General features: G+C 62.2%; 50 protein-coding genes and 1 riboswitch (1 of these 51 only partly in view). Of the genes, 19 read left to right on the plus strand and 31 right to left on the minus strand.

The window, feature by feature from the left end; all coding sequences use genetic code 11:
* Positions 1-275: 275 nt before the first annotated feature.
* The 7 genes from J2X43_RS03990 to J2X43_RS04020 all read left to right on the plus strand — a co-directional run bounded on the left by J2X43_RS03990 (position 276) and on the right by J2X43_RS04020 (position 7311).
* The gene (locus J2X43_RS03990) at positions 276-998 is read left to right on the plus strand and encodes a FadR/GntR family transcriptional regulator (RefSeq protein ID WP_112388505.1); all 723 of its coding nucleotides are present in this window, start codon (positions 276-278) and stop codon (positions 996-998) included.
* Positions 995-2161, plus strand: a complete 1167-nt coding sequence (locus J2X43_RS03995; RefSeq protein WP_112388504.1) for a PLP-dependent transferase — start codon at positions 995-997, stop codon at positions 2159-2161. Before J2X43_RS03990 ends, J2X43_RS03995 begins: the two co-directional genes overlap by 4 nt.
* A 44-nt stretch (positions 2162-2205) precedes the next feature.
* The gene (locus tag J2X43_RS04000; protein WP_112388503.1) at positions 2206-3465 is read left to right on the plus strand and encodes a sugar ABC transporter substrate-binding protein; all 1260 of its coding nucleotides are present in this window, start codon (positions 2206-2208) and stop codon (positions 3463-3465) included.
* A gap of 207 nt (positions 3466-3672) precedes the next feature.
* Positions 3673-4605: a carbohydrate ABC transporter permease gene (locus J2X43_RS04005; protein ID WP_112388502.1), complete on the plus strand. Its 933-nt coding sequence runs from the start codon at positions 3673-3675 to the stop codon at positions 4603-4605.
* Positions 4606-4609: 4 nt separating this feature from the next.
* Positions 4610-5440: a carbohydrate ABC transporter permease gene (locus J2X43_RS04010; RefSeq protein ID WP_112388501.1), complete on the plus strand. Its 831-nt coding sequence runs from the start codon at positions 4610-4612 to the stop codon at positions 5438-5440.
* A 4-nt stretch (positions 5441-5444) separates the two neighbouring features.
* Positions 5445-6503 carry an ABC transporter ATP-binding protein gene (locus J2X43_RS04015; protein ID WP_112388500.1) on the plus strand — a complete coding sequence of 353 codons (1059 nt, stop codon included), beginning with the start codon at positions 5445-5447 and terminating at the stop codon, positions 6501-6503.
* A gap of 76 nt (positions 6504-6579) precedes the next feature.
* On the plus strand, positions 6580-7311 hold the full coding sequence (locus J2X43_RS04020) for a metallophosphoesterase (protein ID WP_112388499.1): 732 nt from the start codon (positions 6580-6582) through the stop codon (positions 7309-7311).
* Here J2X43_RS04020 and J2X43_RS04025 read toward each other — a convergent pair.
* Both J2X43_RS04025 and J2X43_RS04030 read right to left on the minus strand, forming a co-directional pair.
* On the minus strand, positions 7308-8930 hold the full coding sequence (locus J2X43_RS04025) for an ABC-F family ATP-binding cassette domain-containing protein (protein WP_112388498.1): 1623 nt from the start codon (positions 8928-8930) through the stop codon (positions 7308-7310). The two genes, J2X43_RS04020 and J2X43_RS04025, sit on opposite strands and share 4 nt — an antisense overlap.
* A gap of 83 nt (positions 8931-9013) precedes the next feature.
* Positions 9014-10618: an inorganic phosphate transporter gene (locus tag J2X43_RS04030; protein ID WP_112388497.1), complete on the minus strand. Its 1605-nt coding sequence runs from the start codon at positions 10616-10618 to the stop codon at positions 9014-9016.
* A gap of 163 nt (positions 10619-10781) precedes the next feature.
* Here J2X43_RS04030 and ppk2 point away from each other — a divergent pair, with 163 nt between their 5' ends.
* Positions 10782-11696 (plus strand): polyphosphate kinase 2, encoded by a 915-nt coding sequence (ppk2, locus tag J2X43_RS04035; protein WP_112388496.1) that lies wholly within the window; start codon positions 10782-10784, stop codon positions 11694-11696.
* A gap of 126 nt (positions 11697-11822) precedes the next feature.
* Here ppk2 and J2X43_RS04040 read toward each other — a convergent pair whose 3' ends face one another.
* The 12 genes from J2X43_RS04040 to J2X43_RS04095 all read right to left on the minus strand — a co-directional run bounded on the left by J2X43_RS04040 (position 11823) and on the right by J2X43_RS04095 (position 24607).
* Positions 11823-12866, minus strand: coding sequence for a sulfate/molybdate ABC transporter ATP-binding protein (locus J2X43_RS04040; protein WP_112388495.1), 1044 nt, complete (start codon positions 12864-12866; stop codon positions 11823-11825).
* Between the two features lie 10 nt (positions 12867-12876).
* On the minus strand, positions 12877-13749 hold the full coding sequence (gene cysW, locus J2X43_RS04045; RefSeq protein WP_112388494.1) for a sulfate ABC transporter permease subunit CysW: 873 nt from the start codon (positions 13747-13749) through the stop codon (positions 12877-12879).
* Positions 13739-14596, minus strand: a complete 858-nt coding sequence (cysT, locus tag J2X43_RS04050; RefSeq protein ID WP_112388493.1) for a sulfate ABC transporter permease subunit CysT — start codon at positions 14594-14596, stop codon at positions 13739-13741. The genes cysW and cysT overlap by 11 nt, the downstream gene beginning before the upstream one ends.
* A gap of 8 nt (positions 14597-14604) precedes the next feature.
* Positions 14605-15630, minus strand: a complete 1026-nt coding sequence (locus J2X43_RS04055; RefSeq protein WP_112388492.1) for a sulfate ABC transporter substrate-binding protein — start codon at positions 15628-15630, stop codon at positions 14605-14607.
* Between the two features lie 199 nt (positions 15631-15829).
* Positions 15830-16285, minus strand: coding sequence for a PTS sugar transporter subunit IIA (locus J2X43_RS04060; protein WP_112388491.1), 456 nt, complete (start codon positions 16283-16285; stop codon positions 15830-15832).
* Between the two features lie 38 nt (positions 16286-16323).
* The gene (locus J2X43_RS04065; RefSeq protein WP_112388490.1) at positions 16324-17016 is read right to left on the minus strand and encodes a response regulator transcription factor; all 693 of its coding nucleotides are present in this window, start codon (positions 17014-17016) and stop codon (positions 16324-16326) included.
* The gene (locus J2X43_RS04070; protein WP_112388489.1) at positions 17013-19721 is read right to left on the minus strand and encodes a sensor histidine kinase KdpD; all 2709 of its coding nucleotides are present in this window, start codon (positions 19719-19721) and stop codon (positions 17013-17015) included. The genes J2X43_RS04065 and J2X43_RS04070 overlap by 4 nt, the downstream gene beginning before the upstream one ends.
* A 178-nt stretch (positions 19722-19899) precedes the next feature.
* Complete coding sequence (gene kdpC, locus J2X43_RS04075; protein WP_112388488.1) at positions 19900-20469, minus strand: potassium-transporting ATPase subunit KdpC; 570 nt, start codon at positions 20467-20469, stop codon at positions 19900-19902.
* A 12-nt stretch (positions 20470-20481) separates the two neighbouring features.
* A complete protein-coding gene (kdpB, locus tag J2X43_RS04080; protein ID WP_112388487.1) occupies positions 20482-22569 on the minus strand; it encodes a potassium-transporting ATPase subunit KdpB in 2088 nt (695 codons plus the stop codon).
* A gap of 45 nt (positions 22570-22614) precedes the next feature.
* Positions 22615-22770, minus strand: coding sequence for a hypothetical protein (locus tag J2X43_RS04085; RefSeq protein ID WP_310291017.1), 156 nt, complete (start codon positions 22768-22770; stop codon positions 22615-22617).
* 10 nt (positions 22771-22780) lie between these two features.
* On the minus strand, positions 22781-24484 hold the full coding sequence (gene kdpA / locus J2X43_RS04090) for a potassium-transporting ATPase subunit KdpA (RefSeq protein WP_112388486.1): 1704 nt from the start codon (positions 24482-24484) through the stop codon (positions 22781-22783).
* Positions 24485-24517: 33 nt separating this feature from the next.
* Entirely contained in the window at positions 24518-24607 is a 90-nt protein-coding gene (locus J2X43_RS04095; protein ID WP_016556800.1) for a K(+)-transporting ATPase subunit F, read from the minus strand.
* A gap of 421 nt (positions 24608-25028) precedes the next feature.
* Between J2X43_RS04095 and J2X43_RS04100 the strand changes: the two genes are divergently transcribed.
* The gene (locus J2X43_RS04100) at positions 25029-26069 is read left to right on the plus strand and encodes an NAD(P)-dependent alcohol dehydrogenase (RefSeq protein ID WP_112388485.1); all 1041 of its coding nucleotides are present in this window, start codon (positions 25029-25031) and stop codon (positions 26067-26069) included.
* Positions 26070-26454: 385 nt separating this feature from the next.
* Here J2X43_RS04100 and J2X43_RS04105 read toward each other — a convergent pair whose 3' ends face one another.
* The 9 genes from J2X43_RS04105 to oiaX form a co-directional block, all read right to left on the minus strand.
* Positions 26455-28311, minus strand: a complete 1857-nt coding sequence (locus J2X43_RS04105; protein ID WP_112388484.1) for a hypothetical protein — start codon at positions 28309-28311, stop codon at positions 26455-26457.
* Positions 28308-29342, minus strand: coding sequence for a Gfo/Idh/MocA family protein (locus tag J2X43_RS04110; RefSeq protein ID WP_112388483.1), 1035 nt, complete (start codon positions 29340-29342; stop codon positions 28308-28310). The genes J2X43_RS04105 and J2X43_RS04110 overlap by 4 nt, the downstream gene beginning before the upstream one ends.
* 1 nt (position 29343) lies before the next feature.
* Positions 29344-30408: an ABC transporter permease gene (locus J2X43_RS04115; RefSeq protein ID WP_112444108.1), complete on the minus strand. Its 1065-nt coding sequence runs from the start codon at positions 30406-30408 to the stop codon at positions 29344-29346.
* Complete coding sequence (locus J2X43_RS04120) at positions 30405-31955, minus strand: sugar ABC transporter ATP-binding protein (protein WP_112388481.1); 1551 nt, start codon at positions 31953-31955, stop codon at positions 30405-30407. The genes J2X43_RS04115 and J2X43_RS04120 overlap by 4 nt, the downstream gene beginning before the upstream one ends.
* Positions 31952-32596, minus strand: a complete 645-nt coding sequence (locus J2X43_RS04125) for a DUF2291 family protein (protein ID WP_112388480.1) — start codon at positions 32594-32596, stop codon at positions 31952-31954. The genes J2X43_RS04120 and J2X43_RS04125 overlap by 4 nt, the downstream gene beginning before the upstream one ends.
* 78 nt (positions 32597-32674) lie before the next feature.
* Positions 32675-33616, minus strand: a complete 942-nt coding sequence (locus J2X43_RS04130) for a D-ribose ABC transporter substrate-binding protein (RefSeq protein ID WP_112388479.1) — start codon at positions 33614-33616, stop codon at positions 32675-32677.
* A gap of 140 nt (positions 33617-33756) precedes the next feature.
* Positions 33757-34584, minus strand: coding sequence for a phosphogluconate dehydrogenase C-terminal domain-containing protein (locus J2X43_RS04135; protein ID WP_112388478.1), 828 nt, complete (start codon positions 34582-34584; stop codon positions 33757-33759).
* Positions 34585-34674: 90 nt separating this feature from the next.
* A complete protein-coding gene (locus J2X43_RS04140) occupies positions 34675-36006 on the minus strand; it encodes a four-carbon acid sugar kinase family protein (protein ID WP_112389005.1) in 1332 nt (443 codons plus the stop codon).
* 5 nt (positions 36007-36011) lie between these two features.
* Positions 36012-37268: a 3-oxo-isoapionate-4-phosphate decarboxylase OiaX gene (gene oiaX, locus J2X43_RS04145; protein WP_310291295.1), complete on the minus strand. Its 1257-nt coding sequence runs from the start codon at positions 37266-37268 to the stop codon at positions 36012-36014.
* Positions 37269-37454: 186 nt separating this feature from the next.
* On the opposite strand from oiaX, the gene J2X43_RS04150 reads away from it, so the two are divergent.
* Genes J2X43_RS04150 through dhaL form a run of 3 tightly spaced genes read left to right on the plus strand, consistent with a single transcriptional unit; the run spans position 37455 to position 39857 of the window.
* Positions 37455-38159, plus strand: a complete 705-nt coding sequence (locus J2X43_RS04150; protein WP_112388476.1) for a transcriptional regulator NanR — start codon at positions 37455-37457, stop codon at positions 38157-38159.
* A 52-nt stretch (positions 38160-38211) separates the two neighbouring features.
* On the plus strand, positions 38212-39222 hold the full coding sequence (gene dhaK / locus J2X43_RS04155; RefSeq protein WP_112388475.1) for a dihydroxyacetone kinase subunit DhaK: 1011 nt from the start codon (positions 38212-38214) through the stop codon (positions 39220-39222).
* Positions 39222-39857, plus strand: coding sequence for a dihydroxyacetone kinase subunit DhaL (gene dhaL, locus J2X43_RS04160; protein WP_112388474.1), 636 nt, complete (start codon positions 39222-39224; stop codon positions 39855-39857). Before dhaK ends, dhaL begins: the two co-directional genes overlap by 1 nt.
* A gap of 450 nt (positions 39858-40307) precedes the next feature.
* Here dhaL and J2X43_RS04165 read toward each other — a convergent pair whose 3' ends face one another.
* The 7 genes from J2X43_RS04165 to J2X43_RS04195 all read right to left on the minus strand — a co-directional run bounded on the left by J2X43_RS04165 (position 40308) and on the right by J2X43_RS04195 (position 47488).
* Complete coding sequence (locus J2X43_RS04165) at positions 40308-40763, minus strand: RpiB/LacA/LacB family sugar-phosphate isomerase (protein ID WP_112388472.1); 456 nt, start codon at positions 40761-40763, stop codon at positions 40308-40310.
* An 11-nt stretch (positions 40764-40774) separates the two neighbouring features.
* A complete protein-coding gene (locus J2X43_RS04170; RefSeq protein ID WP_112388471.1) occupies positions 40775-41545 on the minus strand; it encodes a triose-phosphate isomerase in 771 nt (256 codons plus the stop codon).
* Entirely contained in the window at positions 41542-42318 is a 777-nt protein-coding gene (locus J2X43_RS04175; protein WP_112388470.1) for a DeoR/GlpR family DNA-binding transcription regulator, read from the minus strand. The genes J2X43_RS04170 and J2X43_RS04175 overlap by 4 nt, the downstream gene beginning before the upstream one ends.
* 100 nt (positions 42319-42418) lie before the next feature.
* Positions 42419-43354 (minus strand): sugar-binding transcriptional regulator, encoded by a 936-nt coding sequence (locus tag J2X43_RS04180; protein WP_112388469.1) that lies wholly within the window; start codon positions 43352-43354, stop codon positions 42419-42421.
* A 72-nt stretch (positions 43355-43426) separates the two neighbouring features.
* Positions 43427-44359: a sugar phosphate isomerase/epimerase gene (locus J2X43_RS04185; protein ID WP_112388468.1), complete on the minus strand. Its 933-nt coding sequence runs from the start codon at positions 44357-44359 to the stop codon at positions 43427-43429.
* An 11-nt stretch (positions 44360-44370) separates the two neighbouring features.
* Complete coding sequence (locus J2X43_RS04190; RefSeq protein ID WP_112388467.1) at positions 44371-45879, minus strand: glycerol-3-phosphate dehydrogenase; 1509 nt, start codon at positions 45877-45879, stop codon at positions 44371-44373.
* Positions 45880-45916: 37 nt separating this feature from the next.
* Entirely contained in the window at positions 45917-47488 is a 1572-nt protein-coding gene (locus tag J2X43_RS04195) for an FGGY-family carbohydrate kinase (RefSeq protein ID WP_112388466.1), read from the minus strand.
* A gap of 791 nt (positions 47489-48279) precedes the next feature.
* On the opposite strand from J2X43_RS04195, the gene J2X43_RS04200 reads away from it, so the two are divergent.
* The 7 genes from J2X43_RS04200 to J2X43_RS04230 all read left to right on the plus strand — a co-directional run bounded on the left by J2X43_RS04200 (position 48280) and on the right by J2X43_RS04230 (position 56990).
* Positions 48280-48936 carry a DUF2291 domain-containing protein gene (locus tag J2X43_RS04200; protein WP_112388464.1) on the plus strand — a complete coding sequence of 219 codons (657 nt, stop codon included), beginning with the start codon at positions 48280-48282 and terminating at the stop codon, positions 48934-48936.
* The gene (locus J2X43_RS04205; protein WP_112388463.1) at positions 48933-50477 is read left to right on the plus strand and encodes a sugar ABC transporter ATP-binding protein; all 1545 of its coding nucleotides are present in this window, start codon (positions 48933-48935) and stop codon (positions 50475-50477) included. The genes J2X43_RS04200 and J2X43_RS04205 overlap by 4 nt, the downstream gene beginning before the upstream one ends.
* A gap of 23 nt (positions 50478-50500) precedes the next feature.
* A complete protein-coding gene (locus tag J2X43_RS04210; RefSeq protein ID WP_112388462.1) occupies positions 50501-51553 on the plus strand; it encodes an ABC transporter permease in 1053 nt (350 codons plus the stop codon).
* A 111-nt stretch (positions 51554-51664) separates the two neighbouring features.
* Positions 51665-52612: a D-ribose ABC transporter substrate-binding protein gene (locus tag J2X43_RS04215; RefSeq protein WP_112388461.1), complete on the plus strand. Its 948-nt coding sequence runs from the start codon at positions 51665-51667 to the stop codon at positions 52610-52612.
* Positions 52613-52792: 180 nt separating this feature from the next.
* Positions 52793-53635, plus strand: coding sequence for a DeoR/GlpR family DNA-binding transcription regulator (locus J2X43_RS04220; RefSeq protein ID WP_112388460.1), 843 nt, complete (start codon positions 52793-52795; stop codon positions 53633-53635).
* A gap of 34 nt (positions 53636-53669) precedes the next feature.
* Positions 53670-55199: an FGGY-family carbohydrate kinase gene (locus J2X43_RS04225; protein WP_112388459.1), complete on the plus strand. Its 1530-nt coding sequence runs from the start codon at positions 53670-53672 to the stop codon at positions 55197-55199.
* A 45-nt stretch (positions 55200-55244) separates the two neighbouring features.
* Positions 55245-56990, plus strand: coding sequence for a glycerol-3-phosphate dehydrogenase/oxidase (locus tag J2X43_RS04230; RefSeq protein WP_112388458.1), 1746 nt, complete (start codon positions 55245-55247; stop codon positions 56988-56990).
* Positions 56991-57036: 46 nt separating this feature from the next.
* Here the strand turns inward: J2X43_RS04230 and J2X43_RS04235 are convergent, their stop codons facing one another.
* The gene (locus J2X43_RS04235; RefSeq protein WP_112388457.1) at positions 57037-57513 is read right to left on the minus strand and encodes a 6,7-dimethyl-8-ribityllumazine synthase; all 477 of its coding nucleotides are present in this window, start codon (positions 57511-57513) and stop codon (positions 57037-57039) included.
* Positions 57514-57625: 112 nt separating this feature from the next.
* A riboswitch (FMN riboswitch) is annotated at positions 57626-57671 on the minus strand (it continues 98 nt past the right edge of the window).

Consider the following 57671-nt stretch of genomic DNA (forward strand, 5'->3'; position numbering starts at 1 on the left):
TCGGTTTTGAGGCGCTCACAAGCGGCGCAGTTGCCCGGCAACCTGCCTCGCTCGCAAGCCGATGCCATCCCCTGTGGAAAAGTTCATCGGAAAAAATCAAATAAAATCATTTGCATAATTTGCTTCTGGCTATGCGGTGGATTTCCGGCTGCGGTCAATTTCTCAACAGACATCATGGCGAACAGCTTCTGCCCTTGACGGCGAAAGTTTCTTGGGAAATGCTAAGATGTCAGACCAATTTAAGGTCGACTGCCTGACAAGAAAAATGGGGAACCATGAAGGCAAATGTGAGCGACAGGCCGGTGATCCGGCCGCTTCCGGCGATCGACCGTGCGCGTCAGGTGACTGAGGCGCTGGCGCATTATGTCGAGGATGCGAAGCTGAAGGCGGGCGACCGCCTGCCGGCCGAGCGCGAGCTTATGTCTGCCCTGGCCGTTGGCCGTTCCACCATCCGCGAAGCCATCCGCCACTTCCAGGCGCTCGGCGTCATCGAAACCCGCAAGGGCAGCGGTACCTACCTGCTGAAACCGGTTTCGAAGGCGACCATTCATGTTCCGCTCTCCTTCGAGGGCGCCAATCTGCGCGATGCGCTGCTGCAGACGCTGGAGGTTCGCCGCGGCATCGAATGCGAGGCGGCGATGGTGGCGGCCCGCAAGCGCACGGCCAGTGACCTCGTGAATATCGAAGAGAAACTGAACGAGATGGAGCGCGTCCATATCGCCAAGGGCACGTCGGGTCCGGAGGATCTGGCATTCCACATGGCGGTCTATGACGCGACGCATAATCCGATGTTCGGCCAGCTTCTGGAGCAGATGCGCGAGACCTTCGTCCGTTTCTGGACCCATCCATTCGACCGGCAGGACTTCGCCCGCCGGTCCTTTCCGTTCCACCGCACGCTTTTCAACGCGATCGCCGCACAGGACCCCCAGGCGGCGCGCGAGGAAACACTGAAGATTCTCGACGTTGTCGAGGAAGACATCAAGGAAATGTCCAAATGAGCAACTCGCTCGATCCGATCGAACTCGCTTCGCTGATCACCGCCCATGACGACGGCAATTTTGCCGAAGCAGTGGTGCCGCCGATTTTTCAGACATCGCTTTTCACCTTCTCCGATTACGACGACATGATCGCCTCCTATCGCGGCGAGAAGGTGCGGCCGATCTATACGCGCGGCTTGAACCCGACAGTGCGCATGTTCGAGGAGATGCTGGCAAAGCTCGAGGGCGCAGAAGATGCGCTCGGTTTTGCAAGCGGCATGGCGGCGATCTCGTCGGCGGTGCTCTCCTTCGTCGAGCCGGGCGACCGCATCGTCGCCGTCAAGCATGTCTATCCCGATGCCTTCCGCCTGTTCGGCACCATCTTGAAGCGGATGAAGGTCGAGGTGACCTATGTCGATGGCCGCGACGAGGAAGAAGTCGCCAAGGCGCTCCCGGGCGCCAAGGTCTTCTACATGGAAAGCCCGACCAGCTGGGTGATGGAAGCCCATGATGTCGGCGCGCTGGCGGCGCTTGCGAAAAAGCACGGCGTCGTCACCATGATCGACAACAGCTGGGCAAGCCCGATCTTCCAGCGGCCGATCACCCTGGGTGTCGATCTCGTCATCCATTCGGCCTCGAAATATCTCGGCGGTCACAGCGACGTGGTCGCCGGTGTCGTCGCGGGCTCCAAGGACATGATCGCCCGCATCAAGGCTGAGGCCTATCCCTATCTCGGCGGCAAGCTGTCGCCCTTCGATGCCTGGCTGTTGATCCGCGGGTTGCGCACGCTGCCGATCCGCATGAAAGCGCACGAGACTGCGGCGATGACCATTGCTCAGCGGCTGCAGGCGCTCGACGTTGTCGAGCAGGTCTGCCATCCGGGCCTCGCGAACCGCCTGCCGGCTGGCCTCAACGGCACGTCGGGCCTGTTCTCCTTCATCTTCCGCGAAGGCGTCGATATCCGCGCCTTCGCCGATCACCTCAAGCTCTTCAAACTGGGCGTGAGCTGGGGTGGACACGAAAGCCTGATCGTACCGGGCGAGGTGGTGCTTCAGCAGAAAGCGCAACCGAACTCCGCGCATACCTTTGGCATTCATGCGCGGTCCGTACGTCTCCATGTCGGCCTCGAAGGGACCGAGGCGCTGTGGAGAGACATCGAAGAGGCGCTCGCCGCCGCTTCGTGACGACAATAGTGAGAGAAACACCTTCAACAAAAGGGGAACTGAGCATGAAAAGACTGATAACCGCAACGCTCTTCGCCACCATGATGGCAGGAACGGCCTTCGCCGACACGACGCTGAAACTCGTCGAGGTCATCACCAGCCCGGAACGTACCGAAACGCTGAAGTCGATCGTCGGCAAGTTCGAAGCCGCCAATCCGGGCACCAAGGTCGAGATCATCTCGCTGCCCTGGAACGAAGCCTTCCAGAAATTCGCGACTATGGTATCGGCAGGCGATACGCCTGACGTCATGGAAATGCCGGATACCTGGCTGTCGCTCTATGGCAATAACGGCATGCTCGAAAGCCTCGAGCCCTATCTCGCCAAGTGGGAGCACACAAAGGACCTGACCCCGCGCGCGCTCGAGCTCGGCCGCGACGTCAAGAAGACCGCATACATGCTGCCCTACGGCTTCTATCTGCGCGCCATGTTCTATAACAAGAAGCTGCTTGCCGAAGCTGGTGTGAAAGAACCGCCGAAGACGATGGAGGAGTTCACCAAGGCTTCCGAAGCCGTCTCCAAGATTTCGGGCAAGTACGGCTACTGCATGCGCGGCGGCCCGGGCGGTCTGAACGGCTGGATGATCTTCGCCGCTTCGATGGCCGGATCCAACAAGTATTTCAACGACGACGGCACCTCGACCATGAACAGCGAAGGCTGGGCAAAGGGTCTGGAATGGATGGTCGATCTCTACAAGAAGGGCTACGCGCCGAAGGATAGCGTCAACTGGGGCTTCAACGAAGTCGTCGCCGGCTTCTACTCCGGCACCTGCGCATTCCTCGATCAGGATCCGGACGCTCTGATCGCCATTGCCGAGCGCATGAAGGCCGAAGACTTCGGCGTCATGCCGCTGCCGAAGGGCCCCGATGGCAAGTCGTTCCCGACCATCGGCTATGCCGGCTGGTCGATGTTCACGACGAGCCAGAACAAGGACCTTTCCTGGAAGCTGATCGAAACTCTCGAAAGCCCTGACGGCAACATCGAGTGGAACAAGAAGATCGGCGCTCTGCCGGCCTATACGGCAGCCGAAAAGGATCCGTTCTACGCCGGTGATCAGTTCAAGGGCTGGTTCCAGGAACTCGCCGACAAGGATACTGTCCCGACGGTGATGCCGACTTACCTCGAAGAATTCGCCTTCTTCAAGGATTCGCTGGCGATCAAGACCTCGCAGCAGGCCCTCCTCGGCGATATCTCGCCGAAGGATCTGGCTGACCAGTGGGCTGATTACCTGACCAAGGCTCAGCAGAAGTTCCTGGCGAAGAAGTAAGTAAAGGCGGGCTCCTTACCCGGAGCCCCTCATCCGCCTGCCGGCACCTTCTCCCCGCTGGGGAGAAGGGAAGTATGCGGTGACCTCTCGTTCCCTTCTCCCTCCTGAGTTTATCGAAGGGGGGGAGAAGGTGGCCCATTCGGGCCGGATGAGGGGGCCGCGCATGCCGCAGGTCAATGGTATAAACACACGGAAAGCCGACCACCGATGACCATGACCGCCGATACGCACAGGCGCCGCGACCGCAGGCCGTGGCTGAAGCGTCTCGCCGATGCCTCCGAGCCATATCTTTACAGCGCGCCTTCGCTGATCCTCATTATCGGGGTCATGATGGTGCCGCTCGTGATCGGCATCTCCTATGCGTTTCGCGATATCCAGCTGCTGAACCCGTTCTCGGGCGGCTTCATCGGCATCGAGCATTTCCGCGAACTCTCCAAGGATGCCGCCTTCTACGGCGCGCTGAAGAATACCCTGTGGTGGACCGGGGCTTCCGTCATCCTGCAATTTGCCTTCGGCCTCATCCTGGCGCTGCTGCTCGACAAACCGTTCTGGGGCAGGGGCATCGTCCAGGCGCTGGTCTTCCTGCCCTGGGCAGTGCCGTCCTTCCTAGCCGGCCTCAACTGGGCGTGGCTCTTCAATCCTGTCATCGGCCCGATCCCGCATTGGCTTTACGCAATGGGTCTTATGAGCGAGCCGGGCAATATCCTCTCCGATCCGCAATATGCGATGTGGGGCCCGATCATCGCCAATGTCTGGTGGGGCATTCCGTTCTTTGCGATCACGCTGCTTGCTGCCCTGCAGGCGATCCCGCGCGATCTTTACGAGGCGGCTTCCATCGACGGAGCCGGCTGGTTCCAGCGCTTCGGCTCGATCACCCTGCCGTTCCTGGCGCCGACCATCGCCATTACCGTGCTTCTCCGCACAGTCTGGATCTCCAATTTCGCCGATCTGATCGTCGTCATGACCGGCGGCGGCCCGGCCGATCGCACGCAGATCGTCGCCAGCTACATCTTCACCCAGGCCTTCAAGCGACTGGATTTCGGCTATGCCTCGGCGATCGCGCTGGTGCTGCTGGCCCTGCTGCTTGCCTATTCTATGCTGATCATCCTGCTGCGGCAGACGCTGCTGAACAAGGATTGAGACCATGAAGCGATCCATCATCCCCACCGTCGCGCATCGTCTGGCGATCCTCTGCTACATCGCCTTCGCGCTGTTCCCGCTCTACTGGCTGCTGAAGGTCTCTGTCACGCCGAACGATCTTCTCTATTCGGAAGGCGTGCGCATGTGGCCATCGCGCACGACCTGGGAGCACTATTCCTTCGTGTTGCAGCACAGTGCCTTCCCGACCTTCTTCAAGAACAGCCTGATCGTCTCGGGTTCGACGGCGATCACCGTGACGATCTGCGCCTCGCTGTCGGGCTATGCCCTATCGCGCTTCAATTTCCGCGCCAAATACTGGATCGTGGCGCTGATGCTTTTGACCCAGATGTTCCCGCTCGTCATGCTGGTCGCACCGATCTTCAAGATCCTGACGCCGCTGCATCTGACCAACAGCCTGACGGGTCTCGTCATCGTCTACACCGCCTTCAACGTGCCCTTCGCCACCTTCCTGATGCAGTCCTTCTTCGACGGCATTCCGAAGGATCTCGAAGAAGCGGCGATGATCGACGGCGCCACCCAGTTCACGGCGTTCCGGCAGATCATCCTGCCGCTGACGCTGCCGGGGATCGCGGCGACGCTCGGCTTCGTCTTCACCGCGGCCTGGAGCGAGCTGCTCTTCGCGCTGATGCTGATCAACGGCAACGACGCGGCGACCTTCCCGGTCGGGCTTCTCACCTTCGTCTCGAAATTCTCCGTGGATTTCGGGCAGATGATGGCGGCGGGCGTTATGGCGCTCATTCCGGCCGGCCTCTTCTTCCTGCTCATCCAACGTTATCTCGTGCAGGGCCTGACGGCCGGCGCGGTCAAGGGTTAGGCACATGGCATCGATCGATATCAAGAACGTCAAGAAAGCTTACGGCCATGTGCAGGTGCTGCACGACGTCGACCTCGAGATCAAGGACGGCGAATTCGTCGTCCTCGTCGGCCCGTCCGGCTGCGGCAAGTCCACGCTGTTGCGCATGATCGCCGGCCTGGAAGAGGTTACCGGCGGCGAGATCCGCATTGCCGGAAACCGCGTCAACGAGCTGCATCCGAAGGACCGCGACATCGCCATGGTGTTCCAGTCCTACGCGCTCTATCCGCACATGAATGTCGCGGGCAACATGAGCTACAGCCTGAAGCTCAGGAAGACGGCCAAGGAAAAGATTGCCAGCGCCGTCGGCTCCGCCGCCTCGAAGCTCGGCCTCGACCCGCTGCTGGAACGCCGCCCGAAGGCTCTCTCTGGCGGCCAGCGCCAGCGCGTCGCCATGGGCCGCGCCATCGTCCGCCAGCCGAAGGCCTTCCTGTTCGACGAGCCGCTGTCGAACCTCGACGCCCGCCTCCGCGAACAGATGCGCGCTGAAATCAAGAAACTGCACGGTGATCTGAAGGCGACCTCGATCTACGTCACCCATGACCAGATCGAAGCAATGACGCTCGCCGACCGCATCGTCGCCATGCATGGCGGCGTCGTCCAGCAGGTCGGCAGCCCGCTCGAACTCTACGATCGCCCGGCCAATCTCTTCGTCGCCGGCTTCATCGGCTCGCCCGGCATGAATTTCCTGGAGGCAAGCTACGAGAATGGTGGCGCAAAGCTGAAGGATGGCACGGTCGTCCCGCTGCTTTCGCCGCTGTCGCTTGCCAATGGCTCGAAGATCACCCTCGGCATCCGCCCGGAACACGTCGTCATGTCCTCAGGCGGCGCCGGCATGAGCGCCGATGTCGAACTCATCGAACCCACAGGCTTCGGTATCATCCTGCACCTGTCGCTGCACGGCCTGCCATTCAAGGTCTTCACGCTCAACCGCGAAGCGCTGACTGCAGGACCGAAGGTCAACGTGACCTTCCCGGCAGAGCATCTGCATATCTTCGATGAGGCAGGCAACCGGGCGAGCTGAGGCCGCTCGCTGCTCTTGCAGTTGCAGCTCCGAGACGCATGTTGCACTCTCCGATTTTGAGTAATCGGAGAGTTCGATGCTTTTGGCGCAGATATCCGACATCCATGCGACTCCGGGTTCTGAAGGCCTCGACCGGCTGGCCAAGGTTGCCGAGTGGCTCCACGGTCTGCGACCAGATCTCCTCGTCATCACGGGGGATCTCGTCGATGATGATTGGCAGGAGGGCTACAAGACGATCGGCGCTATTTTGCGGACCATGAGTTGCCCCGTGCATGTCATCCCCGGAAACAGCGATTGCCGGGACATGATGCATCAAGAATTGGTGGAGTTCTGTGCCGCCAGCCAGCCGATGCATTTTAGCCGTGATCTGGCAGGTCTGACATGCCTGGGGCTCGATGTCACCGTGCCCGGGGCTAGCCACGGAGACGCAGCTCCGCACTGCGATTGGCTGCAGCGCGCGCTGGAGCCAGGGCGTCCGTCCGTCATCTTCATGCATCAACCACCCATCGAGACGGGTATCGTGCCGTTGGACGCGGTGATGTGCCGAAATTCGGATGCGTTTGCAGAGGTTCTCGAAAACGCGGGCTCGGGTGTGCTGGCGGTAGTCTGCGGCCACGTCCATCGGCCGATTTCTGGCAGAATTGGCAGAACACCGGTCTATATCTGTGGTTCTCTTTGCGAGCCCAATCCGCTTGTGCTTGGCAGCCGGTCAGCGCCTCTGCTGACCGACGCCCCTTCTTTCGCGGTTTGCGAGATCGATCGGGGACATTTTCGCCACCATACGATCTCGCTCAGCGTCCGGACTTAGCTCCGCAGCCCCGGCGCTTCCTGGCCGGTGCGCTCGACATATTCGGTATAGCCGCCGCTATACTGGTGGATGCCGTCCGGCGTCAGTTCCAGCACCCGATTGGAGAGTGCTGCCAGGAAATGGCGGTCGTGCGAGACGAAGAGCATGGTGCCTTCGTAATCGGCGAGCGCCTTGATCAGCATTTCCTTGGTGTCGAGGTCGAGGTGGTTGGTCGGCTCGTCGAGAACCAAGAGGTTCGGCGGGTCGAACAGCATCTTGGCCATGACCAGACGCGCTTTTTCGCCGCCGGAGAGAACGCGGCACTTCTTCTCGACATCGTCGCCCGAGAAACCGAAGCAGCCGGCGAGCGCGCGCAGCGGCGCCTGGCCCGCGAGCGGGAAGGAATCTTCAAGCCATTCGAGAACCGTGCGCTCGCCGTCGAGGATATCCATGGCGTGCTGGGCGAAATAGCCGAGTTTGACGCTGGCGCCGAGCGCCACGCTGCCCTGATCCGGTTCGGTTGAGCCGGTGACCAGCTTCAGCAGCGTTGATTTTCCGGCGCCGTTGACGCCCATGATGCACCAGCGCTCCTTGCGGCGGACCATGAAGTCCAGGCCTTCATAGATGCTGCGGCTGCCGTATTTCTTGTGCACGTTCTTGATGTTGATGACATCTTCGCCCGAGCGCGGCGCCGGCAGGAATTCGAAGGCGACGGTCTGGCGGCGGCGCGGCGGCTCGACGCGTTCGATCTTGTCGAGCTTCTTCACGCGGCTCTGCACCTGTGCGGCATGCGAGGCGCGGGCCTTGAAGCGCTCGATGAACTTGATTTCCTTGGCAAGCATCGCCTGCTGGCGTTCGAACTGCGCCAGCTGCTGCTTTTCGTTCTGCGCCCGCTGGTTCTCGTAGAAACCGTAGTCGCCGGAATAGGTGTTCAGCGAACCGGCGTCGATCTCGATGATCTTAGTGACGATGCGGTTGAGGAATTCGCGGTCGTGCGAGGTCATCAGCAGCGCGCCGTCATAATTCTTCAGGAAGTCCTCGAGCCAGATCAGGCTTTCGAGATCGAGATGGTTCGACGGTTCGTCGAGCAGCATCACGTCGGGGCGCATCAAGAGGATGCGGCCGAGCGCCACGCGCATCTTCCAGCCGCCCGAAAGCGCGCCGACATCGCCGTCCATCATTTCCTGCGTGAAGCTCAGGCCATCGAGCACTTCGCGAGCACGGCCTTCAAGCGCGTAGCCGTCAAGCTCCTCGTAGCGAGCCTGCACTTCGCCATAACGCTCGATGATGGCATCCATCTCGTCCATGCGGTCGGGGTCGGACATCGCCGCCTCGAGATCGCGCAGCTCGGCAGCGACTTCGCTGACCGGGCCGGCACCTTCCATAACTTCGGCAACGGCGCTGCGGCCGGACATCTCGCCGACATCCTGGTTGAAATAACCAACGGTCATGCCCTTTTCGACAGAGATCTGCCCTTCGTCGGGGATTTCCTCGCCGGTGATCATCCGGAACAGCGTCGTCTTGCCGGCGCCGTTCGGGCCGACGAGACCGATCTTCTCGCCCTTGTTCAGGGCGGCTGACGCCTCGATGTAGAGAATGCGGTGGCTGTTCTGCTTGCTGATATTTTCGATGCGGATCATGGAGGAGCGGGTACCTGAAAAGTTGTTGCGGCGCGCTTATCATGCGCCGCAGCATTTGTCGCGATTTTCCTTCCGCCAAGGTCTCAGAAGACCTGACGGAGGATGACGAAGAGCACGAAGGCGATGGCGATCGAGGCGGGCAGGGTGAGCACCCAGGCCATCAGCATGTTGCGCACGGTCGACCACTGAAGGCCCGAGCCGTTCGCCGCCATGGTTCCGGCAACGCCCGACGACAGAACGTGTGTCGTCGAGACCGGCAGACCGAAATGATCGGCCGCGCCGATCGTCACCATGGCGACGACTTCGGCAGCGGCACCCTGTCCATAGGTCAGGTGCGTCTTGCCGATCTTCTCGCCGACGGTGACGACGATGCGCTTCCAGCCGACCATGGTGCCGAGCCCGAGTGCGATGGCGACCGCGATCTTCACCCAGAGCGGGATGAACTTCGTCGCATTGTCGACGGCCTTGTGATAGCCGGTCACCGCCTGCAGGTCGGCATCATCCATCGGCAGCAGCTTCTGTTTGTCGATCAGCTTCAGCGCTTCACCGATCAGATAAATGTCGTTGCGCACGTTGCCGACGAGATTGGTCGGAACCGCTTCCAGCGTCGGGAAGGCGGCGACTTCGGCGCTTGTCTGGTGGATATATTGCTGCAGGGCAGGGGTCGTCGCATCCGTCCAGGTCTTGGTCTTCACGGCATTGCTGACCTCGGCCTTGTAGTCGGTGACGATGACGCCGGGCTTCACATATTTGCCGAGCGCCGTTTCCACCTGTGCGGAGGCCTGCTTGTAGGCTTCCAGGTAGTTGACATCAGGCGTGCGGTTCAGCGCGAAGGCCGTCGGCACCAGGCCGATCAGGATCAGCATGATGAGACCCATGCCCTTCTGACCGTCGTTCGACCCGTGGGCGAAGCTGACGCCGGTGCAGGTGAAGATCAGGATGGCGCGGATCCAGAGCGGCGGCGGCCGGTTGCCCTTCGGCTCCTCGTAAAGCTCTTTCTTGCGAACGAGAAACTTCATGACGACGAGCAGGATCGCCGAGAGGCCGAAGCCGATCAGCGGCGAGATCAGCAGCGACAGGCCGATATTGGTCGCCTGCGACCAGTCGACACCGCTGGTGGCGCTGCCTGCCGGGGCCAGGAACTGGTTGGCAAGGCCGACGCCGATGATCGAGCCGACAAGCGTGTGCGAGCTTGAGGACGGCAGGCCGAGATACCAGGTGCCGAGGTTCCAGACGATGGCGGCGATCAGCAGGGCGAAGACCATCGCCAGACCGGAGCCGGAGCCGACCTGCAGGATGAGCTCGACCGGCAGAAGCGCCAGGATACCGAAGGCAACAGCGCCCGACGAAGTCAGCACGCCGAGGAAGTTGAAGAAGCCGGACCAGATGACCGCCAGTTCGGCGGGCATCGAACGGGTGTAGATCACGGTCGCCACGGCATTTGCCGTGTCGTGGAAGCCGTTGACGAACTCGAAACCGAGCGCGATCAGCAGCGCCAGTCCGAGCAGGATCCACGGAACGGCGGCGGCGGCTTCCGTCAGGTCGCGGCCGAGCGCATAGGCCACGTATCCGAGGCCGACGAGAAGAATGAGCAGAAAGACCGGTATGAACCATTTGCCCGCACTCGACGAGTGCAGCGGATGGCTACCGGACTGAGGCATTGGGTGATCGGGGGCGATATCAGCCATGTCCTTGTCCTTTCATGGAAAAGCAGCCAAGGCTACGTCCCGCCCATGAAGCTTGCATGACACAACTTTTCGGTAACGCGGCCCTGCGGCCTCGCGCATCTGCGATTGTCACATTACTGTCGTCAAACCCTGTTGATGTGGCGCCGATCAAAGGGACAGGACCATGACTCAGGAAGAAATCGACCAGCTCCGCCGCATCAAGGACGAGATTGCAGACAGTTTCGACGAGGAACTGGAAATGCAGATGGAGGAAGACCGGCTTGACGACCTCGTTGCCGAGAACCTTCCAGGCGGCATCGAAGACGTGTTGGAGCGGAAAACCTATTTCCGCGAACTCTTCCGCCTCCAGCATGAGCTGGTGAAGCTGCAGGACTGGGTGCAGCACAAGAAGCTCAAGGTCGTCGTGCTGTTCGAAGGCCGCGATTCCGCCGGCAAGGGCGGGGCGATCAAGCGCGTCACGCAGCGCCTCAATCCGCGCGTCTGCCGCGTCGTCGCTCTTCCTGCGCCGACCGAGCGCGAGCGGAACCAGTGGTATTTCCAGCGCTATACGCCGCATCTTCCGTCAGCCGGCGAAATGGTGCTGTTCGACCGCAGCTGGTATAACCGTGCCGGCGTCGAGCGCGTCATGGGCTTCTGCACCAAGGACGAGCTGGAAGAATTCTTCCGCTCGGTACCGGAATTCGAGCGCATGCTTGTTCGCTCAGGGATCATTCTCGTCAAATACTGGTTCTCGATCACCGACGAGGAGCAGGAATTCCGCTTCCGCATGCGTATCCAGGATCCGCTGAAGCAGTGGAAGCTGTCGCCGATGGATCTCGAAAGCCGCGTGCACTGGGAAGAATACACCAAGGCCAAGGAGGAGATGCTCGACCGGACCCATATTCCGGAAGCGCCATGGTGGGTGGTCCAGGCCGTCGACAAGAAGCGGGCGCGCCTCAACATGATCGCCCATCTTCTGCAGCATATCCCCTACGCGGATGTGCCGAAGGACAATATCGTCCTGCCGCCGCGCGTGCGCCACGACGACTATTCGCGCATACCGGTTCCGCCTGAGATGTACGTGCCGGAAATCTATTGAATGTGCCTGAGCGGGCGGTCGCACCGCCCGCAGCCGTCATCCTCGGCGCTGTGCCGAGGATCCAACGATCCCCTACGTCAGCCGTTGCAGATGCTCGGGACAAGCCCGAGCATGACGAAGTGAGGGTCAGCCCTTCCTGAACAGTTTCCAGCGCGTCGGCCGGAAGGCGATGTGCTTGCTGTCGAGGACTTCGGTCTGCGACGGCGGAACTTCCAGCTCGATATGCTGGTGCCCCTTGCCGATATCGATTTCGATATGCCTTGTTCCCGCAACGCGGCGGCTGGAGGCGAGCGTGCCGGGGATTCCGCCGCGGTTCGCGTCCAGCAGTTCGATATCGTGCGGGCGGAAATAAAGCTGCGCCTCGCCATCCGGCTCGCCATCTGCCTTCAGGCCGAGCGTCCGGCCCTCGAACAGGATGTCGCCGCCGACGATCTTGACGTTCAAACAGTTCGACTGGCCGACGAAACCGAAGACGAAGGGCGAATTCGGACGGTCGTAGACCTCATCCGGCGTGCCGACCTGCTCGATCGCACCCTGGCTCATGACGACGACGCGGTCTGCCAGCTCCATCGCTTCGTCCTGATCGTGGGTGACGAAGACGGTGGTGTGGCCAGTGCGGTCGTGGATTTCCCGCAGCCACTTGCGCAGATCCTTGCGCACCTGGGCGTCGAGCGCGCCGAACGGCTCGTCGAGCAAAAGCACGTTCGGTTCGACCGCCATGGCGCGGGCGAGCGCCACGCGCTGACGCTGGCCGCCGGAAAGTTGGGCCGGATAGCGCTTTTCGAGGCCTGAGAGCTGCACGAGATCCAGCAATTCGAGCGCCCTCTTGCGGATTTCGGCCTTCGGCGGACGGCGGGCGCCGTCACGCACCTTGAGGCCGAAGGCGACGTTGTCGAGCACCGTCATGTGGCGGAACAAGGCATAGTGCTGGAACACGAAACCGATATTGCGTTCCTGCACCGTCTTCTTCGAAGCATCCTCGTCGCCGAAGAAAACCTTCCCCTCGGTCGGGCTTTCGAGGCCGGCGATCAGGCGAAGGAGTGTCGTCTTGCCGGAACCGGAAGGGCCGAGCAGCGCGATCAGTTCGCCCGAGCGGATATCGAGCGAAACGTCGTGCAGGGCCGGGAACCGGTCGAATTCCTTGCGTATGTTTTGAACGCGTACTTCCATTCTCAATCCTTCAGTGCCGCCGGCTGGCAGCGATTTCCGCGCTGTATCGCATTTCGAGCAGCGTTTTCAAAACAAGAGTCACAAGGGCAAGCAGTGCAAGCAGTGTCGCGACGGCAAAGGCGCCGGTGAAATTATACTCGTTGTAGAGAATTTCCACCTGCAGCGGCATCGTGTTTGTCTGGCCGCGGATATGGCCGGAGACAACGGAGACGGCGCCGAATTCACCCATGGCGCGGGCGTTGCAGAGCAGCACGCCGTAGAGCAGGCCCCACTTGATGTTCGGCAACGTCACGTACCAGAAGGTCTGCCAGCCGCTGGCGCCGAGCGACAGTGCCGCTTCTTCATCGGCCGTTCCCTGTTCCTGCATCAGCGGGATCAGTTCGCGGGCGACGAAGGGGAAGGTAACGAACATCGTGGCCAGGATCAGGCCCGGCACGGCAAACAGGATCTTGATGCTATGCGCATCGAGCCATTTCCCAAGATAGGTGTTGGCCCCAAACAGAAGCACGAAGACAAGACCCGAGATCACCGGCGACACCGAGAAGGGCAGGTCGATCAGCGTCGTCAGAAACGCCTTGCCCTTGAACTCGAACTTGGCGATCGCCCAGGCAGCGGCAACGCCGAAGACGACGTTCAGCGGCACGCTGATGCCGGCGACGATCAGGGTGAGGCGGATCGCCGAGAAGGTTTCTGCATCCTGCAGCGCCTGGAAGAACGGCGGGACGCCCTTGCGGAAGGCTTCGACAAAGACGGCAGCCAGCGGCAGGAACAGGATCAGCAGCAGGAAGACCAGCGACAGCAGGATCAGCGCCCAGCGCGCCAGCCTGCTTTCCGTCACGACGGAGGCAACCTTCGGAGAGGCGGAGACAGTATCAAGCGCCATGTCCGTACCTCCGTCTGCGCCAGCTCTGAATGAGATTGATGACCAGCAGCATGATGAACGAGATGATGAGCATGACGGCCGCAATGCCGGTGGCGGCGGCGTAATTATACTCTTCGAGCTTGATGACGATCAGCAGCGGCGCGATCTCCGATTTGAACGGCAGGTTGCCGGCAATGAAGATGACCGATCCGTATTCGCCGACGCCGCGGGCGAAGGCGAGCGCAAAGCCCGTCAGTACGGCAGGCGCAAGGCCCGGCAGCAGGACGCGGGTGATCGTCTGGAAGCGGTTGGCGCCGAGCGTCGCCGCGGCCTCTTCCACTTCCTTGTCGATCTCCTCCATCACCGGCTGAACCGTACGCACCACGAAGGGCAGGCCCACGAAGATCAGGGCGACGACGATACCGGCCGGTGTGAAGGCGATCTTGATGCCGAGTGGCGCCAGAAACTGGCCGACCCAGCCGTTCGGCGCGTAGAGCGTCGTCAGCGCAATACCGGCAACGGCTGTAGGCAGTGCGAAGGGGAGATCGACCATGGCGTCGATGATGCGCTTGCCGGGGAAGCGGTAGCGCACCAGCACCCAGGCGAGGATGACACCGAAGACGGCATTGATGCAGGCGGCAATGAAGGCGCCGCCGAAGCTGATGCGCAGGGCATTCACAGTGCGCGGATCGAGCGCAATCGACAGGAACTTCTCCCAGCCGAGTTCGCTCGAACGCCATGCGAGCCCCGACAAGGGGATCAGGATCAGAAGGGTGAGCCAGGTCAAGGTTAAGCCGAGCGCCAATCCGAAACCCGGAATGACACTCGGCCGCTTCAACCGCCACCGTGAGGGGCTATGTGCGTTCATGAACTCTATTATTGGGCCGGCTTGTAGATCTGGTCAAATACCCCGCCGTCGCCGAAGAATTTCGGCTGGGCTTCCTTCCATCCACCGAAATCATCGATGGTGGCAAGCGTCAACTTCGGGAAGCGGGCGATATCTGCCGGATCGGCAGCTTCAGGCTTGATCGGGCGGTAGAAGTGCTTGGCAGCGATCTTCTGGCCTTCGTCCGAATAGAGGTAGTTCAGATAGGCTTCGGCAACCTTGCGGGTGCCCTTCTTGTCGACATTGCCGTCGACGATCGCAACCGGCGGGTCGGCACGGATGGAGAAGGCCGGGGTCACGATCTCGAACTGGTCGGGGCCGAGTTCTTCAAGCGAGAGATAGGCTTCGTTTTCCCAGGCGAGCAGAACGTCGCCGAGACCGCGCTGGACGAAGGTGGTGGTCGCTCCGCGTGCGCCGGTATCGAGAACCGGAACGTGCTGCAGAAGCTTGGTCACATAGTCCTGCGCCTTGGCTTCGTCGCCGCCATTTGCCTGCTTGGCCCATGCCCAGGCTGCCAGGAAGTTCCAGCGGGCGCCGCCCGAGGTCTTCGGGTTTGGGGTGATGACCTGGACGTCATCCTTGACGAGATCGGCCCAGTCCTTGATGCCCTTCGGGTTGCCCTTGCGGACTAGGAAGACGATCGTGGAGGTGTAGGGGGTTGAGTTATTCGGGAACTTAGTTTTCCAGTCGGTCGGGATCTTGCCGGTCGCCTTGGCGATCGCATCGATGTCGCCTTCCAGCGCCAGCGTCACGACGTCAGCTTCGAGACCATCGATGACCGAGCGGGCCTGCGCGCCGGAGCCACCATGGGAGGCCTGGATCGTGACCGCTTCACCGGTATCCTTCTGCCACTTGGCAGCGAAGGCGGCATTGAAGTCCTTATACAATTCGCGCGTCGGGTCGTAGGACACGTTGAGAAGCTGCTGATCGGCAAAAGCCGGAGCAACGGCGCCGATGGCAACGCTACCGGCGAAGACCGCAGCGGCGAGAAGCCTTGTGATCCGAGTTGACTGCATGAAAAACCTCCTTCGTTTCTGCAGTAAACTCTATCAACTTGGTCGTATAATGAAACGAACGTTCTTCCGGTTGGAACGTCGCTTTCTGGAATGTCATTTCATTTGCAAGAGGTTTCTGAAACGGACTTACCGGACAAGCCTTTGAACCACTGCCAATTCAATTGCAGAATAGATCGCAGGAATGGTTGTTCAAGGCCTGTCAGCTCCGGGAGTCGGCGATGAAATCGGAATAGAGCTCGTCGGCGCTGCGCGCCTTCCGCATCGATGCCAGCACCCCCTCGGACTGCAGGCGCCTCGCGATCGCCGCCAGCACGTTCAGATATTCGCCGCGATTGTTCTCGCCGAAGAGAAGCATGAAGGCGATATCGGTGGGCACATCGTCGATCGCCTCGAAATCGAGCGGTTGGGCGAAGCGGACCAGAAGGCCACGGGGGCTGGTCATGCCGGGGATCGATGCATGCGGAACGGCGATGCCGTTGCCGATGCCTGTCGAACCCAGGTTTTCGCGGGTTTCGAGCGCCCGGATGATCGCCTGCTCCTCGACGCCGAAGGCCTTTCCGGCCTTTTCCGCCATATTCTGGAGCGCGCGCCATTTCGTCGAGACCGAAACGCCGATAAAGGTGTGTTCCGGCAAGATGATGTCTGCAAGATTCATGTGATTTCCATTTGTCTTCGAAGAAGGCCTGCGGCCGCTCAGTCGGGCTCGCGAAGACGGTAACCGACCCCGGTCTCCGTGGTTATATAGTGCGGCTGATCGGGAACCTGCTCGACCTTTTGACGCAGCTGTCGGACATAGACCCTGAGATACTGCACATCGGCCGCCGGCCCCCAGACCTGTTTCAGCAGGAACTGGTGGGTGAGCACCTTTCCGGCGTGCTGGGCGAGCACGCGCAGGATGTCGTATTCCTTCGGCGACAGCTTGATCTCCCTGCCGTCAACCTTGACGATCCGCTTGACGATGTCGATCGACAGACCGCCGGTCTGGAAGATCGCCTTCTCGCCCTGCTGCTGCAGGCGATGTCGGAGTGCCACGCGGATGCGGGCGCCGAGTTCGGCAATGCCGAACGGCTTGGTGACATAATCATCGGCGCCGGTCTCCAGCGCCTTGACGATACCGGCCTCGTCGGTGCGGCTGGAGAGGATGACGACAGGCATGGTCAGCCCGTCGTCCCGCCACTCTTGCAGCAGGTCGTGCCCCGGCGTATCCGGGAGGCCGAGATCGAGAACGACGAGATCGGGCAGATCATCGACCACCGATTGCCGGGCGGCCAGCGCATTGGCGGCCTCGTGGACTTCGTAGCCCTGTGCTGTCAGTCCGACGCGCAGCAGCTTGCGGATAGGGGGCTCGTCATCGACGACGAGAATTTTGACGGGCGAACCGCTCATTTGAGTTCATCCAGTTTGAGAGTGTCATTGGGTCTGGGAAGCCGGATGGTGAAGACCGCGCCTGGGCGATCCTTCCGGTTTCCTGCCGTGATGGTGCCGCCCATGGCCTCGATGAAGCCGCGGCAGATGGAAAGCCCGAGCCCGGTGCCGGCGCGAACCTGATCGCCCTTGCGGACACGGTAGAAGGTGTCGAAGATGCGGTCGAGATCACCCTCGGGAATGCCGGGGCCTTCATCGGAGACCTCGAGCGCAACGCTGAAAGCGTCGGAGAAGCCGCGGATGCGGATCGTCGATGCTTCCGGCGCGTATTTGGCGGCATTGTCGAGCAGGTTGAACAGCACCTGCTCGAAAAGCACCGGATCGACCTTCACCATCGGCAGGTCTTCGGGAATGCTCATTTCCGTCCTGTGCCCGTCGAGGATCTTGGCGGCGCGGCGCAGTGCGCTTCCGGCAATGTCGCCTGCATAATGCAGCGCATAGTTCGGCTCCATGGCGCCGGATTCGATCTTGGTCATGTCGAGCAGGTTAGCGATGAAGCGGTTGAGACGCTCGGATTCATCGACGACGGTCGACAGGAGATCGTTGCGATCCTCCTCGGTCATCGAGCTCAGATAGTCGCGGAGCGTTCCCGCCGCACCAAGGATCGCCGCGAGCGGGGTTTTCAAGTCATGCGAGATCGAGGTGAGCAGCGCCGAGCGCAGGCGATCGGCTTCCGCCGCGAGCTTGGCGCGGTCGACATCGGCGACGAGCTGGACGCGTTCGATCGCAAGGGCCGCCTGATCCGCCAGCGCATCGAGCAGTCGCTGCTGCTCCGGTGTCAGCAACGGTCCGTCGCGCCGGTCGCTATCGAGGCCGATGACGCCGACGGCGGTGCGGCCGGTGCGTAGCGGCACATAGAGGCGCTTTGCGCCGGGCAACGTATCGGCGCCGCGGCCGGCGGCATGATTGTGCTCCCAGGCCCAGCGGGCGGCGGCGATATCGGCATCATCCAGCGTGTCATCGGGCGGATAACCGGCCTTCACGGCAATGCCCCCATCCTCGGGAAGCAGCAGCACGACGCGGACCTTCAGCATCGAGGCGATCTGGAACGCCGTCGCCCAGAGCACGTCATCCAGCGTGCCGGTTCCGGCGAGCTTCTTGGAGAAGAGGTAGAGATCTTCTGTCGTTCTGGCGCGCTGCCGTGCGGCCGCGGCCTGCCGCTGCACCGTTGCCGTCAGGTTGGAGGCGATGATCGCTACGCCGAGGAAGAAGAAAAGTGCGAGGACGCTCTCGGGGTCGCTGATCGTCAGCGTGTAGCGCGGCGGCAGGAAGAAGAAGTTGAAGGTCAGGGCACTGATGATGCAGGTATAGAGCGCTGGGCGCAGGCCGTGGATGACGGCCGAGGTCAGCACCGCCATCAGAAACACCAGTGCCAGATTGCGGACATCGAGCACCTGATCGAGCACGATGCCTGCGGCAAGCGCCACGACCACATAGCCCGTCGCCAGAATATAGGCGCGGATATCGAAGGCCGTGGCGGCGGAAGCAGCCTTCACACCGCTCTTGGCCGCCGTGTCCTTCTCGCTTCCCGAGATGACGTGGACGCTGATATCGCCAGCCCGGCGGATCAATTGGTCCGTCGCCGAAGGCTGCAGCCATTCCCGCCATGTCGGCTTCTTCGGCGAGCCGATGACGATATGGGTGACGTTGTTGGCGCCGGCATGGCGCAGCAGCTCTTCCGAGACCTCGCGGCCCGGCAGCGTCAACGCCTCGCCGCCGAGCTGTTCGGCCAGCCGCAGCGTCGCGGCAATCGTGTCGCGCTCGCCTTCCGTCAAATTGATCGAGCGATTGGTCTCGATATAGACGGCCGACCAGGGTGCGCGAAGCCGTGCTGCCATCCGCGAGGCGTAGCGGACCAGTGAGGCCGAGCGCGCGTGGTGATCGACGGAAACGAGCACGCGTTCGCCTGCCGCCCAGGGGCCGGAAATGGCGTGTGCCTGCATATGGGTCAGCAGCTGGTCGTCGACGCGCTGGGCAGTCTTTCGCAGTGCCAGTTCGCGCAGCGCCGTCAGGTTGCCGGGCGTGAAATAGTTGGTCAGCGCCCGCTCGGCCGTGCGCGCCACATAGACCTTGCCGTCATGCAGCCGCTTGATCAGGTCGTCGGGCGTCAGGTCGATGATCTCGATGTCGTCGGCAACGTCGATGACCGAGTCCGGCACCGTCTCGCGTACTCGGATGCGGGTGATCTGCGAGACGACATCGTTGAGGCTTTCGACATGCTGGATATTGAGCGTCGTATAGACATCGATGCCGCGATCGAGCAGTTCCCGGACGTCGAGATAGCGCTTCGGATGACGGCTGCCCTGAGCATTGGTATGGGCAAGCTCATCGACCAGCACCAGATCGGGCCTGCGGGCGAGGATCCCGTCGAGGTCCATTTCCTCGAGCGAATGGCCTTTGTAGGCGACCGCGACGCGCGGGATGATCTCGAAACCGGCCAGCAGCGCCTCGGTTTCCTTGCGCCCGTGGGTCTCGACCACGCCGATCACCACATCCAGTCCATCGGCAATTTTGGCACGGCCGGACACCAGCATCTCGTAGGTCTTGCCGACGCCGGGCGCGGCGCCGAGAAAGATCTTCAGACGGCCGCGTGTTTCACGCTCGGCGCGCTCAAGAAGGGCGTCGGGGGATGGCCGTGGATCGGTATCGCGACTGCTATCGGGCATGCGTGGTGGTCTTTCTCTGCGGTCCGCGCAAGCAGCCCTCTCATCCGACCCTTCGGGCCACCTTCTCCCCGAGGGGGAGAAGGTGAAGTGCCGCGTCGTTGCCACTCCTCCTCTCCCCTTGGGGAGAGGGTGGCCGAGCGCAGCGGAGGCCGGGTGAGGGGGCTATTCGCGCTGACATTCAACGCGTCATAGGTGCATCAAGTGCCATGTTCAACGCAAGCACATTGACCACAGGCTCACCCAGGAACCCAAGCTCACGCGCCTCGACGGCGGCATCCACCAGCGCCTTGACCTTCGCCTCGTCGAGACCACGGGCCTTGGCGACGCGGGCGACCTGGAAATAGGCGGCATCGGGGGTGATGTGGGGATCAAGCCCGCTGCCCGAGGCGGTGACGAGGTCGATCGGTACGTCGGCGCCAGGGTTGGTGGCCTTGGCCGCCTCGTAGTCGGTTTTGACGCGGTCGATCAGCTTCTGGCTGGTCGGGCCGAGGTTCGAGCCAGAGGACGAGGCGGCGTTGTAGCCGTCGCCCGCGGCCGACGGGCGGCCGTGGAAATACTTGTCGCTGGTGAAGGCCTGGCCGATCAGCGTCGAGCCGATGACGGTTCCGTCCTTCTCGATCAGGCTGCCGTTCGCCTGCTTGGGGAAGAGGGCCTGGGCCGCACCGGTCATCGCGATGGGGTAGAGCAGGCCGGTGATGGCGGTGGTGGCAACGATCATGACGATTGCCGGACGAAGTTCTTTCAACATTGCATGTGCTCCTTAGGCGAGACCGAGGGCCGTGATGGCCATATCGATCGCCTTGATGCCGATGAACGGGACGACGATGCCGCCGAGACCGTAGATGACGAGGTTGCGGGACAGCAGAGCGCCGGCGCCGATGGCGCGGTATTTCACGCCCTTGAGCGACAGCGGGATCAGCGCCACGATGATCAGCGCATTGAAGATGATCGCCGACATGATGGCGCTCTGCGGCGTGGCGAGGCCCATGATATTCAGCACGCCGAGCTGCGGGTAGAAGGTCAGGAACATCGCCGGGATGATGGCGAAATACTTGGCGATGTCGTTGGCGATCGAGAAGGTCGTCAGCGCGCCGCGGGTCATCAGCAGCTGCTTGCCGATCTCGACGATCTCGATCAGCTTCGTCGGGTCGCTGTCGAGGTCCACCATGTTGCCGGCCTCGCGGGCGGCCACCGTCCCGGTGTTCATGGCGACGCCGACATCGGCCTGGGCAAGCGCCGGGGCGTCGTTAGTGCCGTCGCCGCACATGGCGACGAGCTTGCCCTTGGCCTGTTCCTCGCGGATCAGCGACAGCTTGTTTTCAGGGGTCGCCTGGGCCAGGAAGTCATCGACCCCGGCTTCGGCGGCGATCGCGGCTGCGGTCATCGGGTTGTCGCCGGTGATCATCACGGTGCGGATGCCCATGCGGCGCAGTTCGGAGAAGCGCTCGCGGATGCCGCCTTTGACGATGTCCTTCAGTTGGATGACGCCGAGCAGCTTGCCGTCGCGGGCAACCGCAAGCGGCGTGCCGCCGGCCTTGGCGATCTCGTCGGCAATAGCCTGGAGTTCGCGCACGACATCGGTCTCGGGACGGAGAGCGATCGCAGCATTGCCGTTGGACGGCGCATTGTTGGCGCCGACATAGGTCAGCACGGCTTCGACCGCACCCTTGCGGATCGAAGAGCCGCCGATATCGACACCGCTCATGCGGGTCTGGGCGGTGAAGGGAACGAAGGTCGCCTGCAGGCTGGCCATATCGCGGCCGCGGATCGCATATTTCTCCTTTGCCAGTACGACAATGGAACGGCCTTCAGGTGTCTCGTCGGCGAGCGAAGCGAGCTGCGCCGCATCGGCCAGTTCCTGTTCGGTGACGCCGCGGACCGGGCGGAAGCTCGTGGCCTGACGGTTGCCGAGCGTGATCGTGCCGGTCTTGTCGAGCAGCAGCGTATCGACGTCACCAGCGGCTTCGACGGCGCGGCCGGACATGGCCAGCACGTTGAAGCGGACGAGACGGTCCATGCCGGCAATGCCGATGGCCGAAAGCAGCGCGCCGATCGTGGTCGGGATCAGCGTCACGAAGAGCGCAACCAGCGTGATGATCGGGATCGAGCCGCCGGCATAGGCGGCAAAGCTCGGGATCGTCGCGGTGGCGAGGACGAAAATCAGAGTCATGCCTGCGAGCAGGATATTGAGCGCGATTTCGTTCGGGGTCTTCTGGCGCTCCGCGCCTTCGACGAGCGAGATCATCCGGTCGAGGAAGGTCGAGCCGGCGGCTGCTGTGATGCGGACACGGATGACGTCCGACAGAACCTGCGTGCCGCCTGTGACGGCCGAGCGGTCGCCGCCGGACTCACGGATGACAGGGGCGGATTCACCGGTGATCGCTGCTTCGTTGACCGAGGCGACGCCCTCGACGACTTCGCCGTCGGACGGGATGATGTCGCCGGCCTCGACCAGAACGAGATCGCCGACCTTGAGGCTCGTGCCCGGCACCATGCGGTAGCCGGAGCCGTTATTGGCGGTCAGAAGCTTGGCCTGCGTTTCGGTGCGCGCCTTGCGCAGCGAATCCGCCTGTGCCTTGCCGCGGCCCTCGGCAACGGCTTCGGCGAAGTTGGCAAATAGCACGGTGAACCAGAGCCAGAGATTGATCTGGAACGAGAAACCGAGATTGCCGCCGCCGGTGGCGATATCGCGGATGAAGAGGATGGTGGTCAGCGCCGAGACCGTTGCCACGACGAACATGACCGGATTGCGGGCCAGCGTGCGCGGGTTGAGCTTTTTGAAAGCGGCGCCGACAGCCGGAATGAGGATGCGACTATTCAGGATACTCGCGGATTTTGCCTGGCTCATAAGAGACTCCAGCTTGAAAGAGTGAGGCGGAACCGGCCGGGCCGGTCAGCCATGAAAAAGTCTGAGAACGGCGGCCGCGACGAGCAGGCCAGCCAGCATCAGCAGGATTGCGTCGGTCCCGCGCAGGCCGGGCCTTGCCCCACGCCCCGGCGAACCGTGGCGTGGGTGGATCGATTTGCGGAATGCGTGACGGATGATCATCGGCGTCACCTCAGAACGTCTGCCCTGCGATCATCACCAGGTGCTCGACGACAGGGCCGAGGGCCAGCGCCGGGAAGAAGGTGAGGCCGCCGACGATCAGGATCGTGCCGACGAGCAGGCCGACGAAGAGCGGGCCGTCGGTCGGGAACGTGCCTGCGGAGGCCGGTACCGTCTTCTTGCTGATCAGCGAGCCAGCGATCGCAAGCGCCGGCACGATGACCAGGAAGCGGCCCATCAGCATGCCGATGCCGAGCGTGATGTTGTACCAGGGCGTATTGGCCGTCAGGCCGCCAAAGGCGGAACCATTGTTGGCCGCAGCCGAGGTATAGGCATAGAGGATTTCCGAGAAGCCGTGCGGACCAGCCGTGCCGACCGAGGCGACGGCAGACGGCAGGACGCTGGCGATTGCCGTAAAGACCAGCATGGCGAGTGGCAGGCAGAGGATAGCGAGAACGGCCATCTTCATTTCCTTCGCCTCGATCTTCTTGCCGAGATACTCAGGCGTACGGCCAACCATCAGGCCGGCTACGAAGACGGCGACGATGATGAACAGCACGATGCCGTAGAAGCCCGCGCCGACGCCACCGACGATGACTTCGCCAAGCTGCATGTTGATGAGCGGGATCAGGCCGCCGAGTGCGGTGAACGAGCCGTGCATAGCATTGACCGCGCCGCAGGAGGCCGCCGTGGTGATGACAGCGAAGAGCGAGGACATGGCGACGCCGAAGCGGACTTCCTTGCCTTCCATGTTGCCGCCTGCAAGCCCGAGCTGATGCATCAGCGGGTTGCCCGCGGCTTCCGCCCAATAGGTGATGCCAACGCCCGCGAGGAACAGGATGCCCATCGAGGCGAGGATCGCCCAGCCCTGACGCTGGTTTCCGACCATGCGGCCGAAGACGTTGGTGAAGGCCGCGCCGATCGCGAAGATCGACAGCATCTGGATCATGTTCGAGATGTTGTCGGGGTTTTCGAACGGATGGGCCGAGTTGGCGTTGAAGAAGCCGCCGCCGTTGGTGCCGAGCATCTTGATGGCAAGCTGCGAAGCAACAGGGCCGAGCGCGATCGTCTGCTTGGCGCCTTCGAGCGTCGTCGCATCGACATAGGGGCCGAGCGTCTGCGGCACACCGAGCCAGACATAGACAAGCGTCAGCACGATGCAGGCAGGCAGGAGCACGTAGAGCGTGGCGCGGATCATATCGACCCAGAAATTGCCGATCGCCTTGCCCGAGGCGCGCGAGAAGGCGCGGATCAGGCCGATGGCGATCGCCATGCCGGTTGCGGCAGAAACAAAGTTCTGCACGGTCAGGCCGGCCATCTGCGACAGATAGGACATGGTGCTTTCGCCGCCATAGCTCTGCCAGTTGGTGTTGGCGACGAAGCTGGTGGCGGTGTTGAAGGAGAGCTCCGGCCCGACCGCGGTCATCCCGGCCGGGTTATAGGGCAGGATGTCCTGGAAGCGCAGCAGCAGATAGAGGACCAGCGTGCCGAGCAGGTTGAACATCAGCAGCGAGAACGCATAGGAGGTCCAATGCTGCTCCTCGCGGTCGCTGGTGCCGGCAAGCGCATAAAGTCCCCGTTCCACCGGAACGAGGACGGGGGAGAGCAGCGTGCGCTCTCCGCTGAAGACGCGCGTCATGTAACCGCCGAGCGGTTTGACGAGCGCAATGAGGATCCCGCAGAAGACGAGGATCTGTAGCCATCCGTTGAGGGTCATGGGAGGAAACTTTCGGGTATCCGGCCGGCGCTATCAGAAGCGCTCGGGGCGGATGAGGGCGTAGGTGAGGTAAACGGTGAGGAAAACGGTCACGGCGCCGCTCAGGATATAATCGAGGGTCATCGTCGCTCTCCTTCAGAGCCTGTCGCAGGCGCGGGTATAGGCAAAGCAAAGTCCGAAAAAGACTATCGCGGTGCCCAGTAGAATGATATCCATCATGATCTTGACTCCTGGTGTTCTTGTTGGAGTCAGACAAGACAAGGGCGCCGTTCCCTTGGGATCGGCACCTTTATGCTTTCTGGCGTGGAGATAATCGGTTTGATCTCTCGGGCATTAATATGCGGCCGAAGCGCATTAAGGTTCGAGACGCGCCAGGTGGCGCCAATATAAAAATCTTATAAATGCCTTTATGCACCAAGGTGAGCATTTCGTCGCGCTGTGAGCAAAAGCTGAAATACCGCGATTGAATTTCGCCTGCGGGCGGTTCTATAGTCTGGACCAACGGCGCAGTTGAATCGTAAGCGCCACAGGGAAGGAAACCGCCATGACCAAAGTCCGTGCTCTCGTTCTGGAGCGTCAGCATGAGCTCGCGCTTCGCGACATCGATCTGCCGATGGATACGGGCCCCGGCCAAGTGAAGATCAAGATCCATACGGTCGGCGTCTGCGGTTCGGATGTGCATTATTACACCCACGGCAAGATCGGCCCCTTCGTCGTCAACGAGCCGATGGTGCTCGGCCACGAGGCAGCGGGAACGGTGATCGAGGTCGGCGAGGGCGTCACGCATCTGAAGATCGGCGACCGCGTCTGCATGGAGCCCGGCATTCCCGATCCGAATTCCAAGGCGAGCCGCCTCGGCATGTACAATGTCGATCCGGCCGTGACCTTCTGGGCGACACCGCCCATTCATGGCGTTCTGACAGCCGAGGTCGTTCATCCCGCCAATTACACGTTCAAGCTGCCTGACAATGTCAGCTTTGCCGAGGGCGCGATGGTCGAGCCCTTTGCCGTTGGCATGCAGGCGGCGTCGAAGGCGAAGATTGCGCCTGGCGATACCGCCGTGGTGCTCGGCGCCGGTCCGATCGGCACGATGGTCGCGATCGCTGCCCTTGCCGGCGGCTGCTCGCGTGCCATCGTCGCCGATCTGGCGCAGCCGAAGCTCGATATCGCCGCCCAGTATCAGGGCGTCATTCCGGTCAATATCCGTGAGAAGAGCCTTGCCGAAGAGGTATCGCGGCTGACGGATGGATGGGGCGCCGACGTGATCTTCGAATGCTCCGGTTCGCCGAAGGCATGGGAGACGATCATGCAGCTGCCGCGTCCGGGCGGCGTCATCGTCGCTGTCGGTCTGCCGGTCAATCCGGTTGGTTTCGACGTCTCGACTGCCTCGACCAAGGAAATCCGTATCGAGACCGTGTTCCGCTACGCGCATCAATACGAGCGGTCGATCGCGCTCCTCGGTTCCGGGCGTGTCGATCTCAAGCCACTGATTTCCGAGACCTTTGCCTTCGAGGATTCGATCAAGGCTTTCGATCGCGCCGTTGAAGCGCGCCCGGATGATGTGAAGCTACAGATTGTCCTGTGATCGTACAAATCTCGTATAGGCTGCTTTAGATTAGAAAGATCTAATGCACGTGAGAACAACCAAAGAACGAATCCTGTACGTTTCCGTCAACTATCCCTATTATTAGGGATGGTTCACAAGGCGTATGGCTACGAGTATGAATTCCTCACGTTAGGTTGTTGGATGCCATTGGTAATGCCCGCGCAAGATTCATTAGCAATTATTGATATATGTATCTGAGCGGGGAAATTCATGATGCGCAATTCTCATCTTGCCGACCATCTCGACATCGCCATCAAACTTACCAGGGCCGAGGGTTCAGAGCTCCTGGCCTATCTTCTGCAGATGGCCAAGGAAGAAATCCGCGTCAAACGCAGCATGCCGTCGCATGCGCGAATGGGTACCATCAGGGCAGGCCGACGCGCTCCACGGAATAGGGCGCAAGTCTGATCAGACCCTGTCCACCGCCTGCGGGATAGAAGCTTCCGAGAGCGGCTTCCTGAACACGCGACGTGATGTTGACGAGGCACAGCGACTGCACGCTAGCGTCCTGCACCAGCAATGCCAGAACATCTGACGGCACTGCCGACCGGCATTCGCGCCAGCTGTAGCCGGCCATGCCGGCCAAGGCTTTGACCGTGTTGAAGAGTGGTCGCGGCGAACCGGGTGGTGACGGCTCGCCGTCTCCGGCAATCAGACCGAAAGGTCCCGTCAGCGCCGAAAGCGTCAGACATTCCAGGCCAGCATCGGCCACCTGAATCCCGTAGGCAAAAGCGAAGGCTTCGGCGAAACGGCCATTCTGGCGCGGATCGCTGTTGGCCATCGGAATGCGGGCATGGCCTGGGTTGTCCATCGTCCGGCTGCCATAGGGGTTCTGGCGCATGGGAATGGTGGAAGGGCCGATCCGGTACGGCTTGCTGCCATAGATCGCCCGCACCGAGCGGGTGATGAAAGGCAATGCCTCCAACGTCTGCATGACGCTCAGGTCGTCCGCCGCATGCACGATCGGGTTGGTGCAATGGGTGACGAAATCCAGGTGCCAGGCCGGCACGCGTTTGCGGTTGAGCTCGGTGAAATAGCTGAGCATGCCGCCGCCGAGGCTCACCTCGCCGAATGCGGCACGTGCCGCCGCATAGACTTCTTCCAGCGGCGGGCATTCCGGCCACTTGCTGCCCGGCGGCGTCGATTGGCGATCGACGGAGGGGGAGACGACGATCGCGTCGGGTGAGAAATGTGCCGCCTTCATCAGCGCCGCGATGTCGCGTGCTTCTTCCGCCGGTGACCTGACGCAGGGCAAGGCGATTTCGATCGTCGCCGAGCCCCGATGGCCTCTCGCGATTGCCGCGAAGTCGTCGAGCACCGCGCGTCCATGCCCGGCAAGCGGATCGAAATGAAAGAGCAGGTGCTGCGGCGCGATCTCGTCCAGCATCTCTTTCGCCGCCAATGTGGCGCGCGCTTCCTCGGGTGTCACGACGATGCCGATCGGCGGCATCGTGCCTGACCGGTCGCCCTTCCTGATCTCGACCACACGCTGCGCCGTTTTCGCCGATGCAAAGCCCTTGCGGCGGTCGTCGATCGACAGCACGATGCGCTGGCGCACCGGTTCGCCGGCGCCGATCCTGTAAGGCCAGGGAAGCGCCAGCGGGCGCACGTAGGTCTTATAGGAAGCGTCGGACCAGTTGCGCTGGTCCTCCATTTCGAACGTGTCGCCCTCCATCAGGCATTTTGCCAGGATGCCTTCGGCAACGGCATGCGTGATGGATCGCATATCCTTGAAGGGCTGCCAGGGATCGATCAGGTCGGGGAAGACCGTGTCGGCCACGTGGCCATCGACATCCTCGACCCTGACTGGAGCTCCGGCCACGCCGACGATCGGATGCAGGATGCAGAAGCCGCAACGGTTGGTTTCGAAGCCGGTCGCCGAAAGCGCATCGGCCTCGAATGTCAGTTCGGTTTCCGTGGCGGCAATTCGCACGGCGATGGCGAGCGTGCTTCCATCAGGGCCGACGCAATGGGCGGTATACCGAACGGCAAAGCGGCCATCGCCCTGTTCTACGGTCAGATCGTCGATGCGCGGGCTGTAGGTACCCCAGTCGCGATCGCGCACGAGATAGGAAACGGCCCGCAGCACCTCGATACCATTGTATCTGATCGTTCGCAGATTGCCGTTGGCGAGATCGGCGGAAAGCCGCCCGGCAGAAAGCGTCACCGGCTGCTCTTCGGCCTCGTGCGTACCATAGAGGGCGAAGGTTTCCGATGTCATCCGAGCATCGCCTCGATATCGACAGTCTTGCCGGAGGCCGCACTTTCATAGGCCGCTTCGACAAGCGCGAAAGTCTTCAGGTTATCGGCGCCGGAGGTGGCGGGCTCGCCGCCGTTCCTGAGACGCTCGACCCAGTGTTCCTGGATCGCATAGACGCTTTCCTGGATATTGTGCCAAGGGCGCGACGCCCAGGAGAGCAGCTGCGGCGAAGCATCGGAGACGACGGTGCCAGCCGCGTTGGTGACTTCGAGGCGGTACCCGGATGACAGGCGGATGGTGCCATCGGTGCCGTCGAGTTCGATCAGGGTCTCCGGGAAATTCTCGGTACCGAGCTTCGTTGCATAGCTGACATCGACGACCGAGGTCGCGCCACTTTCGTGATCGAGCAGGATCGTCGCGACGTCCTCGCCCTTGATGTCAGGGTTGACCCGCTTGGTGCGCGCCGTCAGCGTCTTGACGTCGCCGAGAATGAAGCGGGCGATATCGAGCGTGTGGATGCCGAGATCTTCGATGATGAAACGCTCGCCTTCGGCCAGATAGGGCTGGCCCGAGAAGACGTCGTAGCCCGAGCGGAAGGAGAAGCGGCCCCAGAAGGGCGTGCCGATCGCCTTGGCGTCGAGCAGCCGGCGCACCGCCTGGATCGGCGTCTGCCAGCGGAAATTCTCATGCACCATCAGCGGAATGCCGGCCTCGCGGCAGGCCGTCACCATTGCCTTGGCATCCGCCAGCGACAGCGCGAATGGCTTCTGGCAGATGACCGGAACCTTATGCCTGGCCGCCATCTCGACCAGCGGTCGGTGGCTCGGAACGGTCGTTGCGATATCGACGAAATCGAAGCCGCCAGCAGCGAAGAGTTCGGCCGCATCCGCGTAGCGCCGTTCGATGCCGAACTGGTCGCCGACAGCCTTCAGGCGGGCCGGATCGCGGTCGCAGATCGCCACGATCTCAGCGCCCTCGACGTCGCGCCAGGCATGCATCTGGTTGACCGCGAAGAAGCCGCAACCGATCAGAGCACCTTTCAATTCCGTCATTTCAACCTGCCTTTGCCATCTGCATGAGGGTAACGCGCTGCTGCAGGCGGCGCTGTGCCTGGTCGACGACGACGGCGATGATGATGACGAGGCCCTTGATGACCATTTGCCAGAAGGACGATACGCCCATCATCACCAGTCCGTCCGACAGAATGCCGATGACGAACGCGCCGATGATCGTGCCGCCGATCGTGCCGCGGCCGCCCGACATCGAGGTGCCGCCGAGAACGGCTGCCGCAATCGCGTTCAGTTCGAAGCTTTCGCCGGTTGCCGGATGCGCTGCCATCAGTTCGGAGGAGATGACGACCCCGACGATCGCGGCGCACAGACCGGAGAACATGTAGACGAAGATCTTGACTAGATCGACCCGGATGCCGGACATGCGCGCCGCCCGCTCATTGCCGCCGACGGCGAAGATGTGGCGGCCGATCGGCGTGGAGCGCGCCACATAGGCGGCAACGAGCGCCAGCACGATCAGGATCCAGATCGACACCGGCAGGCCGAGGATGCGGCCGGCACCGAAGAAGTCGAAGCCGGTCGTCGCGTATTCCGGGCGGCCGACGAGGTTCGGGAAGGTCTGGCCGTCGGAGGAGAGCAGCGCCAGGCCGCGGGCGATATAGAGCGTGCCGAGCGTCGCGATGAAGGGCGCGACGTTGAGCTTGGTGATCAGCAGCCCGTTGATCAGGCCGATGGCGAGGCCGACGGCAAGCGTGATCAGCACGATCTCGAAGAGATTGAAGAAGATCGTATAGCCGATCGGCAGTTCGATCCCGTAGAGGATCAGGCCACCGGCGACCATGCCGCAGAGGCCGACGATCGAGCCGACCGAGAGGTCGATGCCGCCGGTGATGATGACGAAGGTCATGCCCATGGCGAGAAAGGCGTTGAGCGCCACATGCTTCGACATCAGGATCATGTTCGCCGTCGAGGTGAAGTTCGGCGCGAAGATCGCAAAGAAGATGATGACGGCAAACAGCGCGATGAAGGTTCTGAGCTTCATCAGCGTCAGAAGTGCGGAGCCGTTGGCGCTCTTCGGCGCTGTGGTAGTCGTGGTAGCCGCCGTCATGACGCGAGTTTCCCTGTCTGCTGTCCGTGTCCCTTGGCCGAAGCCGCGATGATGGCATCTTCCGTCGCTTCGCTGCGATCGAAGACGGCGATCAGCCGTCCGTTGCTCAGGACCGCGATGCGATCGGAAAGCGCCATGACCTCTTCGAGGTCAGAAGTCGAAAACAAGATGGCAAGCCCGTTGGCCGCCAGCCGCCGCATGGTGCGGAAGACGTCGGCCTTGGCGCCGACATCGATGCCGCGGCTCGGCTCGTCCATCAGGAGTACTTTCGGATTGGTCATCAGCGCCTTGCCGATGACCACCTTCTGCTGGTTACCGCCCGACATCGAGGTGACCTCAAAATCCGGGTTGGGCGCCTTGATCGAGAGGTCCTTGATGGCTTCGCGGATCGCATTCTTCTCCGCCGATGCGCTGATATGGAAGAAGCGGGCGAAGCGGCCGAGGCTTGCCAGCGTCAGATTGCTGGCGATCGACAGAACCTGCACCAGACCCTCGCGCTGGCGATCCTCAGGGATCAGCGCCAGGCCGCGGCGGATGCGCCGGGTTGTGTCGCGGGCGCGGACTTCCTGGCCGTCGATGAAGATCTTGCCGGTGGAATGCATGTGGCGGCCGATGACGCATTCGAAGAACTCGCTGCGTCCGGCGCCCATCAGGCCATAGATGCCGAGAATTTCGCCCGACTTGACCGAGAGCGAGACGTGATCGACGGCAAGCCCGCCGGTCGGGCGCGGCAGCGAGATATCCTCGGCGCGGAACATTTCGCCACCGAGAGCGTGATTGTCTGCCTTGGCGAAATCCTTGGCATCCGAACCGATCATCGAGCGGACGATCCAGCGGGTGTCGATATCTTTCACCATCGCCTGGCCAGTGATCTGGCCGTCGCGCAGCACGGTGATGTAGTCGCCGATCCGCATCAGCTCTTCGAGACGATGCGAGATATAGACAATCGCCACACCCTGCGCCTTGAGCTCACCGATGACCTTGAAGAGGATTTCGACTTCGGCCGCAGAAAGCGCCGAGGTCGGTTCGTCCATGATCAGGATGCGGGCATCAAGGGACATGGCCTTGGCGATCTCGACCAGCTGCTGCTGGCCGATCGGCAGGTCTTCGACCATGGTTTCGGCGTCGATCCCTGCGTCGAGGCGCTTCAGGAAGCCGTTGGCCTTTTCCACCTGCGCCTTGTGGTCGATACCCAGCACGCCGCGGGTGATCTCGCGGGTGGCGAAGATGTTTTCGGCCACCGTCATGTTGGCGAAGAGGTTGAGTTCCTGGAAGATCATGCCGATGCCGTGCGCCTGCGCATCGGCCGGGCTGTCGAAGGAGACCTGTTTGCCATCGAGAATGATCTTGCCAAGCGTCGGGCGCTCCACGCCGGCGATGATCTTCATCAGCGTCGACTTGCCGGCACCGTTCTCGCCGACGAGAACGTTGACCGCGCCGCGGCGCAGCTCAAGATTGGCGCGCTTGACGGCAACGATGCCCGAATAGACCTTCGAGACATCGTCGAGGCGCAGGATGATATCGTCCTTGGCGGCGTCTTCAGTCATGGCGCCACCGTCAGCTCAGAAGGGGTGACCAGCGGCAGATCGCTCCCCGATGGCAGCGGGAAGGCGCCCACGACTGTGACCGTCTTGCCGGTTATACCGTCACGCGGCACGGCCGACAGGAAAGCGGTGTTGGCCTTCTCGTTGAAGGCCTTGCCGAACTGGGCCCATTCGATCTGGTTCTTGAATTCGTTGAAATTGACGAAGTCGAGCGTGTCGCGCAGCGCCGTGCCGCGCAGGGCCGGGCCGATCTGTACCTTGGCATCCGCCTTGCCGTCGCCATCGGCATCGACGTCGAGCGTTGCGGCGCGCGATTGCGTGTCCGCAGCCACGACCTTGCCGGTGAATTTCACCGCATAGGTCCAGGGCGCGCTCGCCTGCTTTCTCGGATTGCCGTATTTCTCACCTGCCTGATCGGGCCCCGCGGCAACAGCGGCCACGACGTCCTTCAATTCGCCGGCGCGCTTTTGATAATAGGGAACAGCCTGCGACTGCCAGATGGCCTCGACCTTGGCATTCGGATCGAATGCGGTCTTTGCGGCCGCCGCTGCCTTTTCCTCGGCAGTCGGCGTCTTGATGATCTTGCAGCCTGGCAATGCCGCCGCCACGAGAGCGGCGATCAGGGCGCCCCTGATCCTCAACATGCTGTGAACCTCGAATTTCGTGAAATAGGCCGCAGAGGGCGCGGTTTCCCGGACCCTCTGCGGTGTGTTTTATGCCGGTTACTTCGAAATCGCGAAGGTTTCGAGCTTGGAGGCGTTGTCGGCGTTGATCAGAACGCAATCCATCAGCTGCTTTTCTTCCTTCGGCAGCGTCTTGTTCTTGATGTAGGCGTCAGCCTGCTCGACGGCCATCTGGGCCTGGGCGTATGCCGGCTGCAGAACGGTGGCCTTGATGCCGCCCGCCTTGATCGAGTCGCGAACGTCGTTGGAGCCGTCGAAACCGACGACGATCACGTCCTTGCGGCCGGCAGCCTGGAGAGCGGCGATCGCGCCCATGGCCATCGTGTCGTTGCCGGAGATGACGCCCTTGATGTCAGGGTTTGCCTGGAGAATGGTTTCCATCTTGGCGTAGGCTTCGGTCTGGCTCCAGTTGGCCGACTGCTTGGCAACGCTCTTCAGATCCGGATAGTCGTCGATGACGTCATGATAGCCCTGCGAGCGGATGCCGGCATTGGTGTCGGATTCCTTGCCGACGAGCTCGACATAGTTGCCCTTCTCGCCCATCAGCTTGACGAATTCCTGCGCGCCGAGCTGTGCACCCTGGTAGTTGTTGGAAACGATCTGGGCGACGGCAACACCGGTCGCATTGATTTCGCGGTCAATCAGGAAGGAGGGGATGCCCGCATCCTTGGCCTTCTTGACGGCGGCGACCGAGGCGTCGGCGCCGGCGTTGTCGAGGATGATGGCCTTGGCGCCGCGGCCGATGGCCGTGTCGATCATTTCCGACTGCTTGTTGGCGTCGTCGTCATGGGTCATGACGAGCGCTTCGTAGCCGAGTTCCTTGGCCTTTGCTTCGGCGCCGACGGCTTCAGCCTTGAAGAACGGGTTGTCATGGGCCGGCGTGATGATGGCGATCAGATCAGCCGAAAATGCCGGCATGGCAACGCCGAGCGAAAGGGCGCCCGCGAAGGCCGCAAGGGTCAGTCTGCGTGTAAAAGTCATGGTTTCTCCTCCCGAGTTTGACGCATGGGCCGGGCCACCCCGGCCCAACCAGAATTCATGCGATATTCATTGCCGGACCGTCTCTTGGACTCCCCACCGGGCCGGCGATGCGGCAGGGCGTAAACCCCGCCGCGGCATTGTCAGGTGATGCGCCGGATGCTTTCGGCGATCTCCTGAGGTTCGAAGACCTTCTTCCAGTCGTCGCGCATCAGCGCGGGGATGCCGAACTCGATCGCCTTGTTGCAGGCATCCGAGAACACGCCGTCGACTTCCTTGAAGATGACGGCGCCGAGCACGTTCATATGGCCGAGCAGGAAGTCGCGGGCGGCTTCCGCAGGCACGCCGCGGGCAACGCATTCGTCCATGGCCTGGCGCATGACGACGAGCAGCGAGGCGCAAACGGTTTCAGACAGACCCGGCTCCAGCATCGCCATCTGATCGACGGTGACGCGGTGCGAGCGCATGACCGGCGCCCAGATAACCTTGGCGATTTCTTCGCCGAGATCGTAGGCGGCTTCCGGACCCTGCATCAGAGCAGAGACGATATGCTGCTTGGCGAAGAGGCCGCCGAAGTGATCCTTCTTCGCCTGCATGTCGGTCTCGTCGTTGAAGATCGGCGGATGGCAGGGGTGCGTTACGAAATAGGTGAGATCGGCGCGCTCAGGCAGATGTCCGGCGAAGGGTGCAGCGGCGTCGAGCGCGACGACCATCGTGCCCGGCTTCAGCTTGCCGACGATACCGGTTGCGACCTTGCCGATCGCCGTATCGGGAACAGCGAGAATGACGACGTCAGCACCGGCAAGACCTTCATCCGCACCGACGCAATCGATGCCGAGATCGTTCTTGAGGCGCGCCTTGCCGGCATCGCTGACCTCGACATGACGGACATCGAAGCGCGAGCCTTTGAGGTTTTTGGCAAGCCGGTAGCCCATTTTGCCACCAGCGCCGAAGAGGGCAATTGCAGTCATGTTTCCTCGCCTTTCGATTTTTTCAATCAGGTATCGCAACTGGTATGATGAGTCAATCACTACATCAGTTGCTATCAACAATTTGATCCGTCAGGATCGACGTCCATCGCGTATTTGCGCGAAATAGCCGTCGGATCCGACCTGACCGCCCTTCAGCGCGATCTGCAGTCCGTTCGTCGGCGCGTATGAACCGTGGGCGGTGCAAAGCGGCGAGCCCGGCGTCTGAGGCAGAGGCAGCAACGTTGTCAGCGCCTCGACGCGCAGCTCGCTCAATGCATGACTGGACGTATCGCCACCGGCGATGACGGCGCGGGGCAGCTTCTCCGCTTCGACCAGCCGCCGCAGGATGACACCGAGGCGGATGCCGAGCTGGTGGCGCGCTTCTGGAATGCGGTCGATCTCCGTGCCGCGGTCTGCGGAGGGGCCGAGCGCCGTGTGCAGGATGACACTGCGGCCGGATTTCAAGGCTGAAAGACCTGCGGTGACGGCGCCGTCGATTGCGGCGTCGCCGCTTTCGCCGACCAGCGCCAGCGGATCGACGGGAATGGTATCGAAGCCACTCTCGGCCGCGGTGCGGATCTGCCGCTCCGTCGTCGGCGAGACGCTGCCGGAGACAACGGCAAGGCGCTCCACCGCGCCGGGTAGCGCGAACTCAACCTTGCCGGAGGTTAGCCCCTCGTGCTGCCAGGCATGCAGCAGCGCATATTGAATGCCGGAGGAGCCTGCAACGAACAGGCCGCCATTGCCGCGCAGGCGCCAGACCTGTTCGCCCGCAATCGCCTGCGACGCCGGACCATCGACATCGACGAGCAGGATGCCGGGCTTCCCGGCAAGCAGTGTATCGATACCCGCTGAGGCATCGGCCGCCGTCATCGCCAGATCGGCAAGGCGGATCGGCAGGCTGGTCTGGGCGGCAAGATGTACGGTCAGGTCAGCCTCGGCCATCGGCGTCACCGGATGGCGGCTCATGACCGGGTGACGGTCGATGCGGTAGACCGTGCCCTGATAGGCGGCGAAGAGATTGCCGAAGGCGGTGTAGCGCTTCAGCTGCGGCGCGCCGACGATCACGGGCACGCAATCCTGCGCGAAAACCTCGCGGCCGATCTCGATCGCTTTGCCGATATTGCCGATCGCAGGGCTGGAATCGAAGGTCGAGCAGACCTTGTAGTGGCAGACCGCGGCGTCGAGCGCTTTCAGCCAGGCAAAAGCAGGCGACAGGTTTGCCGTCATCCATTCCGGTGTCTGACTGCGGCTGGTACCGGCAATGCCGATCGCCTGGCAATCCGCGAACTTGGCAAGCGTTTCGGCGCTGGGAATGCCGAGGAACAGAGCGGTCTTCACGCCGTTGGAAGCGAGCGCCTCCATCACATCGGTCGAGCCGGTGAAGTCATCGCCATAGTAGCTGAGCAGCAGCTTGCTCATGGCAATCACGCACCCTTGCCGTCGGCGAACTTGGCGATAGAGGCCGCCAGTTCAGGATGATCCTTGGCATAGGTCTCAAGCGGGATATCGGCAACCGCCGCCTGCCATGCCTGCTGCACCGCGCGCACGCCTGCCGCCGGGCCGCCCGGATGGCTGACGATGCCGCCGCCGCAGAGATAGAGGAGGTCGGTGGTCCGGCCGGTGCGCTGATAGGATTCCGGTGCCTGGCCGCCCCACTGGCCGGAACCGGCTACTGGAAGCGGGCAATCCGCCTTGTCGAACAGCGGTGTGCTGACCGCCTTGAAGGATTCGACGAAGCTTTCATCCGGCTCCCAGTATTTGACGCGGATGCCGTTGATCTGGAACTGGTCGACGCCGAGCAGGCGCCAGAATTGCTGATAGACCTTGAAATCGAGGCCGGTCGCCGGGTTGCGGGTCAGGATATCCCAGCCGTTGCGGTGGGCGTGGAGCACCAGTCCGGAGCGCTTGCGCAAAAAGCTCATGCCGCCGAAGCCGATCGAATTGATATTGACGACGGCGCAATTGCCGCCCGCCTTGAGGACCAGATCATGGTTACGCATCATCTCGTCCGGATCTGCATGCGAGATGCCGAAGGCATACATCACCTTCTTGCCGGTCTTCTGCTCGTGATCGAGGATCAGCGGCATGATCGCGGCGACGCGGTCCTTGAGCGGCGAATAGGCCGGGCTCATCAGTTTCTCGTCGTCCTTGATGAAATCGACGCCGGATGCGATCAGTTCGCCGACGAGTTCCGCCGTTTCATGCGGACGCAGGCCCAGCGCCGGTTTGACGATGGTGCCGATGATCGGGCGACCCTCGACGCCGGTCAGCTTGCGGCTGCCAGCAACGCCGAACTGCGGCCCGGGATGGGCGCCCTTGAATTCCGGCGGCAGCTTCAGATCGACGATGCGAATGCCGGTCATGCCCTTGATCGAATAGACGCCGCCGATTGCAATCGTCATCAGCGCCGAAAGATCCGTGCCGATGGCATCGAGCGGGAAGGCGATATCGACATCGGCGCGCTTGAGCGGTCCGTGACCTTCGGCAACTTCCGGCCAGCCGGGCGTCTTCGCATCCTCGAGAGGGCGGATCGCCAGCACGCGGGCAGCGACACGCGCCTTCAGCTCTTCGGTTTCGCCGGGAACCGGAACGAAGGTGCCCGTCGACTGATCCGATGCGATCTTGTCGGCCATGGCTTCGACGCTGCCCGCAGTTTCAATGCGGTAGGTAAGGGTGATCATACTCACGTCTTTAATGCTCCTCAGGCCAAGCCCAGCATCTTGGCAATCATTGCCTAACTGGTATAATGAGTATTCCAATTTCGCAAATGGAAAATTTCCTGAGCGCTGCCGAATGATTGTATCGCGGCCTTTGTCGCCGCCGCGCAAAATGCTAATGGGGAGGGAATTCTGAGCCAGCGAGACATCATGACCCAACCAATCGAGCAGATCGTTCGCCGGAAGCTCTCCGACGAGGTTTTCGACAGGCTCGAACGCATGATCACCTCGGGCGAACTGAAGCCCGGTGATGAAATGCCCTCCGAGCGCGTGCTGATGGAACGTTTCGGGGTCGGCCGTCCGGCGATCCGCGAGGCGATGCAGTCGCTGGCTGGTATGGGCCTCGTCAACATTTCCCATGGCGAGCGCGCCAAGGTGCTGAAGCTGACGGCGCAGTCGATCTTCCGGCAGGTGGACCTGACGGCGAAGATCATGCTGTCGCAGTCCAATGACAGTCTCGAAAACCTGAAGAGCGCCCGTATCTTCTTCGAGCGCGGCATGGCGCGCGAAGCGGCGCAGCGCGCGACGTCAGCCGATATCGAGGCGCTGAAGACGATCATCAGCCGCCAGCGCGAGTCGCTTGGAAACGCTGAAGATTTCATCTCCGCCGACATGCAGTTTCACACCCGCATCGCGCAGATTTCCGGCAACCCGATCTTTGCCGCGGTCAGCGAGGCAATGCTGGCGTGGCTGCGCGAATATCACACGGAGATGCTGATCTGGACCGGCAAGGAAAAATTCACGCTGGTCGAGCACGAAGAGATCGTCGAGCGCCTTGCGGCACGCGATGCCGATGGTGCAGAATCGGCGGTGCTGAAGCATCTCGAGCGCTCACGGGCGCTCTACACGAAATAGGCAGGCCTGCCGCCTGGGAAGAGGGGCGGCTGCATGCATCGAAGGAGGATCGATGACGGTCAAGAAAATCATCAACAACGGCGCGGATGCCGTCGACGAAATGCTGGCGGGTATGCTGGCCGCCCATCCCAATCACCTGAAACTGATCGAGGGCACCACCCGCTCGGTGGTCGCGGTCGATGGTCCGCGCAAGGGCAAGGTCGGCCTGGTGATCGGCGGCGGCTCCGGTCATGAGCCGAGCTTCGTCGGTTTCGTCGGGCGCGGTTTGGCAGACGCTGCGGCGATCGGCAATGTCTTCGCCTCGCCGCCGCCGGACCCGATCCTCGAATGTGCCAAGGCCGTCGATGGCGGCGCGGGCGTGCTTTTCATGTATGGCAACTATGCCGGCGACGTGATGAATTTCGACATGGCGGCCGAAATGGCGGCGATGGAAGACATCGAGGTGCGCACGGTGCTGACCACCGACGACGTCGCCTCGGCACCGCGCGACCGGCGTACGGATCGCCGCGGCGTGGCCGGCAATGTCTTCGTCTTCAAGATCGCCGGTGCTGCCAGCGACCGGATGATGGATCTCGATGCCTGCGAGGCCGTCGCCCGCAAGGCCAATGACCGGACCTTCACCATGGGCGTGGCGCTCGGCCCTTGTTCCCTGCCGCAGACGCGCAAGCCGAATTTCGAGCTCGGCCCCGACGAGATGGAAATCGGCATGGGCATCCATGGCGAACCGGGCGTCGAGCGCGGCCCGCTGAAAAGCGCCAATGCGATTACCGACGATCTGCTCGACAAGATCCTGCCCGAGATGAAAGCCGACCGCGGTGACCGCGTTGCCGTTCTGGTCAACGGCCTCGGTGCCACGCCGCTAATGGAGCTCTACATCATGATGGCCCGCGTCAAGCAGCGGCTTGATGGCGAGGGCCTTGTCATCCACTCGACGCTCGTCGGCAATTATTGCAGCTCGCTCGACATGATGGGCGCCTCGGTGACCCTCATGCATCTCGACGATGAGCTGCAATCGCTGCTCGACCACCCCTGCGATTGCGCCATGTTCAGGAGCGGCCACTGATGGCTGAGATCACTGCACAGGACCTGCGCGCCCTGTTCTCGGCGATCGCCGCGACCATTACGGAAAACCGCGACCGCCTCAGTGAACTCGACGGCGTCATCGGCGATGCCGACCATGGTATCACCATGGAGCTCGGTTTTTCGACGGTGAAGACAAGCCTCGCGGCCAATGCGGCAGAGAGTGATCTCGGCGCCATCTTCAACCTCGCCGCCAAGTCATTCCTGAACGCCGTCGGCGCCTCATCGGGACCGCTCTATGCGACGGCCTTCATGCGCGCCGGTGCGGCGCTGAAGGGCAAGGCATCCGCCGGCGACGAGGACATGGTGAGGGCGTTTGCCGCCATGGCCAAGGGGATCGAGGACCGCGGCAAGGCAGTACCGGGCGAAAAGACGATGGTCGATGCCTGGCGCCCGGCCGCCGATGCGGCTGAGGCAGCGTTTGCCAACGGCTCTTCGCTTGCCGTCTGCCTGAAGGCGGCTGTGGATGCGGCAAATGCCGGGGCGGAAGCGACCAAGGCGATGCTCGCGACCAAGGGCCGGGCATCACGGTTGGGCGAGCGTGTGCTTGGCCATGCCGATCCGGGGGCGGTTTCGGCGGCGTTGATTATCGGGACGATGGCGGCGAGTTTCGGGTGAGGTGATCTTCGCTAGCGAGACCCTGTGAAATGGCAGTCTCGGTGTCCTGCGATGTTGCCTACTCGCTGCCCTCATTCCTGTGCTTGTCACAGGAATCCAGCCACGGCGCGTCTGCGCCGTGAATGATTCTTGAGTAAACGTAAAAATCTCCCGCCGCGCGGACGCGCGGCTGCTGGAGCCCTGTGACAAGCACAGGGATGAGGGAGAACTACGGGTGTAGCCCCCTCATCCGGCCCTTTGGGCCACCTTCTCCCCGCTGGTGAGAAGGGAAAGCTGCGGCGGCCTCTCGCTCTGACTTCCCCCCTCTCCCCTCGGGGAGAGGGTAGGGTGAGGGGGCTCCAGGCACGCCAGAGCGTTTCAAATCCCGCATGGAAGCAGGCGACGGAGCGGGCATGGTATCACGTGCGTACAAACACGAGGAGCGCCTCATGATGAAGGCACCCACCCAACTCACCGAACGTTATACTTCGCGTCCAGCTCGTCCATCGCCTTCACATTCCCAGCAGACCGGCCGTTCTCGTCGAACGTCTGCGCCAGAAACGCATCGGCGATCGACTTCGCCAGTTCGGTGCCGATAACGCGGGCGCCCATGGTGATGATTTGGGCGTTGTTGGAGAGCGCTGCGCGTTCGGCCGAATAGGTGTCGTGGGTCAGCGCGGCGCGGATGCCGGGGACCTTGTTGGCCGAGATGCAGACGCCGATGCCGGTGCCGCAGACGAGGATCGCCTTGTCGTAGGTGCCGTCGATGACGCCGGAGGCGACGCGGTCGGAGAGGTTGGCGTAGAAGGGATCGGCGCCTTCGTTGGTGCGCGAGACTTCGTGCACCTCGAAACGATCCTTCAGATGATCGGCCAGAACCTTGGCGAGACCTTCGCCGGCGCTGTCTCCTGCAATGGCAAGCTTCATTGTCGTTCTCCTTAGAGTTTGGCGGCGCATTTGGCGAGAATGTCGAGGTAGCCCTCGACGTTCCAGGCCGAACGGCCGATGAAGAGCCCGTCGATATGGGGGCTCGAGATCAGTTCTTCGCAGTTTCCAGGGTTGACCGAGCCGCCGTAGAGGCAAGGGATCTTGCGGCCGAGCACCTCTTCGGCAACCGCAATGATTTCGGCCTGGCGGGCGTCGGCATAATCGGCGCTCGCCGGAATGCCGTTTTCGCCAATTGCCCAGACGGGCTCATAGGCGAGCAGGATCTCGGCCGATTTCTGTGCTGCCGAGAGCTTCGAAAGGGCGCCGCGCACCTGCGTGGCCAGAATCTCCGCGGCCCTGCCGCTTTCGCGGTCGGCAAGCGTCTCGCCAATGCAGATCAGCGGGATCAGGCCGTGGCGGACGGCCGCTTCGGTCTTCAGGCCGACCGTCTCGTCGGTTTCGCCGAAATGCTCGCGGCGCTCGGAATGGCCGAGCTCGACGATATCCAGATTGCAGTCCTTCAGCATCACCGGCGAGACCTCGCCGGTCCAGGCGCCCTGATCGGCCCAGTGCATGTTCTGCGCGCCGACCTTGACGGATGTCTTGGCCAGCATCGCCTTGACTTCGCGCACGGCGGTGAAGGGCGGGATGACGAAGCGCTGGATACGCGGATCGCGCGCCGCATCGGCAGCTTCGAGGCCGCGGGCGAAAGCTTGCGCTTCGGCAAGTGTCTTGTTCATCTTCCAGCTGGTGCCGATCCAGAAGCGCGGCTTTTCGGTCATGTCGGATCCTGTTCTGATGCGATGGTGAGCGCGATGCCCGCCTGTTCGAATTCGTCGAGGGCGGGCTTTTCGGGCGCCTTGTCGGTGATGACGGCGTCGAAGCCGGCCAGATCGGCCATCACGTGCAGGGCGGTGTGGCCGATGCGCTCGTGGTTGACCAGGAGGCAGCTCCTCGATGCCGAAGCGATCATCGCCCGCTTGGTACGGACCGCATTGTCGTCCATGTGATAGGCGAGCCTGCCGCTGACGGCGGGAGTCGAGATGAAGGCGATATCGGCCCTGAGCTTCGACAGCGCTTCCTCGGTGACGACGCCGAGATAGGCGTTGAATTTGGCGGAATAGATGCCGCCGAGCGCGATCAGCGTGATGCCGTTTTCGCTCTTCAGCCGCTCCATGATCGCGGCGTTGTTGGTGATCACGGTCAGTGGCCGCTTCTGCAGCAGCATTTCGCCAAGCACCGCCGCCATCGACCCGTCATTGACCATCACGGTCATCCCGGGCTCGACCAGCTCCAATGCCTTCTGCGCCATGGCGATCTTGGCTTCGCCGCCCTGGCGCTCGCGGATGCGGAAATCGCTTTCGAACTGGGTTCCGGCGTCGATCGTCGCGCCGCCGCGGACCTTGCGCAGCACGCCGGCCTGCTCAAGGTCGTCGAGATCGCGGTGAACAGTCATCTTCGACACGGTGAAGCGATCGGCAAGGTCGTCGAGATCGACGGTCTTGTTTTCGACGAGCAGATTGACGATCAGCTGCTGCCGCTCTTCCCGCTTCATTCCGGTCTCCACCCAAGTCTATGGTGTTAAGGTAACGGATATTTCGTGATAAGCAACATATATGATGTGATTTTGCGATCAAATAATGTTGCTTTGGTGGCTATTGCAACAGCGTCTGTGCGGTCTTCTCATCGGTGATGAGGCCGAAAAGGCGGCGGCTGTTGAGGATGGCGCGGATCGCCGCGACCTTCGACTGGCCGCCGGCGAGCGCGACGAGACGTTCGGTCTTCGACTTCGGGAAGGAGGCCGAAAGCGTGCGGGCGGTCAGCGCCGTGTCCAGCACCTGGCCATCGGCATCGAAGAAATGGCCGAGAATTTCGCCGACGCCACCGGCCGCGGCGATATCCTGGATTTCGCTGGGCTCGACCATGCCCGAGAGCACCAGCTGCGCTTCGGCATCGACGGTTCCAAGGCCGACGAGCTTGAGATCCGCATTGTTGGCGAGGTCGAAGACTTCCTTCACGGCGCGTTGCGCCTTCAGCACCTTACGGTCCTCGCCGGTATTGGCGAAGAAGGGGACGGGCATCACATAGGCATGCGTCCCGGTCTTTTCGGCGATCCGGTGCATCACGTCGTAAGGATTGGCGCCGTAGTTCCGCGTCAAACCGCCAAGCAGCGAGACGAAACGCAGGTCCTTGGCGTTGATGCGCGGCATGTACTGGACGGCCGCCGACAGTGTGCGCCCATGACCGAGGCCGATCACCTTGTTGTCGCCCCGCTCGATCTCGCGCTTCAGATATCCGGCGCCGGCATGGCCGAGCGCGCGCAGCGGCAGGCCTTCCTCGCCGAGATCGGGTGCCACTTCGCAATATTGCAGCCCGAAACGCTCCGAAAGGCGGGATTCGAGCTCGACGCATTCGACGATATCGCCGTCGATCGTGACTTTCACCACGCCATCGGCGACGGCGCGCGCGATCAGCCGGTGCGCCTTGACCGAGGGCACACCGAGGCGCCGGGCGACCTCCGACTGGGTCAATCCACCGGCGTAATGCAGCCATGCGGCACGTACGGCAAGCGTATCATCGGCATCCGTCACAGCCGCTTCCTTTCGAATGTCCTGCGTGGCGATTCCGCCGCGTCGTGGTGCTGCCTTTTAAAATTCTCCATCTCAGATGTTCAAGTCGTCGATGCCGGTGTCGATATACGGCGACCAGAACGCGATGCTTTCGGCGATCTGCGGGATGACCTCGCGATCGTTCGGCTCACGCTCCTTGAAAGAGAGTTCGAGGCAGATCTCGTTGTTGACAGCACCGCCATCGGCAAAGGCCTTCAGCAGCGGCGCCGGCTGAATGCGGCCCCTGGCGTTGAAATCAGCGGTGAAGGGACGGTGGCCACCCTTGTCCATCAGGCTCTGCTTGATGTGGATGATCGGCGACACCGGCGGCACGGCGCGCGCCCAGGCATAGGGATCGAAATCGTCGGGGTTGGCGGAGGTGACGTCACCATGGTCAATATCGGCCATCATCCACATCGGGATCGCCATTTTCGCCGCCGTCAGCCGCTCCTGCAGCGAGAGGCAGGCGGCGATCGTCTCGCCGAACTCGCGGCCGACGCTCATCGGCTCCCAGAAAACATAGGAAAGACCGGCGGCACGGCCGTGCTCGGCGACCTCGGCCCAGCTGTCGATGGCGATCTTGATCAGTTCCTCACGGCGAACGGGGTCGTCGAAATCCTTGTAGGTGAAGATCGCAAACTGCGTGCCGACGGAATCGCCGCCGAGATCGGCGGTGATATCGGCAAAGGTCTTGAACCAGTCGATATAGTAGCGCCTGACCTCGGCATCCGGATGGCCGAAATGGTTGAGACGGCCGTAGGGGCCGGTCATGCCCGAGGTGACGCGAACGCCGGTGCGCCGCAGCGCCGTGTTCATGCTCCGCGTCAGGCGGCGGATCACGGGCGCCTGCCAGCTCGGATTGATGAATTCATGGGTCAACTGCAGGTCTCGGATCTTCAGGTCGCTCGCCACCGTGTCGATCAGATCGTCGGGCTCCGCGAAGCGGTTTACCAGCGGATTGGTGTTCAACGAAAGCGTCAGCGTCATCGAAACCTCCTTCAGGCGGCAAGGCGGGAGGAGGCCAACCAGTCGGCAAAGGCAGCACGCTCGGCCTCGCTCATGTGCAGGTAGTGCTTGGTGCGGCGGTAGAGGATGTCCTCTGCCGTTTCCGCCCATTCGGTGGCGACGAGATAGCGCGCCTCCGCCTCGTAGAACTGCCCGCCGAAATGGCGGCCGAGCGCCTCGATGCTGGTTGCTCCTGAAACGATATTCTTGGTGCGGGCGCCATAGAGGCGGCCATAGTGATGCACGAGCTTGCGCGGCATCCAGGGATAGGTATCGCGCAGACTGTTGGCGAAGGTCTCATAGTCGGCATTGGGGATTTCGCCGCCGGGCAGGGGCGCCGTCTGCGTCCAGTCATCGCCCATGCCGGGGAAGATGTGCTTGAGGCGGTGCAGGCCGCGCTCGGCAAGCTCGCGGAAGGTGGTGATCTTGCCGCCGAAGACATTGAGCAGCGGCGCGCCGCCGGTTTCGTCGAGATCGAAGACATAGTCGCGGGTCACGGCGGACGGATTGCCCTTGCCGTCGTCGAAGAGCGGGCGCACGCCGGAGAAGCTGTGCAGCACATCCTGGCGGCGGAGCTTTTCCTTGAAATAGCGGTTCACGGCCTTCAGCAGGTAATCGATTTCGCTCTCGTCGGCAGAGACATCCTCGGCGCGGCCTTCATAGGCGATATCGGTGGTGCCGATCAGCGCCTTGTCGCCCTCATAAGGGTTGATGAAGATGACGCGCTTGTCGTGGTTCTGGACGAGATAGGCATTCGAGCCCGCCCAGAATTTCGGGACGATGATGTGGCTGCCCTTGACCAGGCGCACATTGCGGGCCGAGTTCGATCCGGCCACGCGGTTGATGATGTCGGTCACCCAGGGGCCGGCGCAATTCACCAGACATTTGGCCCTGAAAGTGCGGGTCTCGCCTGTCGTGCTGTTCTTGGTGACGACGGTCCATGCGCCATTCTCGCGCCGGGCGGAGACGGCAGGCGAACGGGTCAGGACGATCGCGCCTTTTTCGGCGGCGCTGACGGCGTTCAGAACGACGAGGCGGGCATCATCGACCCAGCAGTCGGAATATTCGAAGCCGCGCTTGTATTGATCGAGGATCGGCGTGCCCTCGGGGTCGCGCAGCAGGTTGAGCGTGCGGGTGCCGGGAAGCTTCTTGCGGCCGCCGAGATGGTCGTAGAGGAAGAGGCCGAGGCGGACCAGCCAGGCCGGACGGTCCTCAGGGCTGTGCGGCAGCACGAAGCGCATCGGCCAGATAATGTGCGGGGCGGCATTGAGCAGCACTTCGCGTTCGATCAGCGCTTCGCGCACCAGGCGGAATTCGTAATATTCGAGATAACGCAGCCCGCCATGCACCAGTTTGCCCGACCGCGACGAGGTTCCCTGCGCCAGATCATCCTTTTCGCACAGCGCCACCTTGAGCCCACGGCCAGCGGCATCGCGTGCGATACCGGCGCCGTTGATGCCGCCGCCGATGACGAAGAGGTCCAGGGTTTCGGGTTCGGTCATGTCATGCTCCTTCGATGCCAGCGCATCAGAACTTGAGTTATGCGCCTGGTGTCGCCGTCGCGGTCGAGGCGAGCTTGTCCCAGGCGGGCGCCATTGCCTGGCGGATGTCGGTATAGGCTGCGAAAAGCGTTTCGAACCGCGCCGCCTCGGCGGCATCGGGAACCTCGGGTTCGCCAAGCAGCGGCGAGACCCAGTCGGCAATGCAATCATCCATCGTCGGATAAACGCCGACCGCGACCGCAGCCATCATCGCGGCACCGGCAGCCCCGGTCTCCTCGCGCTGCGACTGGCGGATCGGGGCGTTGACGGCTGCTGACAGCGAGCGGCGCAGGCTTGGCGAACGCGTGGCGCCGCCAGTGATGCGCAGCTCTTCCGGCATCGCCCCCATTGCCGCATAGCAATCGCGGGTCGCGAGGCCCAGACCTTCGACGACGCCTCTCACCAGATCGGGGAAACGGTGGCGCGTGGACAGTCCGGCAAAGCCGGCACGCGCATTGGCGTTGACGAACGGGCCGCGCTCGCCGGCTTCGGAAATATAGGGGTGATAGAGCACGGAGCCCGGCTTGCTATCGGCAAACCAGCCATCGATGCGCGCGATCAGTTCCGCATGCGAAACCGTCTTGCCGGCGTCTGCCATCAGCGAGGCGGCGATATCGAGGATCCAGTCGATATTGATCGTCGATCCCATATTCGTCTGGACCTGGGTGACGATGCCGGGGATCGGCAGGGCGATCACATAGCCGGTGCCCTCGCTGTTAAGGTGGACATCGCCGACGGCCTTGGCGCGAAGGTGGACGCCGGTCGAGCCGATCGTCGAGCAGGCGGCGTTGCGCCCGCCGCTGCGGACGCCTGCGCCGAGCGCGGTCATCACCATATCGACATAGCCGAGGCAGACGGGCGTTCCCGCCAGCAGCCCGCAGGCCTTGGCAGCATCCGATGTCAGCGGATGGCTGACTTCGGTCCCGTCGATGATGTCAGGCAACAGATTGCGCCGGTGTTCGAGGCCAAGCGCATCGATGACGGCGTCGTCATATTGCCGGGTGCGGAAATTGCCGAAGGTGAAACTCGCCTCCGACGGATCGGTCGCGCGAATGCCTGTGAGGTTGAGATAGAGCCAATCCTTGCAGTGCAGCGCCGTTTCGGCGCGATCAAGGAGATCGGTCGCGAAACGGTCCATATGCGCGAGCTGGGTGCCCTGCTGGCAGGTGTTGAGGCCGGTGCCGGTCGCCTCGAAGCGGGCGCGGTTGTTCGGCTTGGATGCAAGCGAGACCACCGTCGATGCGGCGCGCGCATCGAGCCACAGCCAGGCATCGCCGACCGGTGCATTCTCGCGGCCGACGAGCCACGTGCCGTCACCTTGTCCGGTGACGGAAACGGTGGCGGTGCGCGCCGCAAGACCGGGCACTTTTTCACCGAGGCCGCATAACGCGCTGGCGCAATCTGCCCATGTCTGCGCAAGCGGCTGCGTCGCCGAGCCGTCGTCGCCGGTAGTGTATCTGTTGCGTACGGATGCGGCGGCGATCTGGCGTCCGGAAAGATCGAAGGCGACCGCCTTGATCACGGATGTGCCGGCGTCGATGCCGATGACGATATTCTGTGTCGATGTCATCGCAGGGTTATCCCGCCAATGCCGGGAACGCTGCGGCGGGCAATACGCGCGTCCAATTCATCATGCAGTCCTCCCGATCGGCCGAATTCCATCGCTCTGCTTCGGCCGCATGATCGATTCCATGGTGACGGGCCGCAAGCGTGTGCCTGCCGCCGGAAATGAATCGAATATCTGCCGAAACCTCCCATAGGCCTCACCGATAAACATAACACAAAGATATCACAAGGCCAGCAAGATTTTTCTAGTCATGAAAATTTTTTCAGCTAAAATAATAGGCGTCAGCTTGATGAGTGGCGGCCGCCTCTATTTGCGCAAGACTGCAGTCGCCGCTTTTGCCGCGAATATCTCATATCTTTAATTAATATTAAATATCAATGCGTTGTCTGAGTTTTCCAAATTCTTTGACAGGTATTTATTTGTGCATTTGCTGCCTTCCTATGTTGCGCCGCAACGCGATAAACAAGCTGTGAAGCGCCGCATTGATACGCAGGTTCTCATAAAAGTGCCGTTGACAGCATTATGAAATTATAACATTGTTTCCGGCATAAGTAACACAGTTCTATCACGGAAGCCTGCTTCCGGATGGGTGATTGCAGGATCAGGCGGTCGGAGGAGACTGGCGCCGGGTCCTGAGGAGGAGGCTTCCAATGTGGATTTTCGTCCAGAGTTGCGCTTTCGCGGGCTGCCTGCCGGGTTCTGATCCGGCGCGATGCCATGCCGTGGCGCGTCTGCGATCGTAATCGCAGCCAGCCCCTTCGCTTTATCGTCTCCCAGTCAAAGGCCGTCCCGACATGAGCACACAGTCCGATTACGCAGCACCGAAGCCGAGCAGCGGCAATCTGAAGCTCATCGTGGGCGTGGCGTTCGTTGTTGCCGTCGTCGGCGCCATCGCGCTTGACACGACGGTGGTCAAGATCGGTTCCGAAAACGACGTCAGGCAGCAGGTCTTCTCGCCTGAAACCTTTGGCGCCGAGCAGTTCCCGAAGATATTGGCGAATGTGCAGGAGCGCGCCGTACCGGCTGCCGATCTTGCCGCCGCCATCGCCGCCGACAAGAAGGCCGCCGCCGAGAAATACGGCACCGCGACGAGCACCGGACCGGTCATTCCCGTCACGCTGACAGGCACGTTCGGCGCCCGCAAATCGAACACCAACGAACTCAAAGTCGATGGATTGCCTCCCGAGACGGTGGTCCGTGTCCAGACCGGTCCTGCGGTCAACGGCACGGACCTCCGCGATGCCACCGGCACCATCGAATTCGGCCAGTTCACCAACCAGATCCAGTATCAGGACGCCGGATCGGCCATCAACAACGAGATGAAAAAGTCGGTCTTTACCGGCCTCGATCCGGAAACGCTGGATGGGAAATCCGCGACCGTGGTCGGCGTGTTCAAGCTGATCAATCCGAAAAACTGGCTGGTCACGCCCGTCAAGGTCGAAGTCAAATGAGCCAGCCGCTGCGCAGTAACGGAGTGCAGGGCGAGGTCGTTCTCGCCGCCCGCAACATCGCCAAGTCCTATGGCAATGTTCATGCCCTCAAGGGCGTGAATTTCGACATCCATCGCGGTCAGGTGACCACGCTGTTCGGAGAGAACGGCGCTGGCAAATCGACCTTGATGAAGATCCTTTCCGGTGTCGTGCAGCCAAGCTCGGGTGAGATCATCCTCGATGGCTCGCCGATCAGCTTCACCTCGTCGACCCATGCACGTGAACACGGCATCTCGATCATTCACCAGGAACTCAGCCTAGCGCCCAATCTCAGCGTCCGCGACAACATCTTCATGGGCCGCGAGATCATCACCGGCGGCATGGTCGATTTCGCCGAGGAAGAGCGCCAGACACGCGAGCTTCTGGAGGAGCTCGAGGAAGACATCGATCCGCTGACGCGCGTCGAGGACCTGCGCCTCGGCCAGCAGCAGATCGTCGAGATCGCCCGCGCGCTCTCGGTCAATTCGCGCATCCTGATCATGGACGAACCGACCTCGGCGCTGAGCGCCACCGAAGTCGAAGTTCTGTTCAAGGTCATCCACGACCTGACGAGCCGCGGCGTTTCGATCGTCTATATCTCGCATCATCTCGAAGAGGCGCTGCAGATCACCAATCACGCCGTCGTCCTGCGCGACGGCACAATGACTGCCTATGCCGAGCGCAAGGACATCGATCTCGAGTGGATCGTCCGCAACATGGTCGGCGACAATTTCGATCTCGGCAGCCCGCCGGACGGCCATCAGTTCGGCCAAGTGGCGCTGTCGATCGACAATCTCAGCGTGCCCGGTCCGTCGGGCGCTGCCTATAACGCCGTCGACCGGTTGTCGCTGAAGGTTCGTGCCGGCGAAGTCGTCTGCATCTACGGCCTGATGGGCGCCGGGCGTACCGAGCTTCTGGAATGCGTCGCCGGGCGTTTGCGCTCGAGCGGCGGCCAAGTCCTGCTTGAGGGCCGCGATGTCGGCGGCCTCAGCATTGCAGGGCGTATCGAAAGCGGCCTCGTTCTCGTTCCTGAAGATCGCCAGCGCGATGGCCTGGTGCAGACGATGACTGTCGGCACCAATCTATCGCTTGCCAGCATCGGCGCCTTCACCAAGGGTCTCTTCACCTCGGGCCGGCGCGAACGGGAGCTGGTCAACGATGCGATCCGCCGTGTCCACGTCAAGACAGATGGCGGCGAGGCGTCGATCGGCTCGCTCTCCGGCGGCAACCAGCAGAAGGTCGTTATCGGCAAGATGCTGGCCACGCAGCCGAAGGTCATCCTGCTCGACGAACCGAGCCGCGGCATCGATATCGGCGCCAAGGCTGAGGTTTTCAAGCTGCTTGCCGAGCGCGCCAAGCAGGGGCTCGCGGTCGTCTATTCGACCTCCGAAGTCAACGAATGCCTGAGCATCGCGCATCGCATCATCGTCATGCATCGCGGCCGGATCTCGGCCGAGTTCAGCTCTGACGTCACCAAGGAAAAGATCATGGCCGCCTCCGGCGAAGCCATGGTCGCGCACTAGCCCGGAATTATGGAGCACTGATTATGTCAGTCACAAATATCACCCAGAAGAAGACAGTTCCGAACGGGCAGAAGCGCAACACCAATATCGTGCGTCTGATCCTTGAGGGCAGGGCGTTCTTCGCGCTGATCGTCATCATCGCAGTCTTCTCGTTCCTGTCGCCCTATTATTTCAGCCTCAACAACTTCCTGATCATGGCCTCGCATGTCGCCATCTTCGGCATTCTGGCGATCGGCATGCTGCTGGTCATCCTGAACGGCGGCATCGATCTCTCGGTCGGCTCGACGCTGGGGCTCGCGGGCTGCATCGCCGGCTTCCTGATGCAGGGCGTGACGCTCAGCTATTTCGGCGTCATCCTCTATCCGCCAGTCTGGGCGGTCGTGGTGCTGACTTGCGCGCTCGGCGCCCTGGTCGGTGCGGTCAACGGCGTGCTGGTCGCGTATCTTAAGGTGCCGGCCTTCGTCGCCTCGCTCGGCGTTCTCTATGTGGCCCGCGGCATCGCGCTGCTGATGACCAACGGTCTCACCTACAATAATCTCGGCGGCCGTCCGGAGCTTGGCAATACCGGCTTCGACTGGCTCGGCTTCAACCGCCTCGGCGGCGTTCCGATCGGCGTCATCGTCCTTGCCGTGCTCGCCGTCGTCTGCGGCATCGTTCTCAGCCGCACGGCCTTCGGCCGCTGGCTCTATGCGTCGGGCGGCAACGAGCGTGCGGCCGACCTCTCCGGCGTTCCGGTCAAGCGCGTCAAGATCATCGTCTATGTGCTCTCAGGTGTCTGCGCGGCCATCGCCGGCCTGGTGCTTTCCTCGCAGCTGACCTCGGCAGGCCCGACAGCGGGTACCACCTACGAACTGACCGCGATCGCAGCCGTCGTCATCGGCGGCGCAGCCCTCACGGGTGGCCGCGGCACGGTGCGCGGCACCATGCTCGGCGCCTTCGTCATCGGCTTTCTGTCCGATGGTCTCGTGATCATCGGCGTCTCCGCCTACTGGCAGACGGTCTTTACCGGTGCGGTCATCGTCCTCGCCGTCTTGATGAACAGCATCCAATACGGCCGCCGGGTTAAATCGTCCTGACGGCTGCGACTGAAACTTATCCACGACGGCAGGCTGGGGTTCCAAGAAGGCCGATTGGGGAAAGCAACGCCGGTTCCCGGCACAACTGAGCTCACTAATGGGAGAGAGACTATGTTTAAAAAAGGCATGCGCATTCTTCTCGCCGCCGCGGCTGTCGCACCGCTCCTCGCAACGTCCGCCTGGGCAGCTGGCGCGATGACGATCATCGTCAACGATCCGTCGAACCCCTACTGGCTGACGGAAGGCAATGTTGCCAAGGCAACCGCTGAAAAGCTCGGCTACACGGCTTCGGTCAGCGCCCACAAGGGTGACACCAACACCGAGAGCAACCTGATCGACACGGCGATCACCAACAAGTCGGTCGCGATCATTCTCGACCCGGCCAATGCTGACGGTTCGGTCGGTGCGGTGAAGAAGGCTGTCGCCGCCGGTATCCCGGTCATCCTCGTCAACGCTGAAATCAACCAGGAAGGCCTGGCGAAGGCGCAGCTCGTTTCCAACAACGCCCAGGGTGCCGCCCTCGGTGCGCAGCAGTGGGTCGAAGCTGTCGGCGACAAGGGCAACTATGCCGAACTCTTCGGCGCTCCTTCCGATAACAACGCTGCAACCCGCTCCAACGGCTACGAAACCGTGCTGTCGCAGTACCCGGACCTGAAGAAGGTTGCCAAGGAAGTTGCCGATTGGGACCGCACCAAGGGTCACAACAAGATGCAGTCCATGCTGCAGGCAAATCCTGACATCGTCGGCGTGATCTCCGGCAATGACGAAATGGCCCTCGGCGCGATCGCAGCGCTCAAGGAAGCCGGCAAGCTCGCCAACATCAAGGTCGGCGGCTTCGACGGTTCTCCGGACGCTGTTGCGGCGATCAAGGCCGGCGAACTGCAGTACACCGTTCTCCAGCCCGTTGCCGTCTTCTCTGAAGAAGCCGTCAAGCAGGCCGATAATGTCATCAAGAATGGCAGCACCGGCGCCAAGAGCGAAAAGCAGCTCTTCGATTGCCTGCTGATCACCAAGGACAATGTCGACAAGTACACCGGCCCGTTCGTCCTTTCGCAGTAACATCGAAGGAGCGCTCGTGAGAGCGCGCCTTAGAGCCGGGCGGCATCCACCCGCCCGGCTTCCGCAATGCCTGAAATGGTGCCCGCGGCAGCAACCGCCCGTTCCGTTTCACCTTTTTGCCTTGGCGTGGCAATCACTGTACGAAGCTGGGATCCAGAATTCAGCGACAAGGGTGACCCCGTGACACAGAAGACGAGCCAGGGCGAAGATCTGTTGGAAGAGCTGACAAGCGACAGCCGGCAGACGCGCCAGATCGCGCGCCGCCGCATGATCGCGGAGGCCGTGATGAATGAAGGCTCGATGCGGATCGAAGACCTGACGGATCGTTTCGGGATCAGCCTGATGACGGCCCATCGCGATGTCGATGAACTCGTCAGCCGCGGGCTTTTCCGCAAGACGCGCGGCATCGTGACCGCCGCGGCGACGAACCTGATCGAATCGAGCGACGTCTATCGCTCGAACCGGCAGGCAACGGAGAAGAAGCTGATTGCCGAGGCAGCGATGCAATTCGTCGAGCCCGGGCAGGCGATCTTCTTCGACGATTCGACGACGGTTCTGCAGATGGCGGCGCACCTGCCGTCGAAGGTGCCTGTCACCGCGATCACCAATTCGCTGACGCTGATGAACGCGCTGACTGGCATGCATGACGTGACGCTGCTGGCACTCGGCGGCCAGTATTACAACTGGTGCAACGCCTTCATGGGCCGGATGACGATCAGCGAGATCAAGGGGCTGCGGGCGGATATCGCCTTCATCTCCATGTCGGCGATCAGCGACGGCACGGTCCTGCACCAGTCGCCGGAGACCGTCGATACCAAGCGCGCCATGTTCGACTGTTCCGTCAAACGCATCCTGCTTGCCGATCACACCAAGTTCGAACGGCGGGCACTCCATAGTTTCGCAGCACTGGACGAGTTCGACGTCGTCATCGTCGACGACAAGACCGACGCCGTGCACATCGACCGCATGCGGTCCAAGGATATCAACGTGGTGGTCGCCAAGAGCGCCGGAGGGCGCTTGTAACCCGGCCACCGGTTGCTGATAGTGAGGAAGGCGAATGCCGAGTCTGCTCGGGATCGATAGTGGCCTGACGGTCACCAAGGCCGTCATTTTCGACATTGACGGCACGCCGCTCGCAGTCAGCAGGCGCCGCGTCACGCAGTTCATTCCCAAGGCGCGCCATATCGAGCGCGACATGGGCGAATTGTGGAGCGCGACGGCCGATGCTATCCGCGAGGCGATCGCGCTCAGCAAGCGCCCCGCAAGCGATATCCAGGGTATAGCCGCCACCGCGCATGGCGACGGTATCTATCTGCTCGACGGGGATCAGCAGCCGCTCGGCCGCGCCATCCTGTCGCTCGACAGCCGGGCAGGCCCAATCGTCAACGAATGGACGGACAGTGATGTCGCCGAGCGCGCCATCGAACTGACCGGCCAGATCCCGCACGTCTCCGCACCCTCGGCGCTGCTCGCCTGGATCCGCGAAATGGAGCCCGAGCGCTACAAGCGCATCGGCCATTTCATCAGCTGCAAGGACTGGCTGCGTTTCTGCCTGACAGGCATCATCGGCACCGATCGCACCGAGGCCAGCACCTCTTTCACCGACGTGAAGACACAGGATTACAGCCAGGATGCGCTGCGGCTCTTCGGTTTGCAGAAGCTCGTTCACGCCTTGCCGCCGGCTTCACGTTCCGACCAGATCGTCGGCCGGGTGACGCGCGAGGCCGCAAATCTGACCGGCCTCACCGAAGGCACGCCCGTCATGGCGGGTCTGCATGATGTCACCGCCTCGGCGCTCGGAGCCGGGGGATATGGCAAAGGCGTCGTCGCCATCATCGCCGGCACCTACTCGATCAACGAGACGCTATCGTCCGAACCGCGCGTCGACAGGCGCTGGTTCTGCCGCAACGGCATTGCGCCCGGCATCTGGAACAGCATGTCGATCTCGCCGGCATCGACGGCGAATTACGACTGGTTTCTCGACAAGCTCTGCGCCGCCGAGCGGGCTGAGGGCGAGACGAGCGGCCGCTCTGTTCATGCCCTGCTTGGCCCGGAGATCGATGCGGCATTCAAGCGGCCCTCGACCGCGCTGTTCCATCCCTATCTCTTCGGCTCGCCCTATGGCGCGGAGGCGAGCGCCGGGTTCTTTGGGCTCGGCGGCTGGCATGATCGCGGCGACATGCTGCGGGCCGTGCTTGAGGGTATTGCCTTCAATCACCGTATCCATGTCGATGCTCTGCGCGACGGGTTCTCATTCGACCGGGCGCGTCTGGCGGGCGGCATCTCGCGCAATCCCGCTGTCGTGCAGATGTTTGCCGATATCCTCGGCATGCCGGTCACCGTGACCGAAACCGACGAAGCAGCGGCCTGGGGCGCGGCGCTCTGCGCCGGGTCTGGTGCCGGGATCTATGCCGATCCGCAGAGCGATCCACGCGATACCGAAAGCATCGAGAAAACCTGCCAGCCGGACCCGGCACGCAGCGCCGACTATGAGACGCGCTACCAGCTGTTTCGCGAAATCGCCGATGCCATGACGCCGCTCTGGCCGAAGATCGCGGCGCTGGCGCCCGATCAGGCCGTGAACTGAAATGAATGATGCCTGCTGCGGCGGGCGATTTAGGACGATGACATCATGACAGCCGATCTGCAGCAGCGCTTCTCCGATCTCGGCGGGGGCGACATCGACGTCCTCATCATCGGCGCGGGCATTAACGGCGCCGGGTTGTTTCGCGATCTCTCGGTGCAGGGCGTCAATTGCTTGATCGTCGACAAGGCGGATTTCGGTTCCGGTACGAGCGCTGCGCCCTCGCGGCTCATCCATGGCGGGCTGAAATATCTCGAGACCGGCGAATTCGGCCTCGTGGCGCAATCGACGCTGGAGCGCAATCTCCTGCTCAAGAACGCCCCGCATTGCGTCGAGCCGCTGCCGACCTTTATCCCGGTCTTTTCCTGGACGCGCGGCATCTGGGCGGCGATCCGCACACTCTTCGGCTCCAAGACGGCACCGCGCAGCCGCGGTGCGGTGCTGATCAAGATCGGCCTGCGGCTCTACGACTTCTTCGGCTCGCGCGATCGGGTGATGCCGAAACACCGGCTGATCCTGAAGAAGCAGGCCCGCAAGGAAATGCCGCATGTGACCCCAGCGATCGTCGCCGGCGGCATCTATTATGACGCCAAGATCAGCCGGCCGGAGCGGCTGGTCTATGAACTCGTGCGCGATGGCCTCGATGCCAATCCGAAAAGTCTGGCTGCCAATTTCACCACGATGGAAACGGTCTCAGGCGGATCGCTGACATTCCGGCAGGCCGATGGCCGCGAGTTCGCGGTGAAGCCGAAGCTGGTCGTCAACGCCGCCGGTCCCTGGATCGATCATGTCAACGCCGCACTCGGCGCCCCCTCGAAGATGATCGGCGGCACCAAGGGATCGCATATCCTGCTCGATCATCCTGAACTGGTACGCAGCCTGAACGGCCACATGATCTATTTCGAAGCCGACGATGGCCGCATCTGCCTGGTCTACAGCTATCTCGGCCTGGCGCTGGTCGGCTCGACCGATATTCCAGCCGATAATCCAGATGACGTTCGCTGCGAGGAACCGGAAACCGACTATTTCCTCGAGAGCGTCCGTTCGCTGCTGCCGACGCTGCGCTTCGACCGCGATCAGATCGTTTACAGCTATAGCGGCATCCGTCCGCTCCCGGCATCGGATGCGACGGCACCCGGGCTCATCAGCCGGGACCATTCCGCGCCGGTAAAGGAACCCAAGGGCAACCGCCCGTTCCCGATCGTCTCACTGGTCGGCGGCAAGTGGACGACATTCCGCGGGTTCGCCGAGGAGGTTGCCGATACCGTTCTCTCGCGCCTACAGCGGAACCGCAATGAATCGACCCGCTACCTTGCAATCGGCGGCGGCAAGGGCTTTCCCGCCGATGGCGAGAAGCGCGGTCACTGGATCAAGGATCTGGCAGCGAAGGCAAGCATAACGATCGAGCGGGCCGACGAATTGCTGGGCCGGTACGGCACGACGGCCGCGGCGATCCTCGCATCCGCTTCGGTACATTCCGACGATACGAGACTGACCGGCGCGCCGCAGCACAGCTTCAAGGAAATCGACTGGATCACTCGCAACGAACTCGTCGTTCATCTCGCCGATATCGTGCTACGCCGCACGACGCTGGCGATCGAGGGGCGCCTGACGATCGAGGGGTTGCGGGAAATCGCCGGCATCGCCGCCGCAGCTTTGGGCTGGGACGCGGCGCGTGCCGAGCGCGAAATCGCCGACGTCACCGGTCAGCTCAGCCGTTTTCACGGCCAGGTGCTGACAAGCACTGCACCGGCTGCGGAACGCGGCAAGGCGCACCGTTTTACGGCGAAGTGATCAATGCGCCGGGCTGATTTCCCGGCGCATTGTCCTGTCCTACCGATCAGAGTGCAGCGACGGCGAGATTGCTGCGGGCCTCAAGGATGGCGCGGCAGGCATTGGCCGCTTCCTGGCCCTTGATGACGAAGTGGTTCATGAAGAACTCGATATGCGCTTCGCTTTCCTGGAAGTGGTGCGGCGTCAGCACCGCAGACAGCACCGGCACATTGGTATCGAGCTGTACGCGCATCAGGCCATCGAGAACCGTTCCGGCGACGAAGTCGTGCCGGTAGATGCCGCCGTCGACGACGAAGGCGCAGCCGAGGATTGCCGCATATTTGCCCGTCCGGGCCAGTGTCTGCGCATGGAGCGGGATTTCAAGCGCGCCCGGCACGTCGAAAATCTCGACCTCTGCCGCGTTGGCGCCCTGCGCCTTCCATGTCGAGATAAAGGAATTCACGCATTGATCGACGATACCGGCGTGCCAGCGGGCACGCACGATGGCGATCCGGTGACCCTGTGGTTTGGTTGCGATTGTCATGTCTCTGCCTTTCAAGGGTGCCATCTCTGGCTGTTGCTTCGAGCCGCCGCGGCGGCCCAATTCTCCCTTGGGCGAACAGCATCAGTCACCTCTCCCTGGAGAGGTTCTGCCTGCATGCTCTCTTCCATCCGGACTATACCGTCGGCTCCGGCATCTCA

The organism is Rhizobium sp. BE258 (assembly GCF_031457345.1).
Lineage (GTDB): Bacteria > Pseudomonadota > Alphaproteobacteria > Rhizobiales > Rhizobiaceae > Rhizobium.

Bases quoted from the DNA above. Each gene is read 5' to 3' on its own strand.
- J2X43_RS03990 (WP_112388505.1), top strand. From the start codon at position 276: ATGAAGGCAAATGTGAGCGACAGGCCGGTGATCCGGCCGCTTCCGGCG.
- J2X43_RS04010 (WP_112388501.1), top strand. From the start codon at position 4,610: ATGAAGCGATCCATCATCCCCACCGTCGCGCATCGTCTGGCGATCCTC.
- J2X43_RS04110 (WP_112388483.1), bottom strand. From the start codon at position 29,342: ATGACGGAATTGAAAGGTGCTCTGATCGGTTGCGGCTTCTTCGCGGTC.
- J2X43_RS04085 (WP_310291017.1), bottom strand. From the start codon at position 22,770: ATGATCATCCGTCACGCATTCCGCAAATCGATCCACCCACGCCACGGT.
- kdpA (WP_112388486.1), bottom strand. From the start codon at position 24,484: ATGACCCTCAACGGATGGCTACAGATCCTCGTCTTCTGCGGGATCCTC.
- J2X43_RS04230 (WP_112388458.1), top strand. From the start codon at position 55,245: ATGACAGCCGATCTGCAGCAGCGCTTCTCCGATCTCGGCGGGGGCGAC.
- J2X43_RS04195 (WP_112388466.1), bottom strand. From the start codon at position 47,488: ATGACATCGACACAGAATATCGTCATCGGCATCGACGCCGGCACATCC.
- J2X43_RS04025 (WP_112388498.1), bottom strand. From the start codon at position 8,930: ATGATCCGCATCGAAAATATCAGCAAGCAGAACAGCCACCGCATTCTC.
- J2X43_RS04135 (WP_112388478.1), bottom strand. From the start codon at position 34,584: ATGACTGCAATTGCCCTCTTCGGCGCTGGTGGCAAAATGGGCTACCGG.
- J2X43_RS04070 (WP_112388489.1), bottom strand. From the start codon at position 19,721: ATGCCCGATAGCAGTCGCGATACCGATCCACGGCCATCCCCCGACGCC.
- J2X43_RS04165 (WP_112388472.1), bottom strand. From the start codon at position 40,763: ATGAAGCTTGCCATTGCAGGAGACAGCGCCGGCGAAGGTCTCGCCAAG.
- J2X43_RS04185 (WP_112388468.1), bottom strand. From the start codon at position 44,359: ATGACGCTGACGCTTTCGTTGAACACCAATCCGCTGGTAAACCGCTTC.
- J2X43_RS04115 (WP_112444108.1), bottom strand. From the start codon at position 30,408: ATGACGGCGGCTACCACGACTACCACAGCGCCGAAGAGCGCCAACGGC.
- J2X43_RS04190 (WP_112388467.1), bottom strand. From the start codon at position 45,879: ATGACCGAACCCGAAACCCTGGACCTCTTCGTCATCGGCGGCGGCATC.
- J2X43_RS04060 (WP_112388491.1), bottom strand. From the start codon at position 16,285: ATGAATCTTGCAGACATCATCTTGCCGGAACACACCTTTATCGGCGTT.
- J2X43_RS04205 (WP_112388463.1), top strand. From the start codon at position 48,933: ATGAGCCAGCCGCTGCGCAGTAACGGAGTGCAGGGCGAGGTCGTTCTC.
- J2X43_RS04150 (WP_112388476.1), top strand. From the start codon at position 37,455: ATGACCCAACCAATCGAGCAGATCGTTCGCCGGAAGCTCTCCGACGAG.
- J2X43_RS04020 (WP_112388499.1), top strand. From the start codon at position 6,580: ATGCTTTTGGCGCAGATATCCGACATCCATGCGACTCCGGGTTCTGAA.
- oiaX (WP_310291295.1), bottom strand. From the start codon at position 37,268: ATGATCACCCTTACCTACCGCATTGAAACTGCGGGCAGCGTCGAAGCC.
- cysT (WP_112388493.1), bottom strand. From the start codon at position 14,596: ATGAACGCACATAGCCCCTCACGGTGGCGGTTGAAGCGGCCGAGTGTC.
- J2X43_RS04000 (WP_112388503.1), top strand. From the start codon at position 2,206: ATGAAAAGACTGATAACCGCAACGCTCTTCGCCACCATGATGGCAGGA.
- J2X43_RS04215 (WP_112388461.1), top strand. From the start codon at position 51,665: ATGTTTAAAAAAGGCATGCGCATTCTTCTCGCCGCCGCGGCTGTCGCA.
- J2X43_RS04210 (WP_112388462.1), top strand. From the start codon at position 50,501: ATGTCAGTCACAAATATCACCCAGAAGAAGACAGTTCCGAACGGGCAG.
- J2X43_RS04105 (WP_112388484.1), bottom strand. From the start codon at position 28,311: ATGACATCGGAAACCTTCGCCCTCTATGGTACGCACGAGGCCGAAGAG.
- dhaK (WP_112388475.1), top strand. From the start codon at position 38,212: ATGACGGTCAAGAAAATCATCAACAACGGCGCGGATGCCGTCGACGAA.
- J2X43_RS04140 (WP_112389005.1), bottom strand. From the start codon at position 36,006: ATGAGCAAGCTGCTGCTCAGCTACTATGGCGATGACTTCACCGGCTCG.
- J2X43_RS04125 (WP_112388480.1), bottom strand. From the start codon at position 32,596: ATGTTGAGGATCAGGGGCGCCCTGATCGCCGCTCTCGTGGCGGCGGCA.
- J2X43_RS04130 (WP_112388479.1), bottom strand. From the start codon at position 33,616: ATGACTTTTACACGCAGACTGACCCTTGCGGCCTTCGCGGGCGCCCTT.
- kdpC (WP_112388488.1), bottom strand. From the start codon at position 20,469: ATGTTGAAAGAACTTCGTCCGGCAATCGTCATGATCGTTGCCACCACC.
- J2X43_RS04225 (WP_112388459.1), top strand. From the start codon at position 53,670: ATGCCGAGTCTGCTCGGGATCGATAGTGGCCTGACGGTCACCAAGGCC.
- J2X43_RS04235 (WP_112388457.1), bottom strand. From the start codon at position 57,513: ATGACAATCGCAACCAAACCACAGGGTCACCGGATCGCCATCGTGCGT.
- J2X43_RS04030 (WP_112388497.1), bottom strand. From the start codon at position 10,618: ATGGCTGATATCGCCCCCGATCACCCAATGCCTCAGTCCGGTAGCCAT.
- J2X43_RS04200 (WP_112388464.1), top strand. From the start codon at position 48,280: ATGAGCACACAGTCCGATTACGCAGCACCGAAGCCGAGCAGCGGCAAT.
- J2X43_RS03995 (WP_112388504.1), top strand. From the start codon at position 995: ATGAGCAACTCGCTCGATCCGATCGAACTCGCTTCGCTGATCACCGCC.
- J2X43_RS04040 (WP_112388495.1), bottom strand. From the start codon at position 12,866: ATGGAAGTACGCGTTCAAAACATACGCAAGGAATTCGACCGGTTCCCG.
- ppk2 (WP_112388496.1), top strand. From the start codon at position 10,782: ATGACTCAGGAAGAAATCGACCAGCTCCGCCGCATCAAGGACGAGATT.
- dhaL (WP_112388474.1), top strand. From the start codon at position 39,222: ATGGCTGAGATCACTGCACAGGACCTGCGCGCCCTGTTCTCGGCGATC.
- J2X43_RS04005 (WP_112388502.1), top strand. From the start codon at position 3,673: ATGACCATGACCGCCGATACGCACAGGCGCCGCGACCGCAGGCCGTGG.
- J2X43_RS04095 (WP_016556800.1), bottom strand. From the start codon at position 24,607: ATGACCCTCGATTATATCCTGAGCGGCGCCGTGACCGTTTTCCTCACC.
- J2X43_RS04055 (WP_112388492.1), bottom strand. From the start codon at position 15,630: ATGCAGTCAACTCGGATCACAAGGCTTCTCGCCGCTGCGGTCTTCGCC.
- J2X43_RS04100 (WP_112388485.1), top strand. From the start codon at position 25,029: ATGACCAAAGTCCGTGCTCTCGTTCTGGAGCGTCAGCATGAGCTCGCG.
- cysW (WP_112388494.1), bottom strand. From the start codon at position 13,749: ATGGCGCTTGATACTGTCTCCGCCTCTCCGAAGGTTGCCTCCGTCGTG.
- J2X43_RS04175 (WP_112388470.1), bottom strand. From the start codon at position 42,318: ATGAAGCGGGAAGAGCGGCAGCAGCTGATCGTCAATCTGCTCGTCGAA.
- J2X43_RS04120 (WP_112388481.1), bottom strand. From the start codon at position 31,955: ATGACTGAAGACGCCGCCAAGGACGATATCATCCTGCGCCTCGACGAT.
- J2X43_RS04015 (WP_112388500.1), top strand. From the start codon at position 5,445: ATGGCATCGATCGATATCAAGAACGTCAAGAAAGCTTACGGCCATGTG.
- J2X43_RS04170 (WP_112388471.1), bottom strand. From the start codon at position 41,545: ATGACCGAAAAGCCGCGCTTCTGGATCGGCACCAGCTGGAAGATGAAC.
- J2X43_RS04065 (WP_112388490.1), bottom strand. From the start codon at position 17,016: ATGAGCGGTTCGCCCGTCAAAATTCTCGTCGTCGATGACGAGCCCCCT.
- kdpB (WP_112388487.1), bottom strand. From the start codon at position 22,569: ATGAGCCAGGCAAAATCCGCGAGTATCCTGAATAGTCGCATCCTCATT.